Annotated in this window: 42 protein-coding genes, 2 tRNA genes, 1 rRNA gene and 2 pseudogenes (1 of these 47 only partly in view); 32 read left to right on the top strand and 15 right to left on the bottom strand. The window is 43.6% G+C overall.

Translation table 11 applies throughout. From position 1 onward, the window contains the following. Positions 1–21 precede the first annotated feature (21 nt). From rrf to tsaD, 8 genes are all read left to right on the top strand, one after another. Positions 22–137 (top strand): 5S ribosomal RNA (gene rrf / locus ACH32G_RS15835). A gap of 19 nt (positions 138–156) precedes the next feature. After that, positions 157–233: transfer RNA gene (locus tag ACH32G_RS15830), tRNA-Met, on the top strand. 12 nt (positions 234–245) lie between these two features. Next, positions 246–322: transfer RNA gene (locus tag ACH32G_RS15825), tRNA-Asp, on the top strand. Between the two features lie 181 nt (positions 323–503). Further along, positions 504–1,481, top strand: a complete 978-nt coding sequence (gene thiL / locus ACH32G_RS15820; protein ID WP_448814561.1) for a thiamine-phosphate kinase — start codon at positions 504–506, stop codon at positions 1,479–1,481. Positions 1,482–1,496: 15 nt separating this feature from the next. Next, a complete protein-coding gene (tsaE, locus tag ACH32G_RS15815) occupies positions 1,497–1,973 on the top strand; it encodes a tRNA (adenosine(37)-N6)-threonylcarbamoyltransferase complex ATPase subunit type 1 TsaE (RefSeq protein ID WP_045926870.1) in 477 nt (158 codons plus the stop codon). Then, the gene (gene tsaB / locus ACH32G_RS15810) at positions 1,954–2,643 is read left to right on the top strand and encodes a tRNA (adenosine(37)-N6)-threonylcarbamoyltransferase complex dimerization subunit type 1 TsaB (RefSeq protein ID WP_448814560.1); all 690 of its coding nucleotides are present in this window, start codon (positions 1,954–1,956) and stop codon (positions 2,641–2,643) included. The genes tsaE and tsaB overlap by 20 nt, the downstream gene beginning before the upstream one ends. A gap of 10 nt (positions 2,644–2,653) precedes the next feature. Further along, a complete protein-coding gene (gene rimI, locus ACH32G_RS15805) occupies positions 2,654–3,109 on the top strand; it encodes a ribosomal protein S18-alanine N-acetyltransferase (RefSeq protein ID WP_016937067.1) in 456 nt (151 codons plus the stop codon). Then, positions 3,102–4,142, top strand: a complete 1,041-nt coding sequence (gene tsaD / locus ACH32G_RS15800; protein ID WP_016937066.1) for a tRNA (adenosine(37)-N6)-threonylcarbamoyltransferase complex transferase subunit TsaD — start codon at positions 3,102–3,104, stop codon at positions 4,140–4,142. The genes rimI and tsaD overlap by 8 nt, the downstream gene beginning before the upstream one ends. A 223-nt stretch (positions 4,143–4,365) precedes the next feature. On the opposite strand, the gene ACH32G_RS15795 is transcribed toward tsaD, so the two are convergent. Continuing rightward, on the bottom strand, positions 4,366–6,294 hold the full coding sequence (locus tag ACH32G_RS15795; RefSeq protein WP_448814559.1) for an ABC-F family ATP-binding cassette domain-containing protein: 1,929 nt from the start codon (positions 6,292–6,294) through the stop codon (positions 4,366–4,368). Positions 6,295–6,433: 139 nt separating this feature from the next. Between ACH32G_RS15795 and moaC the strand changes: the two genes are divergently transcribed. Genes moaC through tatC form a run of 4 tightly spaced genes read left to right on the top strand, consistent with a single transcriptional unit; the run spans position 6,434 to position 8,547 of the window. Beyond that, on the top strand, positions 6,434–6,946 hold the full coding sequence (moaC, locus tag ACH32G_RS15790) for a cyclic pyranopterin monophosphate synthase MoaC (protein ID WP_003155986.1): 513 nt from the start codon (positions 6,434–6,436) through the stop codon (positions 6,944–6,946). After that, positions 6,943–7,590: a redox-sensing transcriptional repressor Rex gene (locus ACH32G_RS15785; protein WP_016937064.1), complete on the top strand. Its 648-nt coding sequence runs from the start codon at positions 6,943–6,945 to the stop codon at positions 7,588–7,590. The genes moaC and ACH32G_RS15785 overlap by 4 nt, the downstream gene beginning before the upstream one ends. A gap of 18 nt (positions 7,591–7,608) precedes the next feature. After that, entirely contained in the window at positions 7,609–7,779 is a 171-nt protein-coding gene (locus tag ACH32G_RS15780; protein ID WP_003155981.1) for a twin-arginine translocase TatA/TatE family subunit, read from the top strand. A 6-nt stretch (positions 7,780–7,785) separates the two neighbouring features. After that, positions 7,786–8,547, top strand: coding sequence for a twin-arginine translocase subunit TatC (gene tatC, locus ACH32G_RS15775; protein WP_095241917.1), 762 nt, complete (start codon positions 7,786–7,788; stop codon positions 8,545–8,547). Between the two features lie 38 nt (positions 8,548–8,585). Here the strand turns inward: tatC and ACH32G_RS15770 are convergent, their stop codons facing one another. Both ACH32G_RS15770 and ACH32G_RS15765 read right to left on the bottom strand, forming a co-directional pair. Continuing rightward, complete coding sequence (locus ACH32G_RS15770) at positions 8,586–8,777, bottom strand: YdiK family protein (RefSeq protein WP_003155975.1); 192 nt, start codon at positions 8,775–8,777, stop codon at positions 8,586–8,588. Beyond that, the gene (locus tag ACH32G_RS15765) at positions 8,774–9,508 is read right to left on the bottom strand and encodes a CPBP family intramembrane glutamic endopeptidase (protein WP_060963432.1); all 735 of its coding nucleotides are present in this window, start codon (positions 9,506–9,508) and stop codon (positions 8,774–8,776) included. Before ACH32G_RS15765 ends, ACH32G_RS15770 begins: the two co-directional genes overlap by 4 nt. 236 nt (positions 9,509–9,744) lie before the next feature. Here ACH32G_RS15765 and groES point away from each other — a divergent pair, with 236 nt between their 5' ends. Beyond that, a complete protein-coding gene (gene groES / locus ACH32G_RS15760) occupies positions 9,745–10,029 on the top strand; it encodes a co-chaperone GroES (RefSeq protein ID WP_003155970.1) in 285 nt (94 codons plus the stop codon). A 41-nt stretch (positions 10,030–10,070) separates the two neighbouring features. Continuing rightward, complete coding sequence (gene groL / locus ACH32G_RS15755) at positions 10,071–11,714, top strand: chaperonin GroEL (protein ID WP_138091779.1); 1,644 nt, start codon at positions 10,071–10,073, stop codon at positions 11,712–11,714. 194 nt (positions 11,715–11,908) lie between these two features. On the opposite strand, the gene ACH32G_RS15750 is transcribed toward groL, so the two are convergent. The 3 genes from ACH32G_RS15750 to ACH32G_RS15740 form a co-directional block, all read right to left on the bottom strand. After that, complete coding sequence (locus tag ACH32G_RS15750; protein ID WP_223152434.1) at positions 11,909–12,070, bottom strand: tyrosine-type recombinase/integrase; 162 nt, start codon at positions 12,068–12,070, stop codon at positions 11,909–11,911. Positions 12,071–13,082: 1,012 nt separating this feature from the next. Continuing rightward, positions 13,083–13,469 (bottom strand): PLAT/LH2 domain-containing protein, encoded by a 387-nt coding sequence (locus ACH32G_RS15745; protein WP_016937061.1) that lies wholly within the window; start codon positions 13,467–13,469, stop codon positions 13,083–13,085. Between the two features lie 2 nt (positions 13,470–13,471). After that, the gene (locus ACH32G_RS15740; RefSeq protein WP_016937060.1) at positions 13,472–13,885 is read right to left on the bottom strand and encodes a PLAT/LH2 domain-containing protein; all 414 of its coding nucleotides are present in this window, start codon (positions 13,883–13,885) and stop codon (positions 13,472–13,474) included. 197 nt (positions 13,886–14,082) lie between these two features. Between ACH32G_RS15740 and ACH32G_RS15735 the strand changes: the two genes are divergently transcribed. After that, positions 14,083–14,682 (top strand): hypothetical protein, encoded by a 600-nt coding sequence (locus ACH32G_RS15735; RefSeq protein ID WP_448814558.1) that lies wholly within the window; start codon positions 14,083–14,085, stop codon positions 14,680–14,682. A gap of 481 nt (positions 14,683–15,163) precedes the next feature. Further along, entirely contained in the window at positions 15,164–15,553 is a 390-nt protein-coding gene (locus ACH32G_RS15730; protein ID WP_136396171.1) for a hypothetical protein, read from the top strand. Between the two features lie 197 nt (positions 15,554–15,750). Here ACH32G_RS15730 and ACH32G_RS15725 read toward each other — a convergent pair. Beyond that, positions 15,751–18,228 (bottom strand): annotated as a pseudogene (locus tag ACH32G_RS15725) (NB-ARC domain-containing protein). 200 nt (positions 18,229–18,428) lie between these two features. Here ACH32G_RS15725 and gutB point away from each other — a divergent pair. From gutB to ACH32G_RS15685, 8 genes are all read left to right on the top strand, one after another. After that, positions 18,429–19,490 carry a sorbitol dehydrogenase gene (gene gutB, locus ACH32G_RS15720; protein ID WP_045926864.1) on the top strand — a complete coding sequence of 354 codons (1,062 nt, stop codon included), beginning with the start codon at positions 18,429–18,431 and terminating at the stop codon, positions 19,488–19,490. A 74-nt stretch (positions 19,491–19,564) separates the two neighbouring features. Further along, positions 19,565–20,941 carry an MFS transporter gene (locus ACH32G_RS15715; protein WP_448814557.1) on the top strand — a complete coding sequence of 459 codons (1,377 nt, stop codon included), beginning with the start codon at positions 19,565–19,567 and terminating at the stop codon, positions 20,939–20,941. Positions 20,942–21,042: 101 nt separating this feature from the next. Next, a complete protein-coding gene (locus ACH32G_RS15710) occupies positions 21,043–22,005 on the top strand; it encodes a carbohydrate kinase family protein (protein WP_448814556.1) in 963 nt (320 codons plus the stop codon). A 232-nt stretch (positions 22,006–22,237) separates the two neighbouring features. Beyond that, a complete protein-coding gene (locus ACH32G_RS15705) occupies positions 22,238–22,552 on the top strand; it encodes a DUF4306 domain-containing protein (protein ID WP_025649880.1) in 315 nt (104 codons plus the stop codon). A gap of 118 nt (positions 22,553–22,670) precedes the next feature. After that, positions 22,671–23,357, top strand: coding sequence for a PspA/IM30 family protein (locus ACH32G_RS15700; RefSeq protein ID WP_016937052.1), 687 nt, complete (start codon positions 22,671–22,673; stop codon positions 23,355–23,357). A 50-nt stretch (positions 23,358–23,407) separates the two neighbouring features. Beyond that, positions 23,408–24,433: a TFIIB-type zinc ribbon-containing protein gene (locus ACH32G_RS15695; RefSeq protein ID WP_025649882.1), complete on the top strand. Its 1,026-nt coding sequence runs from the start codon at positions 23,408–23,410 to the stop codon at positions 24,431–24,433. Beyond that, positions 24,433–25,194: a TPM domain-containing protein gene (locus tag ACH32G_RS15690; protein WP_448814555.1), complete on the top strand. Its 762-nt coding sequence runs from the start codon at positions 24,433–24,435 to the stop codon at positions 25,192–25,194. The genes ACH32G_RS15695 and ACH32G_RS15690 overlap by 1 nt, the downstream gene beginning before the upstream one ends. 26 nt (positions 25,195–25,220) lie before the next feature. Further along, on the top strand, positions 25,221–26,225 hold the full coding sequence (locus ACH32G_RS15685) for an SPFH domain-containing protein (protein WP_016937049.1): 1,005 nt from the start codon (positions 25,221–25,223) through the stop codon (positions 26,223–26,225). Positions 26,226–26,266: 41 nt separating this feature from the next. Here ACH32G_RS15685 and ACH32G_RS15680 read toward each other — a convergent pair whose 3' ends face one another. The 4 genes from ACH32G_RS15680 to ACH32G_RS15665 form a co-directional block, all read right to left on the bottom strand. Continuing rightward, positions 26,267–28,198 (bottom strand): acyltransferase family protein, encoded by a 1,932-nt coding sequence (locus ACH32G_RS15680; RefSeq protein WP_049628005.1) that lies wholly within the window; start codon positions 28,196–28,198, stop codon positions 26,267–26,269. A gap of 265 nt (positions 28,199–28,463) precedes the next feature. Then, positions 28,464–29,324, bottom strand: a complete 861-nt coding sequence (gene rsiV, locus ACH32G_RS15675; RefSeq protein WP_016937047.1) for an anti-sigma-V factor RsiV — start codon at positions 29,322–29,324, stop codon at positions 28,464–28,466. Beyond that, entirely contained in the window at positions 29,324–29,821 is a 498-nt protein-coding gene (locus ACH32G_RS15670) for an RNA polymerase sigma factor (protein WP_045926857.1), read from the bottom strand. Before ACH32G_RS15670 ends, rsiV begins: the two co-directional genes overlap by 1 nt. 188 nt (positions 29,822–30,009) lie before the next feature. Then, positions 30,010–31,050 carry a 2,3-butanediol dehydrogenase gene (locus tag ACH32G_RS15665; RefSeq protein WP_007408876.1) on the bottom strand — a complete coding sequence of 347 codons (1,041 nt, stop codon included), beginning with the start codon at positions 31,048–31,050 and terminating at the stop codon, positions 30,010–30,012. A 360-nt stretch (positions 31,051–31,410) separates the two neighbouring features. On the opposite strand from ACH32G_RS15665, the gene ACH32G_RS15660 reads away from it, so the two are divergent. Then, the gene (locus ACH32G_RS15660; RefSeq protein ID WP_016937044.1) at positions 31,411–31,779 is read left to right on the top strand and encodes an RlpA-like double-psi beta-barrel domain-containing protein; all 369 of its coding nucleotides are present in this window, start codon (positions 31,411–31,413) and stop codon (positions 31,777–31,779) included. 65 nt (positions 31,780–31,844) lie between these two features. Beyond that, positions 31,845–32,888 (top strand): TolB family protein, encoded by a 1,044-nt coding sequence (locus ACH32G_RS15655; protein WP_448814554.1) that lies wholly within the window; start codon positions 31,845–31,847, stop codon positions 32,886–32,888. Positions 32,889–32,921: 33 nt separating this feature from the next. Here the strand turns inward: ACH32G_RS15655 and ACH32G_RS15650 are convergent, their stop codons facing one another. The 4 genes from ACH32G_RS15650 to gabP form a co-directional block, all read right to left on the bottom strand. Then, on the bottom strand, positions 32,922–33,080 hold the full coding sequence (locus tag ACH32G_RS15650; RefSeq protein WP_047476356.1) for a hypothetical protein: 159 nt from the start codon (positions 33,078–33,080) through the stop codon (positions 32,922–32,924). A gap of 98 nt (positions 33,081–33,178) precedes the next feature. Continuing rightward, positions 33,179–33,394, bottom strand: a complete 216-nt coding sequence (locus ACH32G_RS15645) for a cold-shock protein (RefSeq protein ID WP_029575254.1) — start codon at positions 33,392–33,394, stop codon at positions 33,179–33,181. A gap of 206 nt (positions 33,395–33,600) precedes the next feature. Then, positions 33,601–35,139 carry an outer spore coat copper-dependent laccase CotA gene (cotA, locus tag ACH32G_RS15640; RefSeq protein WP_016937040.1) on the bottom strand — a complete coding sequence of 513 codons (1,539 nt, stop codon included), beginning with the start codon at positions 35,137–35,139 and terminating at the stop codon, positions 33,601–33,603. Positions 35,140–35,247: 108 nt separating this feature from the next. Continuing rightward, the gene (gene gabP, locus ACH32G_RS15635) at positions 35,248–36,633 is read right to left on the bottom strand and encodes a GABA permease (RefSeq protein ID WP_448814553.1); all 1,386 of its coding nucleotides are present in this window, start codon (positions 36,631–36,633) and stop codon (positions 35,248–35,250) included. Positions 36,634–36,845: 212 nt separating this feature from the next. On the opposite strand from gabP, the pseudogene ACH32G_RS15630 reads away from it, so the two are divergent. The 6 genes and pseudogenes from ACH32G_RS15630 to ACH32G_RS15605 form a co-directional block, all read left to right on the top strand. Then, a pseudogene (locus tag ACH32G_RS15630) lies at positions 36,846–37,275 on the top strand (cation transporter); the annotation flags it as partial. A 196-nt stretch (positions 37,276–37,471) separates the two neighbouring features. After that, entirely contained in the window at positions 37,472–38,515 is a 1,044-nt protein-coding gene (locus ACH32G_RS15625; RefSeq protein WP_016937038.1) for an amino acid--tRNA ligase-related protein, read from the top strand. 85 nt (positions 38,516–38,600) lie between these two features. Continuing rightward, entirely contained in the window at positions 38,601–39,863 is a 1,263-nt protein-coding gene (locus ACH32G_RS15620) for an ATP-grasp domain-containing protein (RefSeq protein WP_448814552.1), read from the top strand. Next, positions 39,850–41,097, top strand: a complete 1,248-nt coding sequence (locus tag ACH32G_RS15615; protein WP_448814551.1) for an MFS transporter — start codon at positions 39,850–39,852, stop codon at positions 41,095–41,097. The genes ACH32G_RS15620 and ACH32G_RS15615 overlap by 14 nt, the downstream gene beginning before the upstream one ends. A 26-nt stretch (positions 41,098–41,123) precedes the next feature. After that, positions 41,124–42,368: an ATP-grasp domain-containing protein gene (locus ACH32G_RS15610; RefSeq protein ID WP_448814550.1), complete on the top strand. Its 1,245-nt coding sequence runs from the start codon at positions 41,124–41,126 to the stop codon at positions 42,366–42,368. 63 nt (positions 42,369–42,431) lie between these two features. Then, positions 42,432–42,718 carry the beginning of a TauD/TfdA family dioxygenase gene (locus tag ACH32G_RS15605; protein WP_327816213.1) on the top strand. Its footprint extends 739 nt past the window's final position, so the window shows 287 of its 1,026 coding nt (coding positions 1–287); the start codon lies at positions 42,432–42,434; its stop codon lies beyond the right edge, outside the window.

Genomic DNA, 42,718 nt, shown 5'->3' with positions numbered 1-42,718 from the left:
TTGAGAGAACACTCTCAATGGTTTGGTGGCGATAGCGAAGAGGTCACACCCGTTCCCATGCCGAACACGGAAGTTAAGCTCTTCAGCGCCGATGGTAGTCGGGGGTTTCCCCCTGTGAGAGTAGGACGCCGCCAAGCTTTTCTAAAATTTTATCATCGCGGGGTGGAGCAGTTCGGTAGCTCGTCGGGCTCATAACCCGAAGGTCGCAGGTTCAAATCCTGCCCCCGCAACCAAAAAATAAAAATGGTCCGGTAGTTCAGTTGGTTAGAATGCCTGCCTGTCACGCAGGAGGTCGCGGGTTCGAGTCCCGTCCGGACCGCCATTTTCATTGTAAACGAAACGATCATGTTTTCGTTTTTTTTGTGTTTTCTTTTAATACTTTCAGCTTGGTTTCTAACCAAGCTTTCTTTTATACCGTTAAAGTCTTGGATATTGAAACATAATCCGATACACTAGAAAGAGCTGTATTTCACAAGAGCGTCAGAAAGGGAGACGGGAGAAACATGGACGAGTTTGATTTGATTCACAGTATTACTCCGCATTCGTATTATCATCCTTCCGTCGATGTTGGGATCGGTGATGATGGTGCGGTTTATACAGCGTCATCTCATATGCAGCAAATTGTCTGTTTAGACACGATGGTGGAGGGTGTCCATTTTAAATCAGAGTACTCCTCTCCTCAAGATATCGGTTATAAGGCGCTCGCTGTTAACATTAGTGATGTAGCGGCGATGGGAGGCATTCCGAAGTTTTATCTGGTGTCTCTTGCCGTTCCCTCCTGCTGGCAGAAAGCTGATGTCCAGGCAATGTATGAAGGGATGGCGGAACTGGCGAAACTATACCGGATGGATTTGATCGGGGGAGATACCGTTTCCGCTGCCGGTCAAGCCGTTATTACCGTTACGGTCATCGGAGAAGTTGAAAAGAATCGAGCTTGTCTGCGAAGTTCGGCAAGACCCGGGGATGTTGTGTTTGTTACGGGAGAAATCGGCTCGTCCGCAGCGGGGCTGTCTCTTTTATTAGGAGAAACACTTCCTTCTGCTTTTCATACGGGTGATTATTTTATCGAAAAACATAAACGGCCCGTGCCGAGGGTTCAGGTCGGCCGCTTCTGCTCTCAGCTTCAACGCGCGGCTCTGAATGATATCAGTGACGGATTGGCCAGTGAACTGCATGAAATAGCTGAGTCAAGCTCAGTTACGATAGAAATTGAAGAACAGCTTCTGCCGGTGCATCCGGATTTGCCTGAGGCAGATCCTCAGTGGAAAAGATGGGTGTTATTCGGCGGAGAAGATTATGAATTGGCTGGAACGGTCTCTCAGCAGGAGTGGAACTCTTTGCTTGATTACTGCACCCAATCAGGCATTCCGATTGCGAAGATCGGAGCGGTGTCTGAACGGAAGGAAGCAAGTGTTCTTTTGACAGCCAATGATCAGAGACAAATCGTCCTTGAGAAAAAAGGATACAATCATTTTAAATAAGACGGGTGACTCACTTTGAAGACATTACAATGGAGAACGAAAAACCCTGAAGAAACGAAAGCCGTAGCCAAGCTTGCCGCTTCATTGGCAAAGCCGGGAGACATTCTGACACTGGAAGGCGACTTGGGAGCGGGAAAAACGACTTTCACAAAAGGGTTTGCCGAAGGACTGGGGATCACAAGAGTGGTAAACAGCCCGACCTTTACAATTATAAAAGAATACCATGATGGTTCGCTTCCTCTATATCATATGGATGTGTATCGCATGGAGGATGAAAGCGAAGACTTGGGCCTTGAAGAATATTTTGAAGGACAAGGCGTCTGTTTAATTGAATGGGCTCATTTAATTCAGGATCAGCTGCCCGCTGAACGGCTGCAGATCGTCATCAAGAGAGCCGGTGATGAGGAAAGGGACATTACCTTTACGGCTTGCGGAACACGGTATGAAACGCTTTGTGAGGAGATTAATAAACATGACAATACTGGCAATTGATACGTCAAATTACACGCTGGGTGCCGCGCTCGTTCGTGAGAAAACGGTGATGGCGGAGTATATTACATATTTAAAAAAGAATCATTCCGTGCGGGCGATGCCTGCTGTCAATTCATTGCTGGAGGATTGCGGCATAAAACCGCAGGACCTCACGAAAATAGCGGTGGCGAAAGGACCGGGATCGTACACTGGTGTCAGAATCGGTGTGACGCTGGCGAAGACTTTGGCTTGGTCGCTGAAGCTTCCGATTTCCGCTGTGTCGAGCCTTGAGGTGCTGGCGGCGAACGGACGGCATTTTCAAGGTCTGATCTGCCCGTTATTTGATGCCAGGCGCGGACAGGTGTATACGGGACTTTATGAATATCGGGACGGCCGATTACAATCCGTTCTTCCTGATCAGAATGTGCTTTTGACTGATTGGCTCGGCATGCTGAAAGAAAAAGCGTCACCGGTTTTATTTTTAGGACACGATACAGCCATTCATGAAGAAACCATTCTGCATGAAATGACATCTCAAGCAGTGATAGGAACGGCTGCACAGCATAATCCGCGGCCGTCAGAGCTGGCGTTTTTAGGCTTGGAAAAAGAAGAAGCGGATGTCCACAGCCTTGTTCCGGATTATTTGCGTCTGGCAGAGGCTGAAGCGAAATGGATGGAATCTCAAAAATAGGGTGATGGGGATGAAAACGAAAACGGCGATTCGAAGCATGCGGCCGGAAGATATTGATCAAATTTATGAAATTGAAACAGCATCCTTCACTTCTCCGTGGACGAAGGATTCATTTTATCATGAGCTTTTGGAAAATCCGTATGCGCACTACCTTGTCATTGAAAAGGACGGCTGTCTGGCGGGGTACTGCGGAATCTGGATTATTATAGATGACGCGCAGATTACGAACATAGCCATTAAGCCGGAATACCGGGGCCAATCATTGGGAGAAGCGCTGTTTCGAGCTGCGGTAGAATTGTGCAGAGAAAAAAAGGCAAGGAGGCTCTCTCTCGAAGTCAGGGTCTCGAATCATCCCGCCCAATCCTTATATAAAAAATTCGGTCTTCAGGCCGGAGGAATCAGAAAACAATACTATACAGATAACGGGGAAGATGCGTTATTAATGTGGGTGACATTACATGAGTGAAAAACAAGATATTTATGTATTAGGAATTGAAACAAGCTGTGATGAAACAGCGGCTTCAGTCGTAAAAAACGGTAAAGAAATCGTTTCTAACGTAGTCGCTTCTCAAATTGAAAGCCATAAACGGTTCGGCGGGGTCGTGCCTGAAATTGCGTCCAGACATCATGTGGAGCAGATTACCCTAGTGATTGAGGAAGCTCTTTTAAAAGCGGAGATGGGCTTTGACGATCTTGATGCGATTGCCGTAACGGAAGGACCCGGACTTGTCGGAGCCCTGTTAATCGGAGTCAATGCGGCAAAGGCGTTAAGTTTTGCCCATCAAATACCGTTAGTCGGCGTCCATCACATTGCGGGCCATATTTATGCAAACAGACTGGTAGGGGAGCTTCAGTTCCCGGCGCTTGCTTTGGTTGTGTCGGGCGGACATACGGAATTGGTTTATATGGAAGAGCACGGTTCATTCGAGGTTATCGGAGAAACGCTGGACGATGCCGCAGGCGAAGCTTACGACAAAGTGGCGAGAACGATGGGGCTTCCTTATCCGGGAGGACCGCAGATCGATAAGCTGGCTGCTGTGGGAACGGATTCCATTCCGCTTCCGCGTGCGTGGCTGGATGAGGGATCTTACAATTTCAGCTTCAGCGGGCTGAAATCAGCCGTGATTAACACGCTCCATAACGCCTCGCAAAAAAATGAGGTGATTCCTCCTGAGGATCTTGCCGCGAGCTTTCAGCAGAGTGTCATTGATGTACTGACGGCAAAAACCTCTAAGGCCGCGAAAGAATATGGGGTTAAACAAGTGCTGCTTGCGGGAGGCGTAGCCGCCAACAAAGGGCTGAGAGCCGCTCTGCAGCAGGAATTCAGCCATCCGGGAGATCCTGAGCTTGTTATCCCGCCGCTTTCTTTATGTACGGACAATGCAGCGATGATTGCGGCTGCCGGAACCGTTGCTTTTGAAAAGGGAATCCGGGGTTCATATGATATGAATGGACAGCCCGGCTTGGAATTAACATCTTTTGATCGTCTCACGTTGTAAAACGTGAGGCTTTTTTTAATTTATTAACAGATAATTCTAACATATCCACAGGATTGTGAATATATTCAGAAATCCAGGCTGGATAAGGGTCTATAAGTTGTTAGTAAAGTGGATAAAGTCAGAAAATTTTGTGGATAGTGTGTATAAAGCGCTTACTTAAATAGCAGGCAAGGAGAAAAGCTGTGGATAAAAAAGCACCCCTTAAAGAGGTGCTTGACTTTTTCTATTCTTCTGAGGAGAGTTCTTCCCACTCCGCTAATAATCGTTCCAGCTCTTGATTCAGAGCTTCGTTCTCTGTGTGAATGGTCTGTACCTTTTCATGATCCTGATACACGTCAGGGTCGCACAGCAGCTCCTCATTGGCGCTGATTTTCTCTTCGGCGGATGAGACGGCTGCTTCGATTTCTTCAATGCGTCTCAGGCGCTGACGTTCTTTCTTTTTCCATTCTTTTTCTTCCTCGTATGTTCTTTTCGTGTCCTGTTTGACCTTGCCGGCAGGCTGTGCTTGCTCTTTTTCCTGCCGTTTCATTTCTTCCAATTCCAGCTGCTGGGCTTTTTTCTCGGTGTAATAGTCATAGTCACCCAAATATTCTTCGGCATGATCCGGAGACAGCTCCAGCACCCTTGTGGCGATCCTGTTAATAAAGTAGCGGTCATGCGATACAAATAACAGCGTTCCCGGATAGTCGATCAGGGCGTTTTCCAGCACTTCTTTACTGTCCAGATCAAGGTGGTTTGTCGGTTCATCAAGGATGAGAAAGTTTGCTTTTTGCAGCATCAGCTTGGCAAGCGCGACTCTTGCTTTCTCACCGCCGCTTAGAGAACGGACAGGTTTCAGGACATCGTCTCCGCTGAACAGAAAGTTGCCGAGGCATGTCCTGATCTCTTTTTCCGGCATGTCCGGATATTCATCCCACAGCTCGTCCAAGACGCGTTTAGATGAGGTCAGTTCGGCCTGCTCCTGATCATAATAGCCGATTGTGACATTGGAACCGTACGTGATCGACCCGGATTTCGGACTGAGCGTATTGATTATGGCTTTCAGCAGGGTTGACTTGCCGATCCCGTTCGGTCCGACGAGGGCGGCGCTTTCCCCTCTTGTAATGCCGAAGGTCAGGTTTTTCAAAAGCGGCGGCTGGCCGTCATAGCTGATGGAAACATCCTGTACGCGAAGGACGTCGTTTCCGCTCTGTTTTGTAATGTCAAAACGGAAGGCGGCTGATTTTTCATCACCGAGCGGCTTTGCCATGACGTCCATCCGTTCAAGCTGCTTTCGTCTGCTCTGGGCTCTTTTCGTTGTTGATGCTCTGGCCAGATTTCGGTCGACAAAATCTTGGAGCTTGGCGATTTCGTCCTGCTGTTTTTCATACAGCTTCAGGTTTTTCTCATACTGCTCAGCTTTTTGTTCTAAATAGGCGCTGTAGTTGCCGAGGTATTTTTTGCTTTCTGTCCGTGAGACCTCGTACACTTGGCTGACGACTTTATCAAGGAAATATCTGTCGTGGGAGACAATCAGGATGGCGCCTGAATATCCCTGTAAATAATGCTCAAGCCATGTAAGCGTGTCGATGTCGAGATGGTTCGTCGGTTCATCCAAAATAAGCAGATCAGGCTGGGTCAGAAGCAGCTTGCCGAGTGCAAGCCTTGTTTTCTGGCCGCCGCTCAGGCTTTGCACTTTCACGGAATCGTCAAATTTCCCGAAACCGAGGCCGTGAAGGATGGATCGGACGTCCGCTTCATACTGATAGCCGCCTTTATCCTTGAAGTCCTGCTGAAGCCTGTCATAGGTTTTCATCAGCGTCTCAAGCTCCGCGGGGGCGGCCGTAGCCATCTTTTCTTCAATAGAACGCATTTCTTTTTCCATTGCTTTCAGGAAATCAAAAACACTCAGCAGTTCTTCTTTTATGGTAAGCTGGGATTCCAAGCCTGTGTGCTGGGCAAGATATCCCATCGTTAATTCTTTCGGTTTGATTAATTCACCCTTTTCATATGAAAGGTGACCTGCGATAATTTTAAGGAGAGTTGATTTGCCGGCTCCGTTTCTGCCTACAATGGCGATGCGATCCCGAGATCTGACTTCAAGCTTTATATTGTTTAAAATAGGATCAGCGCCAAAAGATTTGGACAGCTGATTAATTTGTAAGATCATCATATTATTTCACCTCTGTTATAATAAGTTAAGTGTAGCTTATCAACCTGCTGTCAGCAAACAATACATCAGAATTGGAACATTATAGGATAAGACATCAGGGAGAAAATAGTGTATGATCAGAAGTAAGGAGAGTTTAAATATGAATGGATTTTCTCATTTTAATGAAGAAGGCCGTGCCCGCATGGTGGATATAAGCGATAAATCTTCAACAGTCCGTACTGCCGCTGCGATATCCAGCGTACACATGAAGCATGACGTGTACAGCAGAATCAAAAACCGCGAGATCGGAAAAGGAGACGTACTGGCTGTCGCACAGGTGGCCGGAATCATGGCTGCAAAGCAGACCTCAGCGATTATCCCGATGTGCCACCCGCTTTCTTTAAGCAGCGTCGACATTTCATTCGGCTGGGAGGAAAAGGATTCCGAAGCCGTTCTTCATATACAGGCAAGCGTAAAAACGAAAGGGAGTACAGGTGTGGAAATGGAAGCGCTAACTTCCGCTTCAGTCTGCGCTTTGACCGTTTATGACATGTGCAAGGCGCTGGATAAAGGAATGGTCATCGGCCCGACCTGCCTCATGGAAAAAACGGGAGGCAAAAACGGTGATTTTAAAAGAGATGCATCTGAGTATAAAGTGGAGGACCAATCATGAACAAGGATCAATCAAAAATTCCGCAGGCGACAGCAAAACGGCTGCCGCTTTATTACCGCTTTTTAAAGAATTTACACGCGTCAGGAAAGCAGCGCGTTTCATCTGCTGAACTGAGCGATGCGGTAAAAGTCGATTCGGCCACGATCCGCCGGGATTTTTCCTATTTCGGGGCGCTCGGCAAAAAAGGATACGGCTATAATGTGGATTACCTGCTGTCATTTTTCAGAAAAACATTGGATCAGGATGAAACGACGAACGTCATTTTGATCGGTGTCGGGAATTTAGGGACGGCGTTTCTTCACTATAATTTCACAAAAAATAATAACACAAAAATATCTATGGCTTTTGATGTGAATCAGAGTAAAATAGGAACTGAGGTAGGCGGTGTGCCTGTCTATGATCTTAATGATTTAGAACTTCACATTAAGGATGAACCCGTGGCGATTCTTACCGTTCCGGCGGTTGCCGCGCAGTCAATCACCGATCGGCTCGTGTCGCTCGGAATCAAGGGGATCCTTAACTTTACGCCGGCCCGTTTGAATGTGCCGGATCACATTCGAATTCATCATATAGATTTAGCTGTAGAGCTTCAATCATTGGTTTATTTCTTAAAGCATTATTCTGTTTTGGAAGAAATTGAATAACGAAAGGAGGAGCTGCACATGATCGGTCCTGGAAGCCTGGCTGTTATCGGTGTGGTGGCGGTGATTATTTTCGGTCCGAAGAAGCTTCCCGAGTTAGGAAAAGCCGCGGGGGACACGCTTCGTGAATTTAAGAACGCCACTAAGGGATTAGCCGGTGAAGAAGAGGAAAAAAAGAAAGAAGAACAGTAAGATAGGATGACGCGTATGAGAGTGAATCAAATGACGCTTGTGGAGCATATTGCCGAACTTCGGAAACGATTGCTGATTGTGGCGTTATCCTTTACGGTTTTCTTTATTGCCGGCTTTTTTCTGGCAAAACCTATCATTGTGTATCTTCAAAAAGCCGATGAAGTAAAAGAGCTCACCCTTAATGCTTTTAACCTGACGGATCCGCTGTTTATCTTTTTGCAGTTCGCGTTTATTATCGGCATCATTTTGACTTCGCCGATTATTCTCTATCAGATTTGGGCGTTTGTCAGCCCGGGGCTGTATGAGAAGGAGCGCAAAGTAACACTCAGCTATATTCCGATTTCGATCGTGCTGTTTGTCGGCGGTGTGTCATTTTCTTATTATATTTTATTTCCGCTGGTCGTTGATTTTATGAAGCGGGTCTCGAATGACTTGGATGTCAATCAGGTGATCGGAATCAGCGAGTACTTTCATTTTCTGCTGCAGCTGACAATTCCGTTCGGGCTGCTGTTTCAGATGCCGGTGCTGATCATGTTTTTAACGAGGCTCGGGGTTGTCACGCCGATGTTTTTATCGAAGATCAGGAAGTACGCGTATTTTGTGCTGCTCGTGATCGCCGCGATGATTGCGCCGCCTGAGCTGCTGTCTCACTTGATGATTACGATTCCGCTTTGCATTTTATATGAGATCAGTATCCTGATCTCAAAAGCGGCGTACCGGAAAAGGCAGACCGGCAGCAGTGAATCCGATCAGGACGTATCAGCATAAAAAAAGCCATTTCTCCATGATGAGAAATGGCTTTTCTTTTATTTTTGATTTTTCTTCACTTTAAATGAGAAAGCGAACATTTTAAACGAGATGCTGATATTATAAGCGGCGAAAACCATCAGCAGTATGGAATAAAAAGACCACATGCTTCCCGGCGAGCTTGCGGCCAAATACGTAAAGATACAGCCGACTGCGAAATAAATCAAGCCCCAAGTCATTGGGTTCCTCATACAAACAATCCTCCAATAATTAATTGCATTTGTTCACTATGCTGTTCAATATATTTTTGGGCGGGGCCGAGCTGCATGACCACGACAATGGTATTCATCATGACATGGGCGAATATCGGCACAATAATCCGTTTCGTCTGCACATACAAGAACGCAAAGGTAAAGCCCATAGCCGTATATAGCAGCAGGTGTGTGAGGTCCTGATGCACAATGCCGAAAATGACGGAACTGATCAGTCCGGCGAAAAAGAAATTCGTTTTTTCATATAATACACCGAAGATGATCTTCCGGAAAATGATTTCTTCAAGAATCGGCCCGACGATAGAAGAAACGATAATCATGAGCGGCATGGCTTTAATAATGTTGAGAATGGCTTTCGTGTTTTCAGAACCGCTGTTCACGTGAAAGACATACTGCTCAATCATTCCGGCGATACCCTGAGAAAATAAAGCGAGCCATATTCCCGCGACCGCCCAGAGAACGGACATGCCGGCGGATGCTTTCTTCCCGTTTCTTAATGTCTGCTTCGGCGCGGTTCTCAAAATTAAGAGAACGATAATCAGGCAGATAAAAAAGCTTACGACGGAATAAATCCCCTGAGCCATGGTGAGATTCGCATTCGTAGGATGCCCGCCCGCATAGCCGAATTTGTACATTAAAGGAATGCCGATCAATGCGGAAAGCTGCATGATAACGTATGTCAAAATGATATACCAATACTGTTTTCTCAAATGATATGTACTCCTTTATCCTATAAAATCAACTTATTTGTTCTTATTGTAACACAAGTGAACCAGACGTGAAAAAAGGAGAAAATCGCTGTAAGAGAGAATGATGTAAGCGTGAAAATTTTTTATTCTTATGACTTGAAATTGGAAGTGAGATTCTTTATTATAATAATTGTGTTAGCACTCTTTAGAGCTGAGTGCTAAAATTACATATTCATACTATTGAGGAGGTTATTACATTGTTAAAGCCATTAGGTGATCGCGTTGTCATTGAACTCGTAGAATCTGAAGAAAAAACTGCCAGCGGAATCGTATTACCGGATTCTGCAAAAGAAAAGCCGCAAGAAGGCAAAATCGTGGCAGCCGGTTCAGGTCGCGTGTTGGAAAGCGGAGAGCGCGTTGCTTTAGAAGTAAAAGAGGGCGACCGCATTATCTTCTCAAAATACGCCGGTACTGAAGTGAAATACGAAGGTACTGAATACTTAATCTTACGTGAAAGCGACATTTTAGCTGTTATCGGCTAAGCAAATAAATACTTTTAAAAATTCGAGGAGGTTTCGTTAACATGGCAAAAGATATTAAGTTTAGTGAAGAAGCACGCCGCGCTATGCTTCGCGGTGTCGATGCGCTTGCTGACGCTGTAAAAGTAACTTTAGGGCCAAAAGGACGCAACGTGGTTCTGGAGAAAAAATTCGGTTCTCCGTTAATTACAAATGACGGTGTAACAATCGCAAAAGAAATTGAACTTGAAGACGCGTTTGAAAACATGGGTGCGAAGCTTGTAGCTGAAGTAGCCAGCAAAACAAACGACGTTGCCGGTGACGGTACAACGACTGCAACTGTTCTTGCGCAGGCTATGATCCGTGAAGGCCTGAAAAACGTAACTGCAGGAGCAAACCCTGTCGGCGTGCGTAAAGGTATGGAACAAGCCGTAACTGTTGCAATCGAAAACTTAAAAGAAATTTCTAAGCCGATCGAAGGCAAAGAGTCTATCGCTCAGGTTGCTGCGATCTCTGCTGCTGATGAGGAAGTCGGAAGCCTTATCGCTGAAGCAATGGAGCGCGTAGGAAACGACGGCGTCATCACAATCGAAGAGTCTAAAGGCTTCACAACTGAGCTTGAAGTTGTGGAAGGTATGCAATTCGACCGCGGATATGCGTCTCCTTACATGGTGACTGACTCTGATAAGATGGAAGCTGTTCTTGACAATCCTTACATCTTAATCACAGACAAAAAAATCACAAACATCCAAGAAATCCTTCCTGTGCTTGAGCAAGTTGTACAGCAAGGCAAACCATTGCTTCTGATCGCTGAAGATGTTGAAGGTGAAGCTCTTGCTACACTCGTTGTCAACAAACTTCGCGGCACATTCAACGCTGTTGCCGTTAAAGCTCCTGGCTTCGGTGACCGCCGTAAAGCAATGCTCGAAGACATTTCCGTTCTTACAGGCGGAGAAGTGATCACAGAAGATTTAGGTCTTGACCTGAAATCTACTGAAATCGGACAATTGGGACGCGCTTCTAAAGTTGTGGTAACGAAAGAAAACACAACAATCGTAGAAGGCGCCGGCGACACTGAAAAAATCGCTGCACGCGTCAACCAAATCCGCGCTCAAGTGGAAGAAACAACTTCTGAATTCGACAGAGAAAAATTACAAGAGCGTCTTGCGAAACTTGCCGGCGGCGTAGCTGTCATCAAAGTCGGCGCTGCGACTGAAACTGAGCTGAAAGAGCGCAAACTTCGCATCGAAGACGCCCTCAACTCAACTCGCGCAGCTGTTGAAGAAGGTATCGTATCCGGCGGTGGTACAGCGCTTGTCAACGTATACAACAAAGTCGCTGCAGTTGAAGCTGAAGGCGATGCGCAAACAGGTATCAACATCGTGCTTCGCGCGCTTGAAGAGCCGATCCGTCAAATCGCGCACAACGCTGGTCTTGAAGGATCTGTCATCGTTGAGCGCCTGAAAAACGAAAAAATCGGCGTAGGCTTCAACGCTGCAACCGGCGAATGGGTAAACATGATCGAAAAAGGAATCGTTGACCCGACAAAAGTGACGCGTTCTGCTCTGCAAAACGCTGCGTCTGTAGCAGCAATGCTCCTGACAACTGAAGCCGTTGTCGCTGACAAACCGGAAGAAAATGCCGGCGGTGCAGGAATGCCTGACATGGGCGGCATGGGCGGCATGGGCGGTATGGGCGGCATGATGTAATCATCGCCTATAACCCTTGATCGTAGAGGGTTTATGAGGTTTTGAAACATGATTTGCTAACTTTTTGTTAACTTCGGTTATTTTTATAACTGAATATCACTCATTAGAGAAGGCCTTTTGTAAGTTCACTGAACTTATGAGAGGTCTTTTCTTCTATATTTTTGGTCATGTGAGCATAGATATTCATGGTTGTATTAATGTCTGAATGACCCAAGTCGTTCTTGAGTCTCTCTCAAGCCGGCTCCGGCTTCTAAAAGAAGAGAGGTGTGCATGTGTCGGAAGCTATGAGGAGTAATATGCTTATTAATCTCAAGCTTTCTAAGTAACCTTTGGAGTCGGATCGCTACTAGTTTCATCACTATCGGATAACCAATGTTGTCTGCAAAGATAAAACCTGAATCCTGATATTAACACTCGCTGTTTCATCTTTAAGAGAGAAAGTATGCTCATTAGAAATCTGGCGCGAATATCTATTAAACAAAAGCAATATGTCTAAAAAATTCTCCTGAAACCAATCATATTCTACGACAAATCCCAGGCTTAAGAGAAACAAGGACAACTTTTGGTATATGCATACAGAAGAGGGATTTCATTGCGAAAAAGTGATTGGAATAAAATATAACTTTTTCACATTAAATGATTATTCGTTAAATAAATGTATATTTTTAGATGAATCGATATGACGATCATGTCAAAGTTTTGTCATATATTAAAAAGTTAATTATGATCACGTTTTATAGGTTTTCATGACAAAATGACATTTAAACTTATATATTTATTTATCCAAAAAGCCCCAATGAGTCTGCAAACTCAGTGGCTTTTTTGAGCAATTTCTGCAATTTGCCCAAGTTGAAAAGATCTAAGGACACCATATTTTTACCTTAAATTTTGAAATGGTGTTTCAAATGTGTGACAATAGGGGAACTGATTCTGTTATGAAAAACTCAGGAATATGTAGACAAATTCAACTGAAACGCGTTGGGGTCATCCACATGAAGTTATGGTCTGAAGATATTTAAGATTAAAAAAAGCTCTCATCGTTTAAATTTTGGCGGTTATATTTAGAAGTAGATGAGTTATTGGACATCTAAATAGGAGGGAAACGTTTATATCCTTTAGCGACAAGGTGTTCAGAAACTCAAGATCTTCTAAACAAAATCTTAGAGTGAATTTTTCGCGTTTTGATACCTGGACCCTTGGATGAAAATGTCTTGAATTGGGATCGATAAGAATGTTGAGCAGATAAGGTAGATGTCGTTCTTCCAATATGTCGGTGGGATTAGGAAAACAATCCAAGCGTCAGGTACAAGATCTAGAAATATAAATAGGATATTTAAAATAAGTGTACTTATTAAATTATTATTAATTTTAGGTAATTGGAAATTCTTTAATATCACCAGATGTCTTAATTCCACATGATATTGGTGTTATTGTAGTTGATTTTTCAAGCCAATCATAATGCGGAAATAACCAAAAACTAGAATCTGTTCGAATGCTAACAAATTCTAAATTCCAATAAGGATTGGTTCCTGTTTGATCATGCCAAATTTTAATCAAAGGAATTGAACCTAAATCATTAATAGTTTCAATTTCAAAACTTGTAAAACTTCCTGATTCAAAATAGTTACCTTTGGGATCAAAAAGTTTAAACCAATGTGGTTTATGTTGTTCATCATGTATGATAAGAGTTATGGGAGCATCAGTACCAGAATCTTTTACTGTACTAGTTCTAAAATCAACATAATATAGTCCCATTATTATGAAAGTCCTTCCTCTTTTGGTTTTGGTATTTCTTTAATTATAGTATTAGAGGATAAAGGTAATGGGAATTTTTCGAGTGAAATGGAAAGAGATGTATTTTGAGAAATCCAACCTGAATAAGGGAATGACCAATATTCACCATCTTTTCGAATGATAACAAATTCTAGATACCAGCCGGGATTCGTTCCAGTATTATCATGTGAAACGTTAATTGTATTAATGTTACCTAAATCATTGGCAGGGTGAAGTGAAAAACTAGTATAACTCCCTGATTCAAAACAGTTACCATTGGTATCAGAAATTTCAAAACGATGTGGTTTATTTTGTTCGTCCTGTATGACAAGAGTTACAGTAGCATCAGTACCAGAATCTTTTACTGTACCGGTTTTAAAATCAACATAATATCCCATTATTATCATTTCCTCCAATACATAAATGTTATAATTTTAGTATGTACTTTTTTTAAAGTATATATACAAATGTTCCCCTTGGTTTATGAGGGTTTGTCAGGTGTAACACTATATTAAGGCCTCCTCACAAGTTTAATGAACTTGTGAGAGGCCCCTTTTTTATTTTTATCATTTATTTTCAAGGCAAAAGCGTTATAATGCATGCTATGGGGGCGCATATCATTGTGATACAGTTAAAGATTATATATAAGGGAGTATTAGTAATTTTAATAAGTGCCTGTTTTTTATTGTTTAATGGATGGTATTTTCATAAATGTATTATTGATCCGCATTACTACCAATTAACAGATTTTTCGGAAGAAGATATTCAAATTTTTGCGCATTTTTATAATATTGATCTACCTTCAAACACGAAGTTTATTAAAGCAGAGCAATTTGAAACAGGGGTAGGTAATTATTCTGCGATTTTGTACGTAGCATTACCTGCCAAAAAGGTAAAGCCTTTAGTTTCTGACTATTCTTATATGCCTATCTTTTATAACAATAGGTATACAGTATTTTATGGTGTTAATATTACAAACAGCAATAAGGAAACAGCACAAATTACATTTGGAGCAGACGATAGTTCGCTGAATGGTTCTTTATGGAGTAAGCAAGTAAGGAATCTCTTAGAATCGAAAGGGAAGTATATTGGCGTTTCAGATGAAACTTATGTTATTTCTGCGTTTATAATTAACATCATTTTTATTGCATTACTTGTTTGGATCTTGAAAAAGAGCAGAAGAACTAGAGTTTGAATTAAGAAATATTTGAACTCACCAGCATAATGTTGATTAGGAATACTTAAGGGTATATCGGACAGAAAGAGTTTTCATTGCACAGATCTTTATTAAATAATAACACTAAGCCAATTTTAAATGCAGTTCAAGGGTATTAGAATAGTCTTGTTTAATAGTATGGAAGGAAAGAGAAAGGGGAAAACAGGAGGAAATATTTAGGGATAGTGTCACTTATCATGCTGTTATTCACATTGTGTTTTCTACCCCATATTCATTGGGCGCTTGGAAGGGCACCTTGGCAAAGGTTTTATAGATCTGATACTTCAAATTTTAAGCTTCATTTCACAAGAACCTTAAATTTGCATTATTATTAATAAATTTCTATCATACTTATTCACTTCTTAGAAGAAAGATATGGAAAAGCCTCTGTTTTTTTTAGGAAAATATGTTATTATAATTGTGGATTTAAAATATTAAAAAGAAAAGAGGAATTCTAAAGATGAAAAAGTTAGTAATGACCCTGTTTACAGCAGTGCTTTTGGGTGTTGCCATTTTCTCAGGCGGGTCAGAAGCCTTAGCTATGGATTCGAAAGGTACAATCAAATTTAAAACAGATGCTAATACATATACGAAAAGTGCTACTTCCATTGTGGTTACGGGTACTTTGGCTAGGGATTTAGATAATGGCTTTTCAGTAATTATATTAAATAATAAAGGTAAAGTATTTGCCAGAAAAGATATTTCGCATAGTATTGGTTCACGTAATTTTCGTGTGAGTTTTTCAACGAAAAATCTTCCTGCAGGTAAGTATGATGTGCAAGTTGGACAGGATTGGGGAGGAAGATATTGGTCAGGTGAACTAAAACATTATATTACAGTACAGCATTAATACGGCTGTATAAGTATTAACCTCTTGTTGTTAAAAAGTTTAACTTTAGAAATTTGTTTTCTGTGAAATATTAATTTTTCAATCAAGGTATCTTAATCAATTTACTGTATTGATTAAGATACCTTTTTATCTTTAAAAACAACAAGGTCATGAGTGTTTTTCAAAGCTCGTACCGCTAGCCGCAATGTAGTTGTCTTTTAAATGAGAATATCCATTTGCCCCACCTCACCCCGAATCCCAATCCCAGGCTCCCACGAATCAATCAGACGAATGGCTTTCTGATTCGATTCTATTGCTTTCGTTTTCTCTCCTTTTCGGTACAACAGTTGTGCCATTCCGTAATGATAGTAGATCAGTTCAACTTGATTGGCGTTGTGTTTGTCATAGAGCATCTGTTTAAAGGCTTTTTCCGCTTTTTCGAGTTGATCACACTTGACGTAAGCCATGCCCAGGTTAAAATAGGCTTCTATCGTTTTTTCGCCGCCGTATGTGGCGCTGGTTGTGTTTGCCGCTTCGTATAATGTGATGGCTTCTTCATAGTGAGAGCGGGCGAAACTCAGGTCGCCGCGGACCAGAAGAACCCTGTGCCGGATAATGGGCGAGACGGGCTGATCTTTGATGCCGTCCAGCATTGCTGCCGCTTTGTCCGGTTCTCCGGTTTTTAACAGCAGCCTTGCTTGCAGGGCGATTCCCCATACTTTCAAGTCATCGTGATCCGGTGCGCCTGATTGTTCGAGTATCTTCAGGCCGGCTTCTATTTGCCTGAGAGCTCCGTCTGAATCGTTGACTTCCATCAGCGCCCAGCCTGCCGTGTCGATCCTGAAGTAGGCTTCCCGTGTGTGTTCGCCTGATTGATGGGCGGCATCGGCGGCTTTTAATCCGTATTCGATTCGCAGGGGCAGGCTGATTCTGCTTAGAAAATGGCTGATACGGATGATGAGCTCGATTAGAATTTCATGTTGTCCGGTTTTGCTCGACCATTCGATGACCTTTAGGATATTCGGCCATTCTTTTTTCATTAGCTCTAAATTCCGTCCCAGCAGATAGCTCCAATAGATGGAATTCGGCTGTTCCCGTTTTATATGGGTTTTCGCTTAATCCATATAATAATGCGCCCAGCGGCTTCGGGCTTCTTTTGCAAAATCATGATTTTCGGATAAGTGCTGTTCTCCGTAAGCGACAACGGTTTGATGGGCTGCGTATTGAATTCTTCCTTCGCTTCGTTCCGGCTGTATTAAAGCATATGATCGCATTTGCTCAATCGCGTAATGAAAACGGCGGGCGTCTAATCCGGCCGCTTGAGCCAAGCTTTTTTCGTCAGGGGGCTTAGCGAAAAAGCAAAGCGTCTGCCATAGTTTCCGTGTGTCTTCATGACATCTGTCCCATGTGCGGCCAAAGAGAACCTCAAACAATTCCAATAATGAGTAACCCGCTTGTTTAAGCTCTTGAATGAGCTGGGGAGCGGGGATGTCGTCGTCTGACATGTATGCAATGCTGAGTGCCATGGCCTTCGGGTTGCCGGCGGCTGCCGAGACAAATTCATTCTTAAGGTCAGGCGATAGCTGCAACAGCTGCTCCAGCTTTTCCCGTTTATGCGGGAGATTGCATGTTTGCAGACAGCGGTGCACTTCTTGATGGAAAAAATCAAGGGCATCCGTTTGTTCAAGACCGCTCAGCTGGATGGCCGCCAGTTCTCCGAGGCCGTCCCGGTATGTCTGTTTTACGTTTTCCCGTGCCGTAAGGAGGACTTTTACGCCTTGCGGAAGGCCGATGATAAATTCGTGAATGTCACGTTCCGCTGTATCAATGCCGTCAACGATCAGCAGCACGGGTTTTTCATTTGAATGAGCGGCTAATGCATTGCGGACGACGAACCGTTTTTCGTTGATGGATTTGTCGATTTGTTCGGTGCGTCCGAGCTGGTAGGCAATCGTGTTTAAAAAATCGCTGAAGCTTAATCCTTTCCAGTCAGCGCTGATCCAGATGATGCTGTTGAATGCCGGCCAATTTGAAGAACCTCCGGCACAAAGGCAGGCTGCTTCAAGAGCGATCGTTGTTTTTCCCATGCCGGCCCAGCCTGTGATCAAACAGACCGGTGACGGAGAAAGCATCCATTGGCGGATCGCTTCTATATCAAAGCCGCGGCCGATAAAGTTTCCGGTCCGGCGTGACGGTAAGTTATGCGTGACGGACTGTTCTGTAAGCGCATTCGTTTCATGGCTTGGTCTGTCATGAAACAGCCGCTTCACTGCTTTTTCAACATCTTCATCACTCGGCGCTCCGAATGATCCGTCTTTACGGCGTATTTTTGCTTTTTTTAGACAAGACGCCGTCCAAACGGACAATGCGGGTTTGATGACGGGGATCGTGGTGTTTTCCAAAAGGCCGGTCAGCCATTCAGGATCCATGTCGGTCTTTTCTATAATAATCCAGATCATGCCGAACAGCTTACCGTCGTCAATTCGTCCGGGAATGTAGTTTGCGCCCATCTGTCCGATCCAGCTTTTGATCGTGTTAGAGGATACGCCTAATCGGAGTGCAATTTTGTCTATATAAGACTGTCCTGTTTTTACGTTCTTTGTCCTTTTGATTTTGTAATCAGAATGAAGTTTCAGTGATTTGACGGCAGGCGCCAGCAGTTCTGCAAATTGTGTCCGGTTTTCAAGTTCAGCCATTAGCCTGCACCTCCTATTAGTACTATTTTATCAATTCAGTGTTTTTTGTATATGAAAAAATAAAAAGTACAGTGCCGCTGTCTTTTTATACAGCAGGAAAGGCTTTTGCACGTCTTGAAAAGCAGATAAAATGGAGGCAGTAACAGAGAAAACAAAAATGTATGCACTTACATTTCAGAGCAGAGAAAGGATTTTGCCAAATGACTCACACAGTGCCTCAAAACATGAAAGCGGCGGTTATGCATAACACGAGAGAAATCAAAATCGAAACATTGCCCGTGCCTGAGATCAATCATGATGAAGTATTGATAAAGGTGATGGCTGTCGGAATTTGCGGATCTGATCTGCATTACTATACAAATGGCAGAATCGGCAATTATGTAGTGGAAAAACCATTTATCCTCGGTCATGAATGCGCGGGAGAAATTGCCGCCGTCGGATCGTCTGTCGATCAATTTAAAATAGGAGACCGGGTCGCTGTCGAACCGGGTGTCACATGCGGACGCTGTGAGGCGTGCAAGGAGGGGCGTTATAACCTTTGTCCGGATGTACAGTTTTTGGCGACGCCGCCGGTAGACGGCGCGTTTGTCCAATATATCAAAATGCGTCAGGACTTTGTTTTCTCGATTCCGGATTCACTTTCCTATGAAGATGCGGCTTTGATTGAACCGTTTTCTGTCGGCATTCATGCAGCCGCGAGAACGAAGCTTCAGCCCGGATCAACAATTGCGATTATGGGAATGGGGCCTGTTGGATTAATGGCTGTTGCGGCAGCGAAAGCATACGGGGCAGGCACAATCATTGTGACCGACTTGGAGCCGCTGCGGTTAGAAGCCGCGAAGAAAATGGGAGCGACGCATGTCATCAATGTCCGGGAACAGGATGCCCTTGAAGAGATTAAAACGATCACAAATGGAAGAGGAGTTGATGCTGCCTGGGAAACAGCGGGGAATCCGGCGGCATTGCAATCCGCACTGGCTTCCGTGCGCCGGGGCGGAAAATTGGCGATTGTCGGTTTGCCTTCTCAGAACGAGATTCCGCTCAATGTGCCGTTTATTGCAGATAACGAGATTGATATATACGGAATCTTCCGTTATGCGAATACGTATCCGAAGGGAATTGAATTTCTCGCTTCCGGCATTGTGGACACGAAGCACCTTGTAACGGACCAATATCCGCTTGAGAAGACGCAAGAGGCGATGGAACGCGCCTTTCAATACAAAAATGAATGCTTAAAAGTGATGGTGTATCCAAATCGCTGAGTGAACGGGGAGGATCTTTGCATTCTCCCTCTTGCTTATCAAAAAATGAAAACGGATTCTTGGGGTGGGATATGATGATTGAAACAGAAAAAGCAGCGGCAATAAAGACAAAACATCGCGGCCTGTCCTGGATGGAACGGATCGGATACGGGTTCGGCGATATGTCGTACAATGTGATCTTTCAGTTTGTAAACGCATACTTATTATTCTACTATACAGACGTCGGCGGCATTAAGCCTGCGGTTATTGCAGCTTTGTTTCTGATCGTAAGGGTGCTCGACGCTATTTTTGACCCGATCATGGGCGTGATTTTAGACAAGACGAATACTAGATGGGGAAAGGCAAGGCCGTATCTGCTGTGGGTGGCGTTTCCTTTTGCGCTATTTACGTTCTTATGCTTCACGACCCCTCATTTCGGCGAGACGGGAAACATGGTATACGCGTACATCACCTATATTCTGCTTGGGATGTCCTTCAGCATGCAGACGATCCCAGTCAACAGCTTAACGGGGCGGATGACGAATTCCGTGGAGGAACGGACGGTTCTGACGACGACACGGATGATTTTGGTTTATATCGGAATTCTGTTATCGATTTCCTGTGCGGCACCGCTTGCGGACGCTATCGGCGGGAAAGACCAGGCGTTTGGTTTCCAGATGACGGCGCTTATTTATGCGGCGGTGAGCATCGCGTTGAATCTGTTCAGTTTCTTTACAGTGCGGGAGCGGATTCAGCCTGAAAAAAGAAAAAAACAAGGAATGAACAAAACGTTATCTGTTTTGTTCAGAAATAAGCCTTTGCTTATTTTGGTCTCTTCATTTTTAGCGTTTGCGATCGGGTTTAACATTAAGCTCAGCACGATGGTGTACTATTTTACGTATAACGTCAGCCATAAGGAATTTGTGTTTTTAGGAACCGTATTGTTTTTCGGAGCGGCGCTGATCAGCAATCTGTTTATTCCTTTCTTTGCTGAGAAGCGGGGCCGGAAGCAGGTCATGATCATTACGGCGGCGCTATCGCTGATTTCTTATGTGGGCCTTCAGTTTACATCGTATTCCTCGATTCCGCTTATTTTCTTTTGGCTTTTTGTTTCTGGATTTTTCACGACGCCTTTGAATACCCTTGCTTGGGGAATGGTTGCCGATTGTGTCGATTATGCGGAATGGAAAACCGGGGTCCGGGCAGATGGCGTGGTGATATCGAGCATGAGTTTTATCAATAAGCTCGGAGTTGCGTTAGCCGGGTCATTTTCGGCCGTTTATCTCGGAATCGCCGGGTATGCTGCGAATACCGAACAGGCGGCATCGTCATTGAATGCGATTAAAAATATGAATGCGCTCATTCCGGGATTGTTCATTCTGCTGTCCATTATTCTTATTTCTTTTTATCCTTTAACTGAAAAAAAATATCAGCAGATGATGTCTGATCTGGAGCAAAGAGCTGTAAGATAAGTATATGTAAAATTTAAAATATTCAATGTAAACGGTTGTATTTATGACAGAAAGCACTATACTGAAACTATAATCGAGAATTGATAAATGAGTGTGATAATGTGGGAAGCCAATCTGTTATTTGTATTGGAGAATTATTAATTGATTTCTTTTGTACCGATGTGGATGTCGACTTGACGGAAGGGCGCAATTTCTTAAAAAGTGCCGGCGGGGCACCGGCGAATGTGTCGGCAGCGATTGCCAAACTGGGCGGAGACGCGGCTTTCAGCGGAAAAACAGGCAAGGATCCGTTCGGGTATTTTTTGAAGCAGACATTAGACGCCGTACACGTCGACACCTCTATGCTCGTCATGGATGAGAAAGCGCCTACAACGCTGGCGTTTGTTTCATTAAAACAAAATGGGGAGCGCGACTTTGTGTTTAACAGAGGAGCGGACGCTTTGTTTACGCTGGATGATATTGATCAGGAAAAGGTAAACGATGCCAAAATCCTTCATTTCGGATCAGCGACGGCACTGTTATCAGATCCGTTTTGCTCAGCCTATTTACGGCTGATGTCGATTGCGAAAGACAATGGACAGTTTGTTTCCTTCGATCCTAACTACCGTGAGGATTTATGGAAGGGAAGAGTTTCAGAGTTTATAAACACCGCAAAAAAAGCAATTGCCGTAAGTGATTTTGTGAAAGTCAGTGACGAGGAGCTTGAGATCATCAGCGGTGCGAAGGATCATAAAGAAGGTGTTGCGATCCTTCACGAGATCGGGGCAGGCATTGTGACGGTGACACTCGGAAAAAGCGGGACCCTTCTTTCAAATGGAACGGACCTTGACATCATTCCGAGTATTCAGGTGACATCAATAGATTCAACGGGAGCGGGAGATGCGTTTGTCGGCGCGGCGCTGTATCAGCTGGCACGCACGGATGAGATTCAGACGGCAGCTGCTGATTTTGCGAAGCTGCGTGATATTGTCTCATTTGCCAATAAGGCAGGGGCGCTCGTGTGCACCAAAATCGGTGCGATCGATGCTTTGCCGAGCTTAAAAGAGGTTGAAGTATCACTTTAAATATGGAGGATGTTTCTTGAAAGTCAACGGACTTCCGGGAAGCATCCTTTTTTATTTAGGACTGAAACCCTTTTCGATATACGGTATACTCTATAGAGATATCCAGTAAATTGAACCATTGTGAAGTACATACAATAACGTTTTTATCAGATCCCGAGTAAAACCAAGTTTCTGCTGCTGCCGTCATGTACAGGGTGTCGGTCTTTAAATATTGGACTGCGGAGGAATGTTCATGAAACATATTTTTCTTATTGTGCAATGCGCGTTTTCTGTTTTTTGTTTTTTCTGTCTCGCTGCTGTGAATTGGTATCAGGGGAGTGAGCTTGTTACTGATTCGTTTGATTGGAATTATACGGCTAAATTTTCAAAGCTGCTGAATGGGACGGATACAATTACAAGGCCCGAGCAGATATCACAGCTGGATTTCTTTGTGTATTCTGCTAAGCATTATCCGTTAGTGAGCGGATTGATGATCGGGCTGTTTATTTATTTTTTGTTTTCACTGTATTTGGTTATGAAGAATATCCGCCGGCAAAAATGGGTTTAATGAGACTATTTTCATATAAAAATACATAAATTCACGAGAAAATGAAACTTTTTGCGGGAAAAATCAGTATATATAACTGTGAACTTGTTACTATTTAACTTTAGGAGGAAAATGAAAAATGAGTATTTTAGGAAGATTTAAAGACATTATGTCAAGCAATATCAATGCGTTGCTGGATAAAGCTGAAAACCCTGAGAAAATGGTTGATCAATATTTGCGGAATCTGAACAGTGATTTAGGAAAAGTGAAGGCGGAGACGGCTTCTGTCATGGCTGAGGAACAGCGGGCGAAAAGAGCGTTGACGGAATGTCAGGCCGATGCCGAAAAGATGGAAAGCTACGCGATGAAAGCTTTACAGGCAGGCAATGAAACCGATGCGCGGACATTTTTGGAAAGGAAAGCGGCTGTTGAATCAAGACTGACTGAGCTTCAAACGGCTTATCAGCTCGCTTCTTCCAACGCGTCTCAAATGCGCAAAATGCATGACAAGCTTGTTGCTGATATCGGTGAGCTTGAGTCGCGGCGAAATGCCATCAAAGCGAAGTGGTCTGTGGCGAAAACGCAGGAAAGAATGAATAAACTGGGGTCCTCTGTGTCAAATGCCGGCCAATCGCTGACCGCTTTCGGCAGAATGGAAGACAAGGTCAACCGGGCGCTTGATCATGCCAATGCGATGGCTGAGCTGAACGCGTCTCCGAAAGACGATATTGACGAGCTGACGGCTAAATATGACAGCAATCAAAGCAGTGTTGATGATGAACTGGCGGCGCTCAAGCAGAAAATGCTTTTCAGTAAAGATCAATAGAAAGCGGGCTGCAGCTTTGTCCGATATAAAAAGAAAGTGAGAGAAACAGAATGATCATTTCTTATAAATGCCCGAACTGCGGAGATGATATGGTCTTTGACAGTTCATCCGGCATGCTGACATGTCACAGCTGCGGGCGGCAGGATCAGATTGAAAGCCTGCCAAAGGAGTATATTACGACGAGATTTTCCGAAAATGAGGCGAACGAGTACCGCTGTGAGAACTGCGGCGCGGTTCTGATGACTGAGGCAGAAACGACTGCCACGACGTGCGGATTTTGCGGAGGAGCCGCCGTTCTCGCCGACCGGTTATCAGGAAATCTCGCGCCTTCCATGGTGATTCCTTTTACGATCAGTAAAGAAGAGGCCATGAGCGCTTTTAAAAAGTGGTGCCGAAACGGCCGGCTGACACCGAGGGGATTTATGACTGCCGATCGGGTGAAGAGTATAACCGGTATGTACGTGCCGTTTTGGATGTTTGACTTAAACAGCAAGGTTCAGGTCAATGCCGTTTGTACGAGAGTGCATCATTATGATGATGGAGAATACCGGGTGACGGAGACCGAATATTACAACGCGTACCGTGATATCAATCTCGATTATCTCAAAATTCCGGTCGACGCTTCAGAAAAAATGAATGATGAATTAATGGACAAATTGGAGCCTTACGCTTACAGTGAGCTGAAGGAGTTTAATACGGCTTATTTAGCTGGCTATATAGCGGAAAAGTACAATTATACCGATGACGATCTCTTTCCGCGGGCGAAGGATAAAATCAGCCATTATATTGATTCTTATATCAGATCCACCTTCTCCGGCTATACGACGGCTGACATAACGGATGAACAGATTCAGACGGATAAGATCAGCAGCTTTTACGTGCTGCTTCCGGTCTGGATGGTCAGCTACGATTATGAGCGGACTGAGCACATTTTTGCGATGAACGGGCAGACGGGCAAGGTTGTCGGCAAACCGCCGATCAGTGCCGGAAAAGTGGCTGCGTGGTTCGGCGGCATTACTGCCGGTGCGTTTTTAGCATTAAGACTCGTCTCACTTATGATAGGAGGCGGTTTTTGATGAGAGGATCAATAAAAAAAGCGTGTCTCTTGTGCTTCGTCCTTTTTCTGATGCTGTCTTTTTCTTTACATACAACAGCGTCTGCTGCGGAACAGAAGCAATATGTTTATGACAATGCTCATTTATTAACGAAGGATGAAACGAAGAAACTTGAGGAATTGGCGGGGAAGCTCGGGGCAAAGCGCCATACCGATTTTATCATTCTTACCGCAAACGGAACGGGCGGTAAGGACATCGAGCAGTATGCCGGTGATTTTTATGACAGTCATTTTAGCGGAAGCACGGCGATATTGACCATTGATATGAAGGATCGGGAAGTATTTATCTCCGGGTATAAAAAGGCGGAGACGTATTTGAACAGCAGCCGGCTGAATACGATCAGGAATACGATTTCGTCAGACATTTCCGCAGGTCATTATGAAAAGGCATTTCAGACCTACATTAAAATGTCTTATAAAGATATGGGGAAAAGCCCGGACAGCAAGTCTGACAATCTGCTGCTCACATGGTGGTTTCAGCTGATTATCGCCGCAGCCGCAGCCGGTATCGCCGTCACCGTGATGGTGTACAATTCCGGCGGCAGGGTCACCGTCACCGGAAGCACGTATATGGATCACGATACGTCTGAAGTGCTGGACCAGCACGACACATATATCCGAACGGACGTTACAAGGGAAAGAAAGCCTGACAAAGATAATGACAATGACGGCGGAGTCACGAGGGGCGGCACGTCTTACAGCGGAAGCAAGGGAAGCTTTTAAATTTAATGTAAAGGATTTGAACATACATGGGCTTTTTCAGAAATCAGTTAGCAAATGTGGTGGAATGGGAAGAATTCAGAGACGACATGGTTTTCTATAAATGGAACAACCGTGAAATTAAAAAAGGCAGCCGTCTGATCATCCGGCCGGGACAGGATGCCATCTTTTTATACAACGGGAAGATTGAAGGGATTTTCCGTGATGACGGCGATTATGATATCGAATCAGAAATCATTCCGTTTCTATCGACATTAAAAGGATTTAAGTTTGGCTTTAACAGCGGCATGCGGGCTGAAGTGCTGTTTGTGAATACGAAGGAGTTCACCGTGAAGTGGGGCACGAAAAACGCCATTAACATTCCGGCGGCGGGAATGCCTGGCGGTATGCCCATCCGCGCAAACGGCACATTTAACTTCAAGGTCATTGACTACATCGGATTGATTGATAAGATTGCGGGTGTCAAGGACAGCTATTTAGTGGATGACATTAAAATCCGGATTACGTCTATTCTCGATCAGCTTTTGATGAAATGGATCACAAAAGAAGGAAAAGACATGTTCAATCTGCAGTCGAATTCATTTGAAATCGGAAAAGGGATTCAAGAAGATCTTGATATGCAGCTGATCGGAGACGGGATGTCGATTACGGGTTTCAATATTATGAGCTTTAACTATCCGCAGGAAGTTCAGGATATGATTACGAAAAACGCTTCTTACGGCATGGTGGGCGATGTGAACCGCTATCAGCAGATTTCCATGACGGACGGAATGTCATCCGGCAAAATGAGCGGAAGCGGTGCTGCCTCTGACATGGCGGGCATGATGATGGGAATGAATATGGCCAATCAAATGATGAACCAAATGAATCAAAATCAGCAAAACCAGCCGCAGCAGAATCAAAGTCAGCAAAATCAGGGGACGGCGCAGGCGAACGGCTCGGAAGGAGCGGCTAAGCCGAAATTCTGTCCGAACTGCGGAACGAAAACGGAAGGCGCGAATTTTTGCCCGAATTGCGGACAGAAGCTTGCCTGACGATATACGAAAAAGAGGCCTTTTTCGGGCCTCTTTTTTTGTCATGATTTCATTGTTTGGACGATGAGGGATGTCAGCGCTTTTGATCCCTCGGGTATGAGATGGACGCCGTCCGGTGTGAAGTATTCAGGGTGCTGCAATGCTTTTGCGTGCCAATCGACAAGGGTCACATTTTTGCGTGACTCGGCCTGCCGGCGCAATGATTCGTTTACTTTGCTTTCCCACTGCCGCGGTACACGCGTGTTGACAAGATAGATATCGGCTTTTGAAAAGGAGCTGATCAGTGATTCAATTTGGCTGTTTGTGAAATAGCCATTCGTCCCTAACTCGATGATGACCGCTTTATTCGGCTGATTAAATGACGCATATTCCGAAGTGAGCCGGAGTGCTTGAGAGACTTGTCTTCCTACCTTTCCGTCGATGGTGACATGAGGAAGGGACTGCCGCAGGTATGACGCAATGTCCAGCATCACCGAGTCACCGATGGCCAGCACGTCTTGCTGAGGCTGTGCTTGTTTTGGGTCAGCCGTTTTTTGAGATGACTGTTCCTTTTTGTCTTTCGTCTTCTTCGTATCTGATTTGCCTGTTGGTTTTTTCTTGTTGTTGTCTGATGCGGTATCCGTTTTTTCGCCGCCGTGTTTTTTCTTGCTGTCCTCTTCTTTAGCAGGTTGATCGTGATCGGCCGTTTTGTGCGAAGAGGCGGCTGTTTCTTGCTGCTCGTTTTGCGCGTACGTCCATTGCGGCTGTTTTTTCTCTTCGGCTATCCCTGACAGCCCGCCCGCAAATACGAGAATGGCGGCAAGAATGAGGCCGAGCGACATTCTGCTGATGACAGAGGACGTCTTCCATTCCAAAAAGCGGTTCAGAAACACGCGGCGTAAAAATGGCCGGAAGCCTGCAGAGCGGATCGGCTTCTCAATGAAATGATAAGAAAGCTCGGCCAAAATGAAAGTGGCGCCGATTCTGACGGCGCAATGCCAATAAACCGGATTTCCGATTTCCTGCACCGGGGTGCTCAGCACGATAACCGGGTAATGCCAAAGATAGATTCCGTATGATCTCGTTCCGATCCAGCGAAGCGGCTTCCATGAAAGGACATATCCTATAAAGCTGCTCGGATGGCATATACATGCGACAAGAACCGCTGCAGTGATGCTGATCAAAAGCATGCCGCCTTTGTACAGGAAGGGTTCATATTCATCCGTGTAAAAGACGCAAAGCACCAGTGCGGCAAAGGCGGCAAGCTCTGCCCCGTGCAGCAGATGTTTCATGCTGCTCGGCAGCCGTTTGGAAGATAATCGTTTCATCGGCCACACTAAAGCTAAAGCGCAGCCGATCAGCAATTCAAATGAACGGGTGTCCGTCCCGTAATAAACGCGGCTCGGATCTCCGCCGGGCACATACATCATACTCATTACGACTGCTGAGCATAAGGCGAGGAACATGACTGCAGCTGCAAGCCGGGCCCGTGTTTTACATATGTACATTCCCGCAAGCAGCAAAAAGGGCCATATGATATAAAACTGTTCTTCAATCGCCAGCGACCACAGGTTTTTTAATGGCGAAGGGGAGCCGAAGCTGTCGAAATAAGAAAGTTTATGAAAGATAAACCACCAATTGCTTATGTAAAAAAGTGAGGAGACCGCATCTCCGCGTACGGTATGCAGGAGCTCGCTGTTAAACAGTACGACCCAAATGACTGTCGTGATAATCATGAGATAAGCCGCCGGCAGAAGCCGTCTGATCCGGCGCACCCAAAAATCACGCAAATCAAGGGTGATGTCATTGCCTTGGGCAGGCAATATAATGGATGTAATTAAATATCCCGATAAAACAAAAAAGATATCAACACCAATGAAACCGCCGTCTGCCCAATTAAAATTCAGGTGATATGCGATCACGGCGAGGACGGCAAAGGCGCGAAGTCCATCCAGTCCGGGAATATAGCGGTGGTGCAGTGACTTGTCTGACATGGTATTCCTCCAATAATGTGTGCGGAAATTCTCGCTGTTTTGCGGACGGCTATGGCAGATTTCTGTACAGTCTTCCATTTGTTCCGTTAAATAGACGCATTCGGAAGGGGATTTTGTTTCAGAAAAAATGAATGAAATGTTCTGATTCTCTTAAACTTTTCTGCCCCTGTCCGGCGTCTGTTATATGAAAGGATTCCCTTGCGCAATGGCTGTTGCGGGAAAAAGAAAAAATCCATGATCTGCGGATATCATGGATTTTTTTCTTTTACCGGATGTAGCGGTCTCCGACAAGCAGTTTGGAGATGACAGAGGTCGGTATTGTAAACTCTGTAACGCCCATATATCCGGGTGCCGCTTCATATTCATCAAATGAGATGACAAGTTTGTGCTGATCTGTAATATAAAAGTTTTGGTCAGCGCGGATGGATTTGAAAGGCTCCGCCATATCATCATCTTCGACCCAGTAGATTTTATTCGGATCTTCTTTCATCTGCTTTTTCATTTGTTCTTTAATATTTTGGCTGATGACTTTGATATAACGGTCATCTTTGAATAAACTCTTTAACGTAAGCACGGCCTCATTTTTTTTATCAATCGTGATGTATCGGCTTTGCGTATAAGCGGAAGCTTGTGTTTTTTCGATATCACGGCGGACTGAGATCAGATCCGCTGTATCAGTCACGGTTTCATAATCGCTGTAGATGCTGAGGTGGCCTTTTTTGCTTTTTGAGGTCGCCTTCATAAATTCCTGATACAGCTCTTTGCTTTCTTTCATATAATGCCGGTTGATGCTGTCTTCAAGTTTATGATTCGAAAGGCCGGATAGAGCGGGTGTTTTCACATCAATGCTTGATTGGTTCTTTTCTTCTTTCATCTCCACGAACGTGATGGCTTGGACGACTTTGCCGATGACGGGGATTTTGGACATGGCCTGTGCGGCATCCGGATTGATATTGACAACGGCGGTAAATAAGACGGCCGCAGCGACTGCCGCAGATGTCGGCCACATCACGATTCGTTTTTTCTTCGGTTTTGGCTGAAGGGCTTTTTCGACAATGCTGTCCAATTCCTTAGGAATGGGCACACTTTTGTACTCTTCCCTCAATTGCTCTAATCTCTTTTCCATTAAGAAAGATCCTCCTTCGTCAGCTGAATGCGCATAAGCTTCAGCCCCCTGTAAAGGCGTGTTTTAACGGTATTGATGTTTTCCCCCGTGATGTCTGCGATTTCTTCTAATTTCAGGTCTTCAAAGAAACGCAGAATGATAATGGTTTTATATGGATGCGGCAGGTCGTCAAGCGCTTCGTGAAGGTCTGTGTCTTTGTAGTGATCTTCCTTTCCGCGGCTTAAAAACTCGATCGTTTCATCGTCCATCACTTTTAGTTTTTTCTGTTTGCGGAGAAAATCAATGGCCGTGCGCACTAAAATTTTATAAAACCAGCTTTTGATTACATCGGGGTTTTTGACGGATTCGACCGATGTCAACGCTTTTTGAATTGATTCCTGAACAATATCTAACGCGTCATCCTTGTTCTTTACATAACTGTACGCAAGCCGGTAAAAGTCTTCTTTGCGCTCAGTTATGCACGTCACAAGCGACGCTTTGGCTGTTTCGTTCTTCATTGCTTCAAAGGGCTCCTTTTTAAAAAATACGTATCATAGGCTGCTGCCTAAGGATAGACGGGACAGGGTAAAAAATAGTTTGCGCAGAGCGGATCATTTTTAAAAGGAAAAGGAAGGGAAGAGGAAGAGACGAAAAAAAGAGCCTGAGCGGCTCTTTTTCGGATGTGTCTGGTATTTTGCCGAACGGCTTAGTTCGGTTTGACTAAGATTTTCACTTGGTTTTTCTCTTTGATTAAAGCGCCGAAGCCTTCTTCAATCAAATCGTCGAGCACGATTTTTTTCGTGACGAGCTTATCTGCTGAGAAGTAGCCTTCTTTCATCAGTGCAAGAACGGAAGGGAAGATATCACGGTATCCGATAATTCCTTTTACGGTCCGTTCTTTGATGACGATGTCGTTCGGATGGATTTCCGCTCCTTTTTCCCAGATGCTGACGATAACCGTTTCACCGGCAATGTTTGTTGACTGGATCGCCTGGCGGAGAACGACAGGAACGCCTGTCACTTCATAAGAAACGTCAACGCCGCCGTTTGTGCGTTTAGCGATTTCTTCAACGACATCATCCGTTTTTGACGGATCAATGATGATAGCGCCGAGTTCTTTCGCTTTTTCCTGGCGTTCCGGTGAAAGTTCGACCGCGTAAATATCCGTTGCGCCGGCAGCTTTCAGGGCTTCAATCACAAGCAGCCCGATCGGTCCGCAGCCAAAAACGGCTGCCTTGTCGCCCGCTTTTAATTTGCTTTGGCGGACGGCGTAAAGCGCTACCGCTGACGGCTCAACAAGCGCGCCCTGTTCGTAAGAAAGCTCTTCAGGAAGCTTAAACAGCAATTCTTCGTCAACGGACACATATTCAGAAAATCCGCCGCCGCCTCCGGCTAAGCCTAAGAATCCCATTTGTTCATCAAGGTTATAGGCTCCCTGATGTCCGTGTGTGGCAAAAATCGGTTCTACGACGACACGGTCGCCGACGCTGTAATTTTTGACGCCTTCTCCTACTTCCACGACTTCTCCTGAGAATTCGTGCCCCATCGTGACGGGCGCCATTTCGTTTGTTAACGGATGGGGTTTGCCGACCGGAATAAAGATCGGACCTCCCAGATATTCATGAAGGTCGCTTCCGCAAATCCCGCACCATTTGACTTTAATTTTGACTTTTCCCGGTTCTGCTTTAGGTTCATCAATGTTTTCGATTCGAATGTCTTTTTGATTGTGCCATCTTGCCGCTTTCATTGATTATCACTCCTAGTCTGATAGAAACGAGTATAGGTACATGATCAATATGAACCACGGTTAAAAGGAAGAAATGCTTCCTGAAGCCTGATTTCTCAAACTATATCATATGACGCAACTATCAATAGGCCTTATAAAAAGTCCATATTGAATGCAGAAATACTCTATGAATATTATAACGCTAATGTATTAAATTTTGTAGTATAATTTACCATGGAATTATATAGAACAGAAGTTTGTGTCATCAATTGAGTGCGTGTCTCCGTCACGTTGTAATGAACATGTAAAGTGATTGAAATATTATAAACGTCTTCTTGGTGTATAATTTTGCCTAGAATAAAGAATCAGGAGGATGAAAGCTTGAAGAAGTTATTCTTAGCCTTATTGATTTTAGCAGGAAGCACGCTGGGAGCGATCAGTTTCTCTTCTGATGCAAGTGCTAAAAAAGTGAACGGAAATATTACATGGTATAATGGAGTCGGTAAAAAAGGATCGTCCGGTAAAAAACTGGGACACTGGGATTGCGCGACAAAATTAGGATTTGACGTTCCGAGAAACGGAACGAAAATCAGAGCTTATGCGAAATCAAAACCGAAAAAGGTTATCACAGTATACAAAAATGATGTAGGCCGTCTGCCGAATGCCGTATTGGATGTCAGCCCGAAAGCGTTCAAAGCGCTCGGATATCCGTTAAGCAAAGGAAGAGTATCCGGACATTACAGCTATTAAAATAGACCATCTTAAAAAGCAAGGAGAATGATTCTTGCTTTTTCTGATTGACGGAGAGATTGATAATGAAGAAGAAACGATGGATTTGGATCCTCGCAGCTGCTGTTTTGGCGGCGGCGGTCATCGGAGCCGTTCTGCTGATCAAAGGAAAAAGCGGCAGCAGCGGAAAAGCCGTTGTTTCCGGCGGGCATGACAAGCTGCTTGTTTCGCTTACAGACAAAGATCTGATGACGAAATATTACGAAGACAGCCGCATGCTGTACGAGGAAAAGCTTTCGGCATATCCGGCGTTTGCGCTGGATGACGCCCACCAGGCGCTCTATTTTGTCGGTAATAATGATCAAAATGAAATGCGTCTGTATAAGCTTGATCTGAAGACGAAAAAGAAGACAGTGCTTTATAAAGGATCGGCGAGCGCTGACAGTCTGTTTTTATCAAAGGACCTGACGCACATTTATTTCCGTCTCGGTAAAGCGGATGAAGATATTTTCCGTCTCGCATCTTTTGATTTGAAAACGAAGCGTTATCAAAATCTGTATCCGGCGGCGGATGAGAAAGACGACAGTGTGAGCAGCTTCTTTTATAACCGCAGCCAAAACGATTTTGCGCTTCTGCATTATTCCGTTAAAGAGGATTATAAAAAAACGGATGAGGCAAATGAGAAGGGGATTGACCCTGAACCGACGAATATCCGGTTTGCAGCAGGGGCGGGAAAAAACCTCCAGGATCTGACCAATCTTGAACAGTTTATCAGCGACGTCGCGATGTCACCGGACGGAAAGAACCTTGTCTTTACATCTTATACACAAAAAGGGACGGAACAAAAAGCGTCCATCCGTCTGATGAATGTCAAAACGAAAAAAGATGAAACGATTATTACAAACGGGAAGGATTTCGCTCCGCTGATAGATGCCCAGCCGCAGTTTTCTAAAGACGGCAGCATCATCTATTTCATGGCGGAAGCCAAAGGCGCTAAACGCTTGAAGGATGAAACGGGGCGGAACGCGAAGGTCCGGACTATTTATGCTTATCATTTGGATACGAAAAAATGTGAAAAAGTCTGGGAAAATGACAGCGGCATTATCAACAGCTTTTCCGTTATCCAATAATGAAAAAAACACTCAGCGCCAGCTGGGTGTTTTTTAATAAACAAAGCTGGCTGCGGCTGAGGCGAGCCATTTGAAAAAACGGAGAATCGGAACGGCAAAATGGAGTGTTTCGATGAATGACTGTGCGGCAAGGTTCTTTTTCTTCCGTTTCGCCATCTCCTTCAGGTCTTTTTGCTGCTGATCGTTTTTCATGTTCATTGCTCCTTTGCATCATAAAAGGACATGATAACGCAAAGGCCTCTCATGGGACATGGAGGCCTTCTCTATGTTGAGACTCGTAAAAGGGAGGTCTAACTTGATGCCGTTTGATTGTTGTTTTGGAGATTCACCAACGAACGGACGCCGTCGATCATTTTACTGCCGCAAAGGGGGCAAGTCGGGGTATCACTGCCGGTGCCGGCAAAATTCTTTCTGCTCCAGCCGATACAGTCCTCTTTCGTGCATTCCCACGTACTGACATCTTCTTTAGGCAGCGGTTCCTGATTACGTTTGTTGTAGTAAGACATAAAGTCACTTCTTCCCTTATGAATTTTCGTGCACTCCTTCATTGTCTCATACTTTTCCCTAATCTCCTAATTCCTTTTTCTATCCATATTTCCAATGAGGGTGCATCGTCTTCCTGTTATTACAGTATATGCAAATAAGCGCCTTCTTATTTTTTCTTTTTGATAAATAAAAAAAGCCCCTTCCGGAGAAAAGGGGTGATTCTTGTTTACTGCTTATCCGTGACGTCCATCGGTCTCATCATGTCGTAATCTTCATGCTCTAAAATATGACAGTGCCATACGTAGCGTCCGCTGTAAGGAGCGAATGTCGCCGCGATTCTGATGACTTCTCCCGAGTGCGCCTGCACGGTGTCTTTCCAGCCTTTTTCACTTGGAGGAGGAGGGACGGCGGGGCCCGTATACACAATGTCGCCGAATTTGTTATAACGTTCTAAGTCAAAAGGACGCCGGTCAAGAACCTGGAAGGAAACAAGGTGCAGGTGTATCGGATGGGTTCCCCCCATCGGATTGATAATCGACCAGATTTCCGTTGTGCCGAGCTTCGGCGCTTCTGTCACAGGATCATGCCAGCGCTTGTTATTAAGCGTCAAAACCGGCCGGCCGTATTTGTCCTGCGTATTTGTGAGTTTAAGCGTCCTGATATTGTGTATTCGTTTTGAGGTCATATCAGGCATGGCTGAAAGATATTTAGGCTTCCGGCTTGTGTCTTCTCCCTTCAGCGGTTTTGTGACGCGGAACTGCATGACATTGGCGTCTGTATCCGGATCGACGTCGCCCCCGCAGCCGGTGCCGTTCGTCAGAATGATATGTTCTCCGTCAAAAGCGGAGAAATCAATCAGCACATCATACCGCTCTGCCGGGGCTAAGCTGATGGTCTGTGTTCTGACAGAGCGGGGGAGCAGTCCGCCGTCAGAACCGATTTGGATAAACCGGCCGCCGTTATTGAGCGAGAGAGTAAATGATCTCATATTTGAGGCGTTAAGGATGCGGAAACGGTATGTCCGGGGTTCGACTTCCATATACGGCCATGCTTTTCCGTTGACGAGAATGGTATTTCCGCAAAGAAACGGGACGATTGAAGGGGTGGGCAGCGTTTCGGAAGGGTTATCCGGCCCGCTCGGATAAGACAAGGAACCGTCGTCATTTAACGTGCGGTCCAAAATCATAAGCGGTACGTCGTACTCTCCGGCGGGAAGCTTCAGCTGCTTTTCTTTTCGCTCACGGATGATATACATCCCGGCAAGTCCGGCGTACACATTGAGCCTCGTGGCCGCCATGGCATGGTCGTGATACCATAAGAGCGCCCCGCGCTGTTTGTTTGGATAATGGTATACCTCTTTTTCAAAATAAGGACCCGTTTCCTTAAAATCCCGTGTGAACCAGGCTTCCGGATAGCCGTCGCTGTCAGGCGGCGTTTCTCCTCCGTGTAAATGGACGACGGTTCTGACATCAGGTTCCTGATGGCCGCTTTCTGAATGGTGAATGGTATGGTCTACGGGCAGAAAGTGCTTATCCGGCAAGTCATTCATCCATTTAACATAAATGCTTTCACCTTGGTTGACGTCGATCGTCGGGCCCGGAAACAAACCGTTATACCCCCACAGCCGGGTCGGTGGGAGATCGCGGTGCAGCTTGTGAAAGCATTCCTTCATCGTGACTTCATAATACGTGCTGCCGTCTGATTTCTTCTGCGGCTTCAGTGTTTCGATAATCGGCAGTTCATCTGCAAATTTTTCAAGTGCCATTATTCATCCTGTCCTTATCATTTATTGAATTCCTGTACTATAGATAATGCTGCCTGGAACAAGTTGGTTAAAAAAACACCCGCCCTTTTTTGAGGACGGGTGTTTCTGTTATTGCGCAACCCGGTTTGCGGAAGCGCTCTCTTTCGGTTTTTGTTTTTTGCGGAATACATATGAGGCAAGCACCAGCAGTGTAATAAATCCTGTCAGCAGAAATTCAGACCGCATTGAACTGATAAACAGCATAGATAACAAGATGGCGCAAATGGCGATGATCGTCAGGTAGGTTAAGTACGGATAAAACCACATTTTGATTTTAAGAGATTCAGGGTTTGTCCGTTCGATTTTCTTTCTCATTCTCAGATGTGAGACGGCGATGACGAGATAGACGAGCAGTGCGATCGCCCCTGATGCATTGACCAGAAATAAGAATACGGAGTCGGGAGAAAAGTAGTTCATGACAACGGCAATATAGGAGAAAAAGGTGCCGGCGATAATGGCTTGGACCGGTACGCCTCTTTTACTCAGTTTCATAAAACGCCGCGGCGCTTCATTTCGCGCCGCCAGTGAATACAGCATCCGTGACGTGGTATAAAGCCCGGAGTTCAGGCAGGACAGAACGGCTGTCAGGACGATGAAATTCATGATCTGAGCGGCTGCGGGAACCCCGATATGTCCCAAAACGGCAACAAAGGGGCTTTCCAAAATATTGGCTGAATTCCACGGAAGCAGCGTGACCACAACCGTAATGGAACCGACGTAAAAAATAATGATCCTCCAGACGACTGAGCGGGTCGCCTTTGTGACGGATTCGACCGGGTTTGACGTTTCTCCCGCTGCGATTGCGACGATTTCAGATCCCATAAAAGAGAAAATGACGACGACGATTCCGAGCAGAACAGAACTTGGGCCATTAGGGAGAAATCCGCCGTTGCCTGTCAGATTTTCCAGCCCGACCGGTTTGCTGCCGGGGATGATTCCGAAAATGAAAGCAAATCCCGCGATTAAGAAGACAACGATCGTCGCTACCTTCACTAAGGAAAGCCAGTATTCAAATTCACCGAACGATTTAACTGAATAAATATTCGTCAGTGTTAATAGCACGGTCAGAAGCAGACTCGTCAGCCATAACGGAATCCCGGGGAACCAGTACTGTATGATTCCGGCGCCCGCAATGGCTTCAATGGCAATGACGATGACCCAGAAAAACCAATACAGCCATCCGATGGTATAACCGGCCCACGGTCCGATGGCGTCATGCGCGTACTGTGAAAACGAACCGCTTGTCGGGTTGACGGAGGACATTTCCCCCAGCATCCTCATAATAAAAATCACTAATAGTCCTGCTAATGCGTAGGAGACAATCGCTCCGGGTCCGGTGGAATGAATGACGGATCCGCTTCCGACAAATAATCCGGCGCCGATCACGCCGGCAATTGAAATCATGGTCATATGCCGGGTTTTTAATCCCTTCGATAAAGAATTAGGCTGATTCATTCTTTGCCTCCTTTTGGGTTGTTTTATGCTGAATATTCCGACAAATATTATTCTATCATAAATGCATGAGACATTTGTTAATGATGTTAGAAAATGTGACTTCTTTTCTCATCCGTACACAGAAAATGACGCAAGGTGTTTCTATAGACCCACTGTGGTTCAGTGATGTATCTCAATAATAGGAAAATGCGAGTAGAGAGGAGTTTATTAATATGAAGAGAAATGATGAACTGAAAAAGGGAGAATCCGGGACAATGGTGTTCTATCTGTAATGAAGCTGATCATCGGTTATGTTTTTCACTCAGAAGCACTTACTGCAGAGGTTTAATAATAACTGACATTATTGTTTCGGTGGCTGTAATAATCGTCCTGCCATCTCTCAAAAACCTCCTGAAGTAGATCATCCATTCACGGCCGCTTTCGGGCGGAAACGATCGCATCGCTTATCGAATCTTTTATTATGAGAGTTGTCGGACTGCAAGTGCTGTTGGAATTTATTTTTTCTGCTAAACAAGAGATGCCAAAAGCTTGGACGACAGCAGGCCTGCCAGTACAATATTAGGCCGGTCAAAAAAGTGAAGAGCCAGGCGCTCCTTGCAGCTGGTAATAATAAATGTCGAGGCATTCGTCAGTATCAGCACGTTATCGGAATTACAGGAGAGAACAGATAATTTGTACTATTTCATATATTTTTAATTGACAGAATCATTTCGTTATAATAATCTGTTTTCTGTAAATGTATTTAATTACAAATATACAATTTATTCTTATTTTTGTAATTAAATTAAAAGATTATTTATATCTATTTACTAATATTCAGAATAGGAAGGTGTAACAAATGAAGGTTGAAATTGAAAATTTAGACACTAGACAACTTGCTTATAATGAAACTTATGCATGGACTTCAACTCTTTTAAAGTCGCTGAGAAATTCAATGGATTTATTTAAGTTTGACGAAATTGTTCCAACTCCCTTTTCTAGAAGATATGAGCCAGGTGCCAAGCATTCAGTAATCGTACTAGGGGATAAAACTTTACCTGACATTAGAGAAAATGGGGATCATGACTCCTCCTCTAACTCAAAAGTTGAGGTGGCAGGTGAACAGTATTACTATATGAGTGTTAGTCATGTTGTAGAAAAACAGATGGCAACGGAATATTTACCTAAGGTTTATTGCCTTGCCCCATGCCTTCGATTATTGATGGAAGGGGAAGAGCTATCTGCAAAACATATTTATTCCTTCTTTCAATTTGAAATTGAATGGAGAACTGAGAGAATGGAAGATGTTTTCGATTTAGGGGAGAAGATTCTCTATGAAGCAGGCAATAAGATTTTATCTCTAATTGATAATAATGATAATTTGACGTTAACTCCTTTAGCAAAACGCAACACAGAGAGCTTGGTAAAAGGCTCATATCCTAGAATAACATTTGAAGAAGCCTTAGAAAGAGTAGGACGATCTAAAGATTCAGAAGGGGATCTTACTTCTGAAGAAGACGCACTTCTCTCTAACCAATTCGACACACCTTTTTGGATTTATAACTATCCAGCAGGAGTCAGAGATTCAATTTATCATGAAAGTCCAAAAGGTGTTTTTCAAACTTACGATTTAATGTTACCTTTTGGCTACGGTGAACTGACTACCGGGGGTATCCGTCCAACTAGCGGAGAGGAGATTATTAACCAATCAAAAACTCTCGGCAATTCTTATCATCCGGAATATGCTCAATGGAAAGATAAATCACAAGTACAAACAGCTGGATTTGGAATTGGACTGGAGAGATTGTTAAAGTTTATCTCTGGCGCAGAAAGTATTTTAGATTTCATTCAATATCATGATGCAGGTCCAAACACGACGATTACACGTCCTATTCAAAAATAATAACTTCTAATAGGGGAGAGGGTAAGGAATTAAATTCTGACCCTTTTCTTTCTTTTGAGTGTATAGAAGGGAGAATTAGAAAAACGTGAAAACCTTATTTGTTATTGATTCTTCTGTTATTGGGCCAGAGTATATTGTAAAAGCGGCAAAGGAAATGAATCTGAATGTTCTGTTCTTGACAAACTTAAATAGTCAGGAAGGAGATGCACTCTCTCAACTTACATCTTATAAGTTTATTAATTGTAATACTAATTCTTTTGAAGAACTGTATGAAATTATAAAAACTTTTCCAAAAGAGGACATTGCAGGAGTGATCTCTTTTTTAGATAGTAAATTAGAAATTTGCACTAAATTATGCAGCGCTTTAGATATAAAGGGAATTGATCCAAAAATTGAATTACTTAAGGATAAGGCTTATGTCAATGACATTATCCCAGAATTTACGCCGCTATCACTTTCTTTCACTACAGGGGCGATTCCTTATTCAGAGATAAAAAAAATGTTATCAGCTTCACAGAATGGATTGATACTAAAACCATCCTTTGCAGCTGGGGCTAAAGGTATAAGTGTATTAGAGGATGAAAATGATATCGAGAATATAGAAAAATTATTTGATAAAACCTTACCTAAGCATCTGCACCCTGACGAATATGTCGTTCAAGAAATAATAGACGGAGAACTTGTAAGCTTAGAGGGATACGTTTTAGAAAGTAAAGTAATTCCAATTGGAGTAACTGGCAGAAGGAAGACGGAAAATGCAGAATCGGTATTCATATTCCCTTATCATTCTATAGCTCAGAAAGAATTGTGCAAGATTGTTCAAACTCTAGTGGAGAGGAGCGGGTATAGCAGAGGATTTTTCCATACTGAATTTATTGTTTCAGAAAATCAAGTTAAACTAATAGATTGTAACTTTGGAAGGCCTGGCGGAGCAAATATTACTGAGATTATAGCTTGTTCATACGGAATTGAACCGCATAGTATTTACCGACAAGCAATGGAGTTAGTCCTAAATGAAAAAGAGATCATTCCTGCGGCCTTTTGGGGAGAAGAATGTAAGGAGAGCTTAGGGATAGCATACGGAATTCCTAATCAAGATAGAGTACTTGAAATTAAGTATGCAGAAAATATGAAATCTAAGCATACACAGGCCCAAAATTTAGGGGACATCGTTTCCGCTATGGGAAGCAGTAATTGGAGTTGGCTTGGAATGCTCTCTGGACTAAGGGAAGACGTAATTAAAGATGTAGATTCTATAAGAGTAAAAACTCTACATAACGGATGGATAAAACCTGTGTACTATAATATGGAATTAAAGGAGCCTTTAGACTATCTTGAAAAAGTCTAATAGTATCTATACATCTAAATTGATTTGGTTCCTTGGGTGCAGATTTGTATCAACAGTATCCGAACAACTTCTGCTATTTGCTATCCCTTTATTAATTTTTCAATACACCGGAGAAGCGTCCAAATCAGGATTAGCATTTCTTATAGAGTGGTTGCCGGCAGTATTATTACTCCCCTTCATAGGAGTGCTTGTAGATACTTATAAAGAAAAGAAACTTTATATTATTGGCGATAGCCTGCGAGCATTGGTTTCCATATCAGGCTTCTTATTATTAATCTATATGCCAAGCCAAACATTTATTATACTTTCAGTTGCAGCATCTTTGTTCGCTATTTTAAACTCATTAAACTTTGTCACATTAGAAACAACTATCGGGAGGAACTTTGATAATAACGATATTCCCCGCATCCAATCGTTAATCCAAGGATTGGAGCTTAGTTCTCAAGTGATAGGACCGGCTTTGGCAAGTATATTGGTTCTATTTATAAAAGAGATGGATTTTCTTATTATTACTGGTATTGCATTTGCAGTGACAGGTTTCGGAGTACTGGGTCTTCCCAATAAGGCTAAAAATCTGGTTGTTAGGGAAACGAAGTCCATTAAACGAGTTCTAGTAACAATTGGGGATGGGTTTAAGTTTATAGCTAAAAATTTCTTTCTTCGGCTGTTGGTACTGGCAACAATGCTTATTAATCTTGTGATGGGGACTGTAATGGCTTTAAATCCAGCTGTAGCCCAAGGGGTTCTTGGTGCAACATCTAGAGAGTATTCATTTTTGGCGATGTTTGGCGGGATCACGGGATCTATAGTGGTTTTGTTAATTCCTGTATTTTTGAAAAAAAGTAAGAGTATTAATAATATAGGCATAGCATCTATTGTGTTATTAACATTATCCGGCGTCATTTTGGGAATAGCCAATCAATTTTACATTTATGTTATCGGCTACGCCCTTTTGGTTTGTGGAATAGGGATTTTTAATGTATTTCTAAGAACAGAACGAGTTAAGTTAATACCGAAACATCAATTAGGTAAGAGTATGGGAACTATTGTTTTCTTTAATCGTCTAAGCCTGCCCCTTGCTGGATTAATAACTTCTACCTTTACTAAAATTACAGGACCTCAAGAAGTAATATTAGGAGTTTCGATTTTTTGGATTGTAGTCAACTCCACAATATTTACTTATTATTTTTATAATAAACGTCATGCTGCCCAAAAAGATGTTTTAGAATTATAATATGAAGGATAAAGGGGACTAGTATAATGACTAAACACATATGTATTATTAATCGCTGGTCAGTAGGATGGGATTCTGAAAAACCTGATTATGAAAAGATAATGAATCATAACGAATATAAAGTAAGTTATATTGTTGACGCTGAAGGCAATAAAGGTTTATCTCCAAATATTTTAGAAAATTCTATCATAGAGCTTGTTGAGGATATTAACTCTTTGGATAACATTCGGACAGCATTTGAAAAGATTGAAAAAAAAGGAGGAAGTATAGATCGGTTAATAGCTCTGAGTGAATGGGATATATTGAATTCAGGGAAATTAAGAGATGAAAAGGGATTAGAGGGTCTATCTTTTGAACAGGCTCTAAATGCCAGAGATAAGGTAAAGATGAAAGAGATTGTCAGTCAATCCGGCTTAAGAACTCCCAAATTTAGTAAATGCGACAGTGTAGAGGAGTTAGAACAATTTATTAACCAAGCAGGCTTTCCTATTGTCATAAAGCCTAGGAGAATGGCTGCTAGTAAAGGAGTTCATATTCTTCATAATCAAGAGGAGTATGAAGAAATATTGCCACACATAGAATTTAAGGACTTGGAATGCGAGGAATATTGTGAGGGAACAGTATTTCACGTTGATGGATTAGTAAAGGATAATCAATTAAAATTTTGTATTCCGTTTCGGTATATCAATCCACCAATAAAATTCTTTCAACAAAGTCCATTGGGAGCGGTTTCTGTAGATAAGAATGAGACTATGTTATATGAGGGGCTCATCGACTTTACCCAAAAGACAGTTAATGCCTTGGGAATAAACAATACGATGTTCCATCTTGAACTAATTGTAGATGAGAAAAGTGACAAGCCCGAACCTATTTTTATGGAAATTGGAGCCCGTATGGGAGGAGCAGATATACCAAGATGTGTAAGCCTATTGATTGGCAGAGATGCTGTAACTGATCAGTTAAAAGTTGAATTAGGGGAAGAAGTTTCAGATGTGCGGCTGGATGAAGGAGTATCTTCAGGCTATCTCTTAATTCCTTTTCCAGCAGAACTGCCTTGTTTAATGGAAAAAAACACTTCATTTAAAGGGAAATTGTCAACTTTAGTAGAAGAGTATTTACGGAGTAAAGGAGACGTACTGGATGGAAGCGGCGGATATTTGAAGATTCCGGCCAGATACATCTTTAAAGGGGAAACAAATCAAGTTTATAAAGATGTAATGAATGCTATCAAAGAACATCAGTATGAATATAAAAGCTTTGTAAAACAGTAATATTATAATAAAAAATAATTTTATAAGATTCATTAACTTGAGTTTTGGAAGGGGAAGATTAAATTGTCAACCTTGCTTACCGAAGGAAAAAGTTCGTCTCTAGGTATGAGTGAAGGTGTAGTTTTAGAAATATCACAGGCTGAAAAAGAATTAATTGAGAACTTAATAAAGGATATTAATTTCAATCCAAATGCTATTAATAATTCTGCCCTAAATAGATTACAATTTGTTTCGCATAATCTTCCAGACAGAGTAAAGAGTGCTCTAATTAATTTCAAGCGAAATTCTAACAGAGAAGGAACGATTTTATTTAAAAACTTGCCTACAGACGATATTTTACCTCAGACTCC

The organism is Bacillus sp. CIS52, from assembly GCF_053545315.1.
The sequence above is the reverse complement of the archived record's forward strand: the minus strand, read 5'-3'. Positions and strand labels throughout refer to the sequence as shown.

Bases quoted from the DNA above. Each gene is read 5' to 3' on its own strand.
- ACH32G_RS15795 (WP_448814559.1), bottom strand. From the start codon at position 6,294: ATGATGATCTTACAAATTAATCAGCTGTCCAAATCTTTTGGCGCTGAT.
- ACH32G_RS15690 (WP_448814555.1), top strand. From the start codon at position 24,433: ATGAGAGGATCAATAAAAAAAGCGTGTCTCTTGTGCTTCGTCCTTTTT.
- ACH32G_RS15645 (WP_029575254.1), bottom strand. From the start codon at position 33,394: ATGTCTTACTACAACAAACGTAATCAGGAACCGCTGCCTAAAGAAGAT.
- ACH32G_RS15730 (WP_136396171.1), top strand. From the start codon at position 15,164: ATGAAAAAGTTAGTAATGACCCTGTTTACAGCAGTGCTTTTGGGTGTT.
- ACH32G_RS15695 (WP_025649882.1), top strand. From the start codon at position 23,408: ATGATCATTTCTTATAAATGCCCGAACTGCGGAGATGATATGGTCTTT.
- gabP (WP_448814553.1), bottom strand. From the start codon at position 36,633: ATGAATCAGCCTAATTCTTTATCGAAGGGATTAAAAACCCGGCATATG.
- ACH32G_RS15670 (WP_045926857.1), bottom strand. From the start codon at position 29,821: ATGAAGAACGAAACAGCCAAAGCGTCGCTTGTGACGTGCATAACTGAG.
- gutB (WP_045926864.1), top strand. From the start codon at position 18,429: ATGACTCACACAGTGCCTCAAAACATGAAAGCGGCGGTTATGCATAAC.
- ACH32G_RS15700 (WP_016937052.1), top strand. From the start codon at position 22,671: ATGAGTATTTTAGGAAGATTTAAAGACATTATGTCAAGCAATATCAAT.
- ACH32G_RS15745 (WP_016937061.1), bottom strand. From the start codon at position 13,469: ATGGGACTATATTATGTTGATTTTAGAACTAGTACAGTAAAAGATTCT.
- ACH32G_RS15740 (WP_016937060.1), bottom strand. From the start codon at position 13,885: ATGGGATATTATGTTGATTTTAAAACCGGTACAGTAAAAGATTCTGGT.
- ACH32G_RS15770 (WP_003155975.1), bottom strand. From the start codon at position 8,777: ATGAGGAACCCAATGACTTGGGGCTTGATTTATTTCGCAGTCGGCTGT.
- ACH32G_RS15735 (WP_448814558.1), top strand. From the start codon at position 14,083: ATGCATGCTATGGGGGCGCATATCATTGTGATACAGTTAAAGATTATA.
- ACH32G_RS15655 (WP_448814554.1), top strand. From the start codon at position 31,845: ATGAAGAAGAAACGATGGATTTGGATCCTCGCAGCTGCTGTTTTGGCG.
- ACH32G_RS15650 (WP_047476356.1), bottom strand. From the start codon at position 33,080: ATGAAAAACGATCAGCAGCAAAAAGACCTGAAGGAGATGGCGAAACGG.
- ACH32G_RS15685 (WP_016937049.1), top strand. From the start codon at position 25,221: ATGGGCTTTTTCAGAAATCAGTTAGCAAATGTGGTGGAATGGGAAGAA.
- moaC (WP_003155986.1), top strand. From the start codon at position 6,434: ATGAATGGATTTTCTCATTTTAATGAAGAAGGCCGTGCCCGCATGGTG.
- tatC (WP_095241917.1), top strand. From the start codon at position 7,786: ATGACGCGTATGAGAGTGAATCAAATGACGCTTGTGGAGCATATTGCC.
- cotA (WP_016937040.1), bottom strand. From the start codon at position 35,139: ATGGCACTTGAAAAATTTGCAGATGAACTGCCGATTATCGAAACACTG.
- ACH32G_RS15785 (WP_016937064.1), top strand. From the start codon at position 6,943: ATGAACAAGGATCAATCAAAAATTCCGCAGGCGACAGCAAAACGGCTG.
- ACH32G_RS15610 (WP_448814550.1), top strand. From the start codon at position 41,124: ATGACTAAACACATATGTATTATTAATCGCTGGTCAGTAGGATGGGAT.
- ACH32G_RS15705 (WP_025649880.1), top strand. From the start codon at position 22,238: ATGAAACATATTTTTCTTATTGTGCAATGCGCGTTTTCTGTTTTTTGT.
- groL (WP_138091779.1), top strand. From the start codon at position 10,071: ATGGCAAAAGATATTAAGTTTAGTGAAGAAGCACGCCGCGCTATGCTT.
- rsiV (WP_016937047.1), bottom strand. From the start codon at position 29,324: ATGGAAAAGAGATTAGAGCAATTGAGGGAAGAGTACAAAAGTGTGCCC.
- ACH32G_RS15680 (WP_049628005.1), bottom strand. From the start codon at position 28,198: ATGTCAGACAAGTCACTGCACCACCGCTATATTCCCGGACTGGATGGA.
- thiL (WP_448814561.1), top strand. From the start codon at position 504: ATGGACGAGTTTGATTTGATTCACAGTATTACTCCGCATTCGTATTAT.
- ACH32G_RS15780 (WP_003155981.1), top strand. From the start codon at position 7,609: ATGATCGGTCCTGGAAGCCTGGCTGTTATCGGTGTGGTGGCGGTGATT.
- ACH32G_RS15665 (WP_007408876.1), bottom strand. From the start codon at position 31,050: ATGAAAGCGGCAAGATGGCACAATCAAAAAGACATTCGAATCGAAAAC.
- ACH32G_RS15625 (WP_016937038.1), top strand. From the start codon at position 37,472: ATGAAGGTTGAAATTGAAAATTTAGACACTAGACAACTTGCTTATAAT.
- tsaD (WP_016937066.1), top strand. From the start codon at position 3,102: ATGAGTGAAAAACAAGATATTTATGTATTAGGAATTGAAACAAGCTGT.
- ACH32G_RS15715 (WP_448814557.1), top strand. From the start codon at position 19,565: ATGATTGAAACAGAAAAAGCAGCGGCAATAAAGACAAAACATCGCGGC.
- tsaB (WP_448814560.1), top strand. From the start codon at position 1,954: ATGACAATACTGGCAATTGATACGTCAAATTACACGCTGGGTGCCGCG.
- ACH32G_RS15750 (WP_223152434.1), bottom strand. From the start codon at position 12,070: ATGAAACTAGTAGCGATCCGACTCCAAAGGTTACTTAGAAAGCTTGAG.
- rimI (WP_016937067.1), top strand. From the start codon at position 2,654: ATGAAAACGAAAACGGCGATTCGAAGCATGCGGCCGGAAGATATTGAT.